This is a genomic window from Streptomyces sp. NBC_01410, from assembly GCF_045040195.1.
Taxonomy (GTDB): domain Bacteria; phylum Actinomycetota; class Actinomycetes; order Streptomycetales; family Streptomycetaceae; genus Streptomyces.
In genome coordinates this window covers 4,255,172-4,311,237 of record NZ_CP109530.1, presented here as the reverse complement: position 1 = coordinate 4,311,237, position 56,066 = coordinate 4,255,172, and the positions used below count along the sequence as shown (strand labels likewise).

Sequence of the window (56,066 nt, the reverse complement as noted above, 5' to 3'; positions counted from 1 at the left end):
TTGAAGGTAAGTTGGCGTTTAAACCTCAAAAGCCCCTCGCCGCAGTGGCGAGGGGCCTGGAAAGGCGGGGGTTCAGAATGCGTAGTCCGCGATCACCCACGTGGCGAACTCGCGCCACTGACCGGCGGCCGCCTGATGGGCCGGATGCTCGAGGTACCGCTTGAGCGCATCACTGTCGGCCACGGCGGAGTTGATCGCGAAGTCATAGGCGATGGGCCGGTCGGTGATGTTCCAGGCGCACTCCCAGAACTCCAGCTCGGGCACCTGCCCGTCCAGTTCCTGGAAGGCCTTCACCCCGGCGGCGACACGCGGCTCGTCGCGCTCGACGCCCTCGTTGAGCTTGAAGAGGACCAGATGGCGGATCAAGGGGCTCTCCTAGTTCACGAGCTCGGTCATGAAGTCTCCGACGCTCTGCGCGGCGCTCGATATGCCCTCGAACCCTATCTGCACCAGATCGGCTGCCCTGGCCGGCGAGGTGATGATCGTGTACAGCACGAAGACGATGACAGCGTAGAGAGCGATCTTCTTCGTTTGCACCATCAGCCCCTGCCTCCCCTGTGATTCCCTGGCGCCCCTGCAGCCCCCTGGCCGTGCGTCGCGTGAGTCTAACCGAGCACGGCAAAGGACCCCGGCGCGGTGCACCGGGGTCCTTCGACAAGAGCGGTAGCGGAGGGATTTGAACCCTCGGTGAGTTTCCCCACACTCGCTTTCGAGGCGAGCTCCTTCGGCCGCTCGGACACGCTACCGGGAGAGAGCTTAGCCCAAGGTGGGCCGTGCTCTGAAATCCGTATCCGGACCCCTCGGTCAGCGCTCCCGGAAGAAGTCCGTCAGCTGCTGCGCGCACTCCCGCTCGAGCACGCCGGTGATCACTTCGGGCCGGTGGTTCAGCCGTCGGTCCCGTACGACGTCCCAGAGCGAACCCGCAGCGCCCGCCTTCTCGTCGCGTGCGCCGTAAACCACCCGGCCGACCCGGGACTGCACGATCGCGCCCGCGCACATCGTGCACGGCTCCAGCGTCACCACGAGCGTGCAGGTGCTCAGCCGCCAGTCCCCGAGCAGCGCCGCGGCCCTGCGGATCGCCAGCACCTCGGCGTGCGCCGTCGGATCGCCGGTCGCCTCGCGTTCGTTGTGCCCGGCGGCGAGCAGCGTGCCGTCGGCGGCCAGCACGACGGCGCCGACCGGCACATCGCCGGACAGCGCCGCGCGCTCCGCCTCCTCGATGGCGAGACGCATCGGCGCCTTCCACGGGTCGCGTACCGGATCGCCTGCGGGACCGGATGCGGGATCAGGTACATCCCCGGTCACTAGCGGACGGTCTCCAGCACCTCGGCTGCGCCCAAGGCGTCCGCGATCTCCAGCAGTGCGTCCGTGTCCAGTGCCAGCAGCTCCTTCTCCGACAGCCCCAGGTCCATGAGGATGTCGCGATCGCCGACGGGTCCCGCGGGCACCAGCTCGGCGGCCGAAGCCGACTCGCCGACCTCGTCGTCGGCGTCGTCTTCCGGCTCTCCGTCCTCGGTGCCGTCGAGATCCAGCGTGTCCAGGTCGTCGGCCGGGTCGTCATCGTCCCCGCCGAGCAGTTCGTTGGTGAGGATTTCCCCGTACGAGGAGCGTGCGGCCGCGGCCGCGTCCGAGACGAAGATACGAGGGTCCTCCTCGCCCTCCACCCGCAGAACGCCGAACCAGGCGTCCTCCTGCTCGATGTAGACGAGCACCGTGTCCTCGTCCACCGAGGCCTCACGGGCCAGGTCGGTCAGATCCGACAGGGTCTCCACATCGTCGAGCTCTGTGTCGCTCGCTTCCCACCCGTCTTGAGTGCGCGCGAGCAGTGCGGCGAAGTACACCGTGACTCTCCCACTGATCAGAGGTGTGACGACCGGCGGCGCGGTTGTTCGTGCCCCGCCCACTCGGAATCGTGGCAGAAACCTGCGCGATGCGAGAGGTCTTCCGCCGTTGCGTCGGCCATCAGTTCTGCCAGGACTGTTACCAGCGGAACGTCCGCATACGCATTTGCTGGCGCATCCGGGCCGCTCTGGCCCTCCGGGGCTGGACGCGGTCGCGCAGTGCTTTGGCCTCTCCCAGTTCGCGGAGGAACTGGGCGCGTCGCCGTCTGCGCTCGGCGTCCGCCGCTATCTCCTGCTGTTCGGGTTCGCGCTCCCGCATCGGCCACACACCACCCCACGGCTGGGTCCGTGTCCGCTCCGGGCCCCGCGGCCTGGGGGACTCCCACCACCTTCCCTCCGTACCCACCGTTGATGCCAGCCCGGGCTACTGTTGGGCCCATGCGGATCCATGTCGTCGACCACCCGTTGGTGGCGCACAAACTCACCACCCTGCGCGACAAGCGCACCGACTCCCCGACCTTCCGGCGCCTGGCCGACGAGCTGGTCACCCTCCTCGCGTACGAGGCCACCAGAGATGTGCGCACCGAACAGGTGGACATCGAGACCCCGGTCACCGGGACGACGGGCGTGAAGCTCTCGCACCCGCGTCCGCTGGTCGTGCCGATCCTGCGGGCCGGCCTGGGCATGCTCGACGGCATGGTGCGGCTCCTGCCGACCGCGGAGGTGGGCTTCCTCGGGATGATCCGCAACGAGGAGACCCTGGAGGCGTCGACGTACGCGACCCGGATGCCCGAGGACCTCTCGGGCCGCCAGGTGTACGTCCTCGACCCGATGCTGGCCACCGGCGGCACGCTCGTCGCCGCCATCCGGGAACTGATCAAGCGCGGCGCGGACGATGTGACCGCGGTCGTGCTGCTGGCGGCGCCCGAGGGCGTCGAGGTGATGGAACGCGAGCTGGCGGGCACGCCGGTCACCGTCGTCACCGGGTCCGTGGACGAGCGGCTCAACGAGCACGGCTACATCGTGCCGGGGCTGGGCGACGCGGGCGACCGGATGTACGGCATGGCGGAGTAGCCCTCACGCCGGATTTCAGCTCAGCACGCGCCGGAGGGCGCCGGTGCGGGCCTGGCCAGGGTGGCCAGCGCCGCGTCGGCGTCCTTCTTCGTGTCCAGCGTCTTGAAGGCCGTGCCGAGGATCAGGTCGACGTCCGCAGTCCGGCGCGCGTCGGTCTGCGGCCGGCTGCTCTTCAGCTGGGTCGCCAGCACCCGGAACGCCCCCTGTTGCGCCTCTGAACCGCCCAGCAGTATCGCCGTGCCGGGCACCTTCTTGTCGTACGCCACCGGGGCATTGCCGACCTTGCCGATCGCGAAGCCGCGTTTCTTCAGCTCGTCGGCGGCCGCCTTGGCGAGGCCGCCGCGCGGGGTCGCGTTGTAGACGTTCACCGTGATCTGGCCCGGCTTGAGGGCCAACGGGGGCGCGGCGGAGGGTTTCGGTGCGCTCTTGCAGTCCTTCGTCCGGGCCGCCGACGCCGTCTTGCCGTCGTCGCCGGTGAAGACGTCGATGAGCTGCAGTGTTCCCCAGCCGGCGAGGCCGAGGGCGACCACCGCGGCGAGGGCCACCACAGCGATCCTGCCGCGCTTGCGAGGGCGTCGCATTCGTGGGTACTTGTCGCCCGTGATGCGGTACTTTCCGCCCATGCCTGGGGGAGTGAGCATGCTCATGGGCGCAGCGTAGTGCCGCCTGGTGCCGATGCCTACTAAACGATCAACCCATTGCGTCCGTACGGTCCGTAAAAAGCCCGAAAGGCTCAGTAGCCCGGGCGGCCGCGGAGGTGGCCGGGAACCCCGGCCGGGCGGCTCAGCCCAGCTCGAGAACGCGGGCGTGCAGGACCTGGCGCTGCTGCAGCGCGGCGCGCACGGCGCGGTGCAGACCGTCCTCCAGATAGAGGTCGCCCTGCCACTTCACGACATGGGCGAAGAGGTCGCCGTAGAACGTGGAGTCCTCCGCGAGCAGCGTTTCGAGATCCAACTGGCCCTTGGTGGTCACGAGCTGATCGAGGCGGACCGGGCGCGGCGCCACGTCCGCCCACTGCCGGGTGCTTTCCCGGCCGTGGTCGGGATACGGCCGCCCGTTACCGATGCGCTTGAAGATCACACGGAAAGCCTACCGGTCAAGAGGCTCCGGGCGCAGCCACGGTGGCGGAGTGCGATCCCGGGCAAAATTGCGCAAACCCGGAAAGAGTCCCGGAGTCGATCACTCAGACAGTGCGGCCGATTCGCTCGAAAGGGGTCGGCGTCTGCTCCGTGACGCGGACCCGAAGACATGGAGGCGCGGGTTCCGGGGGCGGAGTCCCGGGTCGGACGGCACGGCGCCGGTCAGGACTTTTTCGCTGCCTTCGCCGCGCGCTTCATCTCCTGCTTGTGCTCCCGCACCTTCGCCAGCGAGTCCGGTCCGGTGATGTCAGCCGCGGAGCGGTAGCAGCCCTTCTCGCCGTACGCTCCGGCCGCCTCGCGCCAGCCCGTGGGCTGTACGTCGAACTGTTTGCCCAGCAGCGCCAGGAAGATCTTCGCCTTCTGCTCGCCGAAGCCGGGCAGCGCCTTCAGCCGCGCGAGCAGCTCGTCGCCACTCGCCGCATCGCGCCAGATGGCGCTCGCGTCGCCGTCGTACTCGTCGACGAGGTACTGGCACAGCAGCTGCACCCGCTTGGCCATATTGCCCGGATAGCGGTGGACGGCTGGCTTCTCCTTCAGCAGGTCGGCGAAGGCTTCCGGGTCGTACGCGGCGATCTCGGCGGCGTCCAGATCCTCGCCGCCGAGTCGGCGGGCGATGGTGTACGGGCCGGAGAACGCCCACTCCATGGGGACCTGCTGGTCGAGCAGCATGCCCACCAGAGCGGCGAGCGGACTGCGGCCGAGCAGTTCGTCGGCCTCGGGCTGCTGGGCGAGATGAATCGTGGGGCTCATGTCCCGAGGATCACGCAGCCGATGGGCGCCCGCCAGTCGCGCGAGGGGACCTCCGGGTTCCCGTCCCGAGGGCTGTTCTTCCTCACAGCCCCCGGGGGTTCGCCTCGCGCTCATACCCCCGTACGGTATGGACGCATGAGGACTTCGCGGATGCCCGTTCCCACGGCCCTGGTGGGGTTCGTGCTCCTGGTGCTCGCCCTGACGGCTCTCTCGTACGCCGTGGGGCGCGCCGTCGGCCCGGTGGCGCCCGGGCTGCACCGTGTCGAGGAGCCGAAGAGCCCCGGCGGCGAGGAGCCCGGCGGGATGCCCGGGATGCATGACATGGGGGCGGACCGGTGACGGATCTGCTGATCGGCGGGATGACGTGCGCGGCGTGCGTGGCCCGGGTCGAGAAGAGGCTGAACCGGGTCGACGGGGTGAGTGCCACGGTCAATCTGGCCACCGGTCTTGCCCGGATCACGCATCCGCCCGAGGTGGGTGTGGACCTGCTGGTCTCCACGGTGGAACGGGCGGGTTACACCGCCCAGTTGCCGTCGCCTCCGCTCGCGACCGGGGACGAGGACGAGGGCGGGGAGGACGACGGGGACGACGACGGGCGGGAACGGCTGGTGATCACCGCCGTGCTCGCGGTGCCGGTCCTCGTGCTGTCGATGGTTCCCGCCCTCCAGTTCGACTACTGGCAGTGGCTCTGCTTCACGCTCGCGGGACCGGTCGTCGTCTGGAGCTCCTCCCCCTTCCACGCCCGGGCGCTCAGTGGGCTTCGCCATGCGGCGGCCACCATGGACACCCTCGTCTCGCTCGGTGTGATCGCGTCCTACCTGTGGTCGGTGTACGCCCTGTACTTCGGCGGGGCGGGCGATCCGGGCATGCGGATGCCTTTCAGCTGGCTGCCGAGTGCCGAGGGCGGCACCGCGCATCTGTATCTCGAAGCAGCGGTCGGTGTACCGCTCTTCGTCCTGGCCGGGCGGTACTTGGAGGCGCGCGCCAAGCGCGGCACCGGGTCGGCGCTGCGGGCTCTCGCCGAACTGGGCGCAAAGGACGTGGAGTTGAAGGGGAGCGGTGAGCGCATCTCCGTCTCCGCGCTGCGGACCGGGCAGGAGTTCATGGTCCGGCCGGGCGAGAAGGTCGCCACCGACGGCGTGGTGACCGAGGGCAGTTCGGCACTGGATCTGTCGCTGGTCACCGGTGAGTCGACGCCCGTCGAGGTGGGGCCCGGCTTCCGTGTCGTGGGCGGTGCCGTGAACTCCGGCGGGCTGCTCGTCGTCCGCGCGACCGCCGTCGGGGCGGACACCCAACTCGCCCGCATCACCAAGCTGGTGACCGATGCCCAGGCGGGCAAGGCGAGGATTCAGCGGCTCGCCGACGCCGTCGCGGGCGTGTTCGTCCCGGCCATCGTGACGGTCGCGGCGTGCGTGCTCGGCTTCTGGCTCGGGGCCGGTGCCGACCCGGAGGCTGCGGTCACCGCGGCGGTCGCCGTTCTGGTCGTCGCCTGCCCGTGCTCGCTGGGGCTTGCGACGCCGACCGCGTTCCTGGCGGCGACGGGGCACGGTGCGCGGCTCGGCGTACTGATCAAGGATCCGGGCGCGCTGGAGCGGCTGCGCCGGGTCGACACCGCCGTCTTCGACAAGACCGGAACGCTCACCACGGGCCGTATGACCCTTGTCGAGACCGTCGTGGCCGAAGGCCGGGACGCCGCTGATGTGCTGCGTCTCGCGGGCGCGGTGGAGTACGGCTCCGAACATCCCGTCGGCCGCGCCCTGGTGGCGGCCGCGCGCAGGCAGACGGGCGGCGAACCGCTGCCTGAGACGGCGGGCTTCCGGGCCGTACGGGGCGAAGGCGTGCACGGCCGGGTCGAGGGCCGGGAGATCTCCGTACGCAGTCCACGGGCCACCGGCCCGCTCCCGGACACGCTGCACGAGGGCCTGCTGCGTGCCGAGGAGGCCGGGCACACGGCGGTCGTCGTCGAGATCGACTCCCGGCCCGTCGCCCTGCTCGCCGTCGGCGACACCCTGCGGCCCTCCAGTGGGGCGGCGGTGACCAAGCTGAAGCGCCTGGGCATCGAGCCGATCCTCGTGACAGGCGACGGGTCGGCCGCGGCGGAGGCCGTCGCCCGGGAGCTGGGCATCACCACCGTGCACGCGGGCGTCAGCCCCGAGGGCAAGTCGGAACTGGTCGCCTCGCTGCGCGGCGAAGGACGGCGGGTCGCGGTGATCGGCGACGGGGTCAACGACGCGGCGGCCCTGGCCGGCGCCGACCTCGGTGTCGCCATGGGCAGCGGAACGGACGCGGCGATCGGGGCCGCGGACATCACTCTCGTACGGGAGGACATGGCGGCGGTCGTCGACGCGGTGCTCCTCACCCGCCGAACGCTCGCCACGATCCGGGCCAATCTCGTCTGGGCCTTCGGCTACAACGTGGTCACCGTGCCGCTGGCCGCGACCGGGTGGCTCAACCCGATGTTCGCGGCACTGGCGATGTCCGCGAGCTCGGTGCTGGTCGTCGGGAACAGCCTGCGGCTGCGCGCCGACGGGCCGCGGCCCCGCCGACGGCCGCAGGCCGCCGAGCGCGTCTCCGGCCGTTCCGCCGTACGGAGGGGCTCCGATGACCTCAGCCTCCGCTGACCCCGCCGGGCGCCGGGCAGCCGTGACCGCGGCGATCCTCGTGCCGGTGGCCGCCTGCGCCGTGACGCTGGCCCTGCTCACGGCCTACGTCTCCAGCGGCGCGGCCGGCGAGCCCCCGGCCCGGATCACGGTCACCCGCGCCCGGGTCGTCCAGCCGCTCGCGGGCCGCGACACCGTGGCCTACTTCGACCTGCGCAACACGGGAGGCGCCGACGCGTCCCTGGTCTCGGTCGAGGCGCCGCTGCTCGGCTCTCCGACGATGCTCGCGCGCGACGTCGAGTCGGACGGTGCGGGCCGGATGGAGGCGCTGCGGGAGCTGAAGGTACCGGCTGGCGGGGAGGTGCGGATGTCCCCGGCGGTGGGCGACGTGATGGTCGAGAATCCACCGGCTCTGCGGCTGGGCGAGCGGGTCGATTTCGTGCTGAGGTTCCGGGACGGGGGTGAGGTACGGGCGGTGGCGGTGGTGGTGCGGGCGGGGGGTTGAGGGGGCGCCTGCGGCGGGCTTTCCCTACCCGCCTCTTCCCGAAGTGGGGGCAGCCCCCAGACCCCCGTATTAGACCTTCGGCCCCATGTCCTCAAACGCCGGACGGGCTGAGATGTGCGGGCCGAGCCGCACGAGGGCAACGCCCGCCGCAGGCGCCCCGCCCAGCCGTCCAGGAGTTGATCCAGTCCGGGAACTCATCGGCCCCGCCGTCCGACTCCTCTCCCGTACCTGGGTGACCGAACGGGAGGTGGAATGGGCGGGCTTGACGTGCGGATGCGCCGGGTCGGCTGCCGGCACGGCCGTGTCGAAGCCGTACGCGCCGTGGATCTCGACATCGCGCCCGGCGAGCGGGTGGCGCTGACCGGCACCAACGGCTCCGGCAAGACCACACTGCTACGGGCACTGCTCGGCCTGCACCGGACCGCGGGCGGCGAGATTCTCGTCGGCGGGCGTCCGGCCCGCACCCCGGCCGAGTGGGCCTGGCGGCGGCGGGCCTGTGCGTGGATTCCGCAGAAGCCCGCGGCCGGACGCTTTCCGCTGCTGGCCGGGGAGTTGCTGACCAGCAGCGGCGCGGCGGCCGAGGCCGAGGAAGCGGCGGAGAAACTGGGCGTCGGCGACCTGACCGGGCGTCCGCTGCACACCCTGTCCGGCGGCCAGTTGCAGCGTATGTATCTGGCCCGGGCCGCCGGTGCCGTCGCCGCCGGGGCCGGGGTGCTGCTCGCCGACGAGCCCACCGCCGCGCTCGACTTCGCCGGGCAGGAGGAGGCCGCCGACGTCCTGCTGTCCCTGCCCGCGACCCTCGTCGTGGTGACCCACGACCGTGCCCTCGCCGACCGCTGCGAGCGCGTCCTGGAGATGGCCGCCGGCCGGCTGCGGGAGGCCGTATGACGCTCGCCGCCGCCGACATCGGCGCGCTGTTGCAGCTCGTCCCCGTACAACGCGCGGGCTTCGCCCTGCTGCTGGCCGCCGTCGGGCTTCCGGTCGTCGGCGTCGTGATCGTCGGTCTCGACATCATGCCGGTGCGGTTCGCGATGATGCATGTGGCCCTGCTGGGGATCGCAGTCGGGCTGCTCACTGGCCTCGACCCCATGCTGTGCGCGCTGCTCGCCTGCGCCCTCGCGGGCGCCGGAGTCGCACCGCTCGCCCGCACACCCGACGGGCTCTCCGGCGCGATGGGCCTGCTGATGAGTCTGGCCATCGCCGCCGCGCTGCTGGTGCTCTCGGTCTCGGGAGTCAACGCCGCGGGTGCGTTCGCCCTGCTGTGGGGGTCGATCCTCTCGGTGGGCACCGCCGACCTGTGGGTGCTGGGCGCGCTCGCCGTCGTGGTGCCCGGCCTGTTCTGGTGGCGGCGGCGGGACATCGCCCTGCTGCTGTACGACCGTGAACTCGCCCTCTGCGCGGGCGTACGGGTCGAACGCCTCACCCTCGTCCTGCTCGTCCTGGTCGCGGTTGCGGTCGCCGGCGCGATCAAGCTGACCGGCGCGCTCCTCGTCGACGCGCTCACCCTGCTGCCCGCACTCGCCGCGCGCCGCCTCGGGTCTTCGCTGAGGTCCATCACCGCCTGGGCCGTCGGCATCGGCGTCGCCGTCAACGCGACCGGCTTCCTGATCGCCCTCCGGCTGGATCTGCCGCCCGGTCCCGTCCTTGTCCTGACCGCCGGGGCCGTGGCCCTCGGCGTCCATCTCGTCCCCGAACGGAGAATCCGCCCATGGCGCGCAACCGCGTCCGCATCGCTTCCCTCCTCGCACTGACCACCGTCCTCGCCCTGACCACGGGCTGCGGCGGCAGCTCGGACGCCTCGTCCAAAGACGACGGGCATCCGCACGACGGTGCCCCGGTGGTCGTCGCGACCACGACCTGGGAGGGCGCCTGCGCCAAGGCCGCGGGCGCGAAGGACGTCAAGGTGATCGTCCCGCAGTCGGTGCAGCACGCCCCCGACTACGACCCCAAGCCGTCCGACCTCGCGGCGGTGGCCGACGCCGACTTCGTGCTCTACGCGCCCTTCGAGCCGTACGCGGAGAAGATCAAGGCGGCCGCGGGCTCCCACGCGAAGCTGGTCGAGGTGAACCTCGACAACGACGCGGGCAAGGTGACGGGCGAGGTCGCCCGGCTGGGCAAGCTGTTCGGGACCGAGTCCGCCGCGGCGACGTGGCAGAAGGGCTTCGGGACCCAGTACGCCGGTCTGCAGCGGGAGTTGAAGGCGGCCTGGCCGGGCGGAAAGGCTCCGTCCGTGGTCACGCAGGTGTTCACCGCGTGGTCGGCGAAGATGGCGGGCGCGCAGGTGGTGGGGACGTACGGGCCCGAGGCGGTGAGCGCGAAGCAGCTGTCGGAGCTGTCGGCGAAGAAGCCGGAGCTCGTGCTGGACAACGCGCACATGTCGACGGGGACGGTGCTGCCCGACTCGGGTGCGGAGCAGGTGAAGATCGTCAACTTCCCGGGGAAGGACCTGGATCTGCTGCCGGTGTACCGGGACGCGGCGGCAGCGGTGAAGGCGGCGCTGGCAAAGCCCTGACCCACGTGCCCGAATGTGCCGGACGGGCCGGAAATCCAGCCCGTCCGGCGAGGACGGACGGTCAGACCGCCTCGACCAACCCCGCACCGGCGAACCGCTCCCGCAGCGCCCCTCGGTCCGGTTTGCCCGCGGGGGTCAGCGGCACCGAGTCCAGGACCAGCAGCCGCTCCGGGTGCTTACGTCGTTCCACCCCCCGCGCGTCCAGGTACGCGCCCAGCTCGTCCAGTGTCACCGCGGCCTGTCCGTCCCTCGTGACCACGCATGCCGCGAGCCGCTCGCCCATCAGCGGGTCGGGCACGCCGACGCACACCACGTCCCGTATCCCCGGATGCGCGGCCAGTTCGATCTCGACCTCCGCCGGGCTGATGTTGGCCCCGCCACGGATCACCACGTCCTTGAGGCGGCCCACGATCCGCAGCGCCCCGTCCTCCTCCAGGAGTCCCAGGTCTCCGGTGCGGACCCACCCGTCGGCCGTGCGGTAGCGCGCGTCGAGCTCGGGCGCGCCGACGTAGCAGAGCGGTGTCATCGGACCGCGGGCGACGATCTCGCCGACGGCTCCCGCGGGTGCCTCCCGCATCTCGCGGGTGCCGGGGACGGCGATACGGATGTCGGCGACGCGGGGATCGGGATGCCCGGCGTTCACGCCGGGACCCGGCGTGGACGCGGGCCGGTCCCCCAGTCCCGTATGGCAGTTGACGCCGTCCGCCGACCCGTACAGATTGACGACCGGGCAGCGAAGGACGTGGCGCGCCTCATCGGCCGTGGCCGCGTCGAGTACGGATCCGCCGAGCACCAGCGCGGTGGGCGCCGGGAGTTCGCGTGGCCGCTCGGCGAGTTCGTCGAGCATCATCCGGATCATCGTCGGCACGCCCAGCACATGCGTCGGCTCGTGCTCGGCGATGGCGTCCAGGGCGGATTCGGGCGTGAAGTGGTCGAGCAGGACCAGGGTGCCGCCGTGCCGGGCGAGGGCGACCGCGGTGGCGTTGCTGCCGAAGGCGGAGGCGAGCGGGACGAGGAAGAGACAGCGCGGCGGCTGCCCGTCCTTCATCAGGGAGGCCAGGAAGTTGCCGCGGCCGCCGGCCAGCGCGTTGTGCGAGTACGCGATCATCTTCGGCTCCGCCTCGGAGCCGGACGAGACCAGGATGCGTACGGCCGAGTCGGGGTCGGGGCGGGCCGGGACGAAGGCGCTCGCATCGGTGCGCAGCAGCTGCGACAGCGCTACGGACCCTTCGGGCGCCTCGCCCGGTCCGGCGGCGATCACCGTGCGCAGGGCGGGCAGTTCGGCGGCCAGGGCGAGCAGATCGGCGGCGTGCGCGCGGCCGCGGTGTTCGATGGCGGCGATCACGGCGACCGCCTCGGATCTGCTCAGCAGCAAGGCCGCCTCGCGCCCGCCCCGGCCGACGGGGAACGGCAGCGCGACCGCGCCGATCGCGGCCAGCGCGAGATCGGCGATGACGGCGTTGCGGGTGCCGGGGAGCTGGACGCCGACCACGTCGCCGGGGCGTATGCCCAGGGCGGTGAGGCCGGCGGCCAGACATCGCACCTTGCGGTCCAGCGCCGTGTAACAGAGCTTCCCCTTGGCGTCGATCACCGCCGTGCGATGCAGGTCGGCGATCTGGCGGGCCCGGTAGAGGCTGTAGACGTCGAGGTCGGGGCAGGTGCCGTCGACGGTCCAGGAACGGCGCAGCTCGGCGGACAGCAGATCGTGCAGGGCGACGGTCACAGGAAGCTCCAGGGGTCGGGAACAGCAGGTGCACCGTGCGCGTCCCGGCTGATCGAGCCGGAGAAGCGCGGGTCGTGATGCAGAGCGGCCAGGTCGGTGGTGACCGCGGTCGCGGCCAGACCGTGCGTGCGCAGCTGCGCGAGGGCGTCCGCGGTGGGCAGTGCGCCCAGGTCGTACGCGGCGGCCGCGGCCGCGCAGGAGTCGGTGGGTGCGATCCAGCCGTCGGCGGTGGGCAGCGGACGGCGGAATCCGGCCGGTCGGCGCGGGGCGAGACCCTGCGCTGCCCGGCGGCGGGCGGGCGCGGTCAGGACATCGGCCGCGCCCAGGAGGGAGGAGTCCACCCGCACGCCGTGACCGGTGCGCTCGCGCAGCAGCAGCCCGGCCAGGACCGCTTCCGCGCCGAGCAGCCCGCCGAGCACATCGAGCAGGGTCATCAGCGAGGGCGCGGGCGGTTCACCGTCCGGCCGGACGGCCTCGCCGACGCCGGTACGGGCCTGGACCATGAAGTCGGTGCCCATGGGGGCGCCGGGCAGCCGGCCGGCCCAGCCGCTGGTGTACGCGTAGACGAGCGCGGGGCTGGCCGCGGCCAGCTGATCGTGGTCGAGGCCGAGTTCGGCGGCTTTGCCGGGAGCCCAGTTGTGCAGGAAGACGTCCGCCCCGGCCGCCATCTCGCGCAGCCGCCGCCGGTCGTCTTCCGCTTTGATGTCGATCTCGACGGCCTGCTTGCCCCGGTTGAGCGCGAGCCAGCGCGCGGAGATTCCGGAGCAGGCGGGCGGCATGCCGCGCAGCGGGTCGCCGCCGGGCGGTTCGATACGGACAACGTCGGCGCCGAGCAGTCCCAACAGATGGGCGGCGAGCGGCGCTTGGATACGGCGGCCCGCCTCCAGGACGGTCAGCCCGGCGAGCGGCAGCCCGCTCGGAGCGCTGCCCGCGGTGTACGCGGCTTCGTGCGGGGCCAGCGTCCACGGGGGAGCGTCCTCGATACCCCGGTCGGCCAGGGAACGCAGCGGGCACACTTCCGCGCCGGAGGCCTCGGCCGCGTACCGGATCCGCTCCCAGTCGCTGTCACGGACCGTGGAATGCAGTGCGCCGGGGAACGGCGCGCAGGCCGTGGCGTAACGGAACTGGAAGGGCCGCCAGCCCGCCCGTATCGCATCCTCCGGAGCGCCGAGCGCACGCCAGAAGACCGCCCACACCCCCGGATCAAGGGTCTCCAGCTCGAAGACGATCCCGTCGGACGAGGTGAAAGGCGGCCCGCCCGGGGCGAGTTCGGCCGCCTCGACCTCGTCGGCACCGGCTGCGGCCAGATACTGGGAGACGGCCAGCAGCCCCGCCCGGTCCGCGCTCGTCGACACCTGGGCGATGCGGCCGCCGCGCGCCTGGGCCAGCAGACCCGCGAGCACTCCCTGGACGGTCAGTACGGCGGAGGCGGTGGCGGCGTAGTCGGCGGCGATCCCGCGCGGGCCGCCGTCGCGCCGCCCGTGCACCGCCATGATCCCCGTGGCGGCCTGCACGGTCGCCTCGTCGGTCACGTCGCGCGCGGTGTCCGCCCAGGTGGTGCGGGCGGTGAGAGCCCCGAACCCGGCGCCCTCGACGACGACCTCGGACCCCTCGGCGTCATCCGCCCCGGCGCCGAGCAACCGCAGATGCTCCGTGACGAGCCCGGCGCCGGGACCCGGCGGCCCCGAGGCCCGCGTGCGCAGGCCGTCCAGCGGCCGGACGGTTCGCGTGGTGGCAGGTGATGCCATGCCTCTCCTCTCCCGAAGCGGTGGGAACCAGGGGACTGTCGCGCCCGACCTGTTCCGTGTGAGAGGCAGTCGGACAGTAGTTCCCATGGGTTCCCGGAAGGCCGGAGGAAAGTGGTGCAGCCAGATGTGCCGGTGACGGCGGGCCTTCCCGTATGTCCCTCGGACATACGGGAGTTGAGGGACCGTGTTGCCGACTTCGTATGCCGGCAGGTCATGCCGCAGGAGCCGGTCCTCGACGGCGGCGGGCCGGACGCGGCCGCCGTTCTGCGCGGGCTGCGGCAGGAGGCCAAAGAACAGGGCCTGTGGGCGCTGCCCCTGCCCGCCGAACTCGGCGGCCAGGGACTTCCCCTTCGCTCGTACGCGCACATCGCCGAGGCGGAGGGCGCCAGCGACCACGGGCCCGCGGCGCTCGGCTCGGCCTCCCTGCTGGATGTGCTGATGCTGCGGCGGCACGGCAGCGCCCGGGTCCGCGAGAACTATCCGCGGCGGCTGGTCGCCGGGGAGCTGCGCAGCTCGTACGCGATGACAGAACCCGAAGTCCCCGGCACCGACCCCTTTCTCACCGAGACCCGCGCCGAGCCCGCGCCGGACGGCGGCTGGAGGGTGACCGGCCGCAAGTGGTTCGCGAGCGGAGCCGCCGAGGCCGACCTCGTCACCGTCCTCGCCCGCACCGGCGGCGCGCCGCCGGACCGCGACGGGCTGTCCCTGCTCCTCGTCCCGACGAACGCACCCGGCTTCCGGGTCGTACGCGAACTGCCCGTCCTGGGCGCGGGCGGCCAGTGGGAGATCGCCCTCGACGAGGTCCCGGTGCCCGCGGACCATCTGCTCGGCGAACCCGGCAAGGCCCTGGCCATCGCGGGCGAACGACTCCAACTCGGCCGCACCCTGCGCTGCCTGCGCTGGCTCGGCCAGGCCCGCCGCGCCTTCGACCTGATGCGCGAACGGGCCCTCACCCGAACCCGGTCACGGGGCCCGCTCGCCGACCTCCAGCTCGTCCAGCAACACATCTTCGACGCGCTGCTCGCACTGCGCACGACACGCCCGCTGGTGTACGAGGCCGTGGCGCACCTCGACGCGGGGCGCGACGCCCATGTGGAGGTGGGCCTGGCGAAGGTCGCGGCGGCGAGGATGCTCCAGCAGGTCGCGGACGCGGCGATCCAGATCCACGGCGCGGCGGGCCTGGGCCCGGACACGGCGCTGCCGGGGCTGTTCCGGACGGGAAGGATGGCGCGGATCCTGGACGGCCCGGACGAGCTCCACGTGGTGTCGGTGGCACGGCGGGTGCTGCGTTCGCCTTGACGGGGGCTCCGCCCGGGGCTCCGCCCCCGGACCCCCGCGCCTCAAGCGCCGGCGGGGCTGGATTTCGCGTCCGGGACCACGCCTCAATCGCCGGCGGGGCTGATTGTGCGGCCGGGCCGCACAATCAGCCCGTCCGGCGGTTGAGGACATGCGGCCGAAGGTCGCATACGGGGTTCGGGGCGGAGCCCCGGTTACGGGAAGGGGCGGGTAGGGGAACAGGCCCGCCGCAGGCGCTCCGCACCAGCACCCCTAGACCTCCCCCACCCCCACCAACCCCACCAGCACCCCCACCCCCACCGCCAGAAAGAAGTCCCCCCACACCAGCTCGTGCCGCACCGCCACACCCCCGCCCAGGTCGTAGCACCCCTCCCGCAGTCCCCCGTCCTCCCCCAGGTGCCCCCGTACGAGCTCCTCCAGCACCGCCACCGCCTGCTCTCGGCGGCCCAGTTTGAGCAGCGCCACCGCCGTGATCGCGGCGGCGGAGGTGTCGAGGGGGCCCTCGGGATGGGCGTCGTCGGCCGGGGGGACCAGCCGGGTGCCGGTCAACTCGTCGGTGAGGTCGTGCAGATCGGCCGCATCCAGCCGCCCCGCCGCGTCCGCCGCCGCGAGCAGCAGCCACGCCCGCCCCCGGCTCCAGCCGGGCGTCGGTTCCGGGTGCGGAACCCACCCGCCCGCCGTGGAGTCGAAGCGCGACGCCCCGTTTCCCCGGCACAGTTCGAGGTGCGTCCACAGGTGGCTCTCGGCCGCCCCCGCGTCCACCGCCGCGAGCAGCGGCACCGTCCCGGGCACAGCGTCGGCGCGGGCCAGCAGCCGCGGGCCGCCGAAGGCCGAACCCCAGGGGACGAGGCCCAGTTCGGGGTCGAAGGACTTCAGGCAGGCGCGGGCGGCCCGTCCGCGCAGCCGTACAGACGCGTCGTCATCGGCGAGCGCGGTCCCGTACCAGAGGATCAGCCCGCGCGTGGCGGTGTCGGCGTCCACCCAGTCGGCGAGGCGCGCCGTGCACGCCGCCGCGGCCCACCGGTCGGAGGCCTCACCGGTGTGGCGGGCGCGCAGCCACAGCAGCCCGGCCCAGAACCCGCCGGTCCAGGAACCGCGCCCGGTGGTCCTCCATCGCCCGCTCTCGGGGTCCGCGAACAGCGGGAAGCGGTCGCCGACTTCGGCCCGCGTGACGGCGACCCGGTCGAGGATCCTGGCAAGCGCGGGCCCGGCCCACTCCGGCGCCGCCACCACGCTCATCGCTTCTCCCCGCCCCGGTCCCGTACCGCCCACCACACCGCCACCGCACACGCCCCCGCGAACTCGACGGCGACCAGCAGCCACCCCGCCCCGTACTGCCCCGACTCCGCCAGCAGCCCGAACAGCGGCGGCCCGACGGCGAATCCGGCGAAGAACCCCGCCGAGACCAGCGCCGAGTCCTGCCCCGCCCGTCCCGGCGTCGCGCGCTGCATGACGAGCACCATCGACACCGCGTTGGCGGCGACCGCGAAGACACCGACGGCGACCGCCGCGACCCATGCCAGCGGGTGGGCGAAGGACGCTGCGGCCAGCAACAGGGCGGCTCCCACCGCCCCCGCGGCCAGCCCGCCGGGCAGCCATACGGCCCGCGCCGGCTGCCCGGCCACCTTCGACCAGCCCACCCGGCCCGCGACGCCGGCGACCCCCAGGACGGCGACGAGCGCACCGGCCGCCGTGGGCCCGAGGCCGAGCCGTTGTGTGCCGTAGAGCGAGAGATACGTATTGACCGAGGCGATCCCGCAGCCGAGCAGCAGCGAGAACGCCGCGAGCCAGGCGATCGCACCCCGCGGTACGAGCGAGGAGCGCGCCCCCGGCGTAGGGCCGCCAACCCGGGGCACGTCCCGGGGCAGTGTCCGCGCCGCGCAGCCGGCCGCCACCACCGCGGCACCCGCCGCCGTCCACACCGCGCCCCGCCAGCCCGCGACCCCGGCGAGCGCCGCGAGCGGCAGCCCGGCGGCGAAGGCCCCGAGCTGGACGCCGGACTGCTTCATCCCGGTCACCGAGCCGCGCCGTTCGGGCGGGACGGTGGCCAGGATCGCCTTGTTGGTGGCCGGGTTGGCCAGTGCCTGCGGCAGCCCGCCGAGCGCGACCGCCGCCAGCAGCAGACCCGAGCCGGGCGCCGATCCGATGAGGGCAAGCGCCACGGCGGAGACGAGAAGCAGGGCGACCAGACAGCGGCGCGGCCCCACGCGGTCCACCACGCGGCCGCCGACCGGCGAGAGCACGGCCGCCGCGCCGAAGCCGACGGTCGTCGTCAGGCCCAGCAGGGTCGGCGAGACGTCCAGTTCGTCCACGAGCAGCGGACCCAGCGCCCCGAGCAGGAACAGCTGCATCATCGAGAATGCCATCGCGCAGGTCAGCAACGCGGTCGGTGCACGCGCCGGACGGGACGCATCCGTGGCCGCGGCCGCTTCCTTGTGCTCCGTCCCCACCCGTGCGTCTCCGTCCCTTCGCCGCCCGGGAAGTCACCCGGGTCGTGGCAGGGAGTCGTACGGAAGGGGCCTCAAGTTCCCGCGATTTCCTGTGGCTTGAATCACGCGCCGGAGCTTGAGCGCGGCTCGGGAACTTTCGTACCCACCCTTGATGAGCGCGAGCCGGATGCGAGGATGAGCCCCGCCATGACTGTCGGACGGGGTGTGCGCGCGGTACGGGCTGCGGTGTTCGCGGCCGTCTGTGTGCTGCTCGCGGTCTTCGGCCACGTACTGATGTCGGAGACGGGCGTCCCCTGGTGGACGGTGGGCGCCGGAGCGGTGATCACCGGCGCCGCGGCCTGGTGCCTGGCCGGGCGGGAACGCGCCCTGCTCCCGGTCGTCTTGTTCGCAGTGGCCGCGCAGACCGCACTGCACACCGCGTTCTCGCTGGCCCAGACGGCGGCCCTGCCGACTGCACCGCACACGCCGCCGATGCATCACCAACACCTCGCGTCCGCCATGGAGTCGATGCCGTCCATGGCGTCGACGGCGCACGACATGACCGGCATGACGGTGATGACCGGCGGCGGCATGGCGTCGTCGACCGGAATGCTCGCTGCCCACCTGCTGGCCGCGCTGCTGAGCGGCCTCTGGCTCGCGTACGGCGAACGCGCGGCGTTCCGGATCCTGCGCGCACTCGCCGACCGGCTCGTCGCCCCGCTCCGTCTGCCGGTCCGCGTCCCCGCACTGCCGCACCGTCCGCCGCGTATCCGCGTCCGGCGCAGCCGCCGCGTGCGTACGCCACGGCAGTTGCTGCTCGCTCACGCCCTCACCACTCGGGGTCCGCCCACGGGGACCGCTGTCAGCTGACAGCCGGTTCCCCGATGCCGCCCTGGGGCTCGCTCCAGGCGCTCGGGCATCGGCCGCGCCCTGTGCGCGCGGCCGTACGACTCACCGGACCCGCCCTCGCGCGGCTCCGGATTCCCGGATTCCGAGAAGGACTTCAGGCAATGAACTCTGCCCTGACCTCGACCGTGCCCCGTACGACGCGATGTACGACCGACGACGCGATCACCGCATGGGCGCTCGACGCACGCGGCGGTGATCCCCTGGCCGTCGAGCGATTCGTACGCGCCCTGCACCGCGACGTACGCCGGTATGTGGCCTACCTCAGCGCCGATCCGCAGGCCGCCGACGATCTGACCCAGGACACCTTCCTGCGGGCGCTCGGCAGCCTGCACCGCTTCGAGGGCCGCTCGTCGGCCCGTACCTGGCTGCTCTCCATAGCCCGGCGCGCGGTGATCGACAGCCTCCGGCACACCGCGGCCCGCCCCCGGCTCGCGGACACGGACGACTGGCAGTCCGCCGCGGAGCGCGCCCAGTCCCGCAACCTGCCCGGCTTCGACGACGGCATAGCCCTTGGCGAACTCCTGGCCACGCTGCCCGACGAGCGCCGGGAGGCCTTTGTCCTCACGCAGTTGCTGGGACTGCCCTACGCCGAGGCCGCCCTCGTCAGCGGCTGCCCCGTGGGCACCGTCCGCTCCCGGGTGGCCCGCGCACGCAGCTCGCTGGTCGGCCTGCTGCACGAGGCGGAACAGCCGGTCGCCGTCTGACTCATGGAGGCCGTCGGACCCGGCCGGTCCGACGGCCCTCCCCTCACAGTTGCCTTGCTGGTGCCGGGCGCCGGGCGCAAGCTTGTGGCATGGGTGCTCAGGACGGCCCCACCCTCATCCGATCCGTGCAGCGGGCCTTCCGCTTGATGGAAGCCGCAGGGGCTCACGAGGGCGGTGCCCCGGCGAAGCAGCTGGCACGTGAGGCAGGGCTGCCCCTGGCCACCACGTATCACCTGCTGCGGACCCTGACCCACGACGGCTATCTGCGGAAACTGGACGACGGCTCGTTCGTCATCGGGGACAGGCTGCACTCGCTGCATACGGGAAGCCGCGGGCAGGGGCTGCTCACCCGTGTCCGTCCCACGCTGGCCGCTCTGCGCGACGAACTCTCGGCCGCCACGTACCTGACCTTCTACGAGGAGGGCGAGATCCGGGTCGCCGACATCGTCGACGGCCCCCGGACACCACGGGTCGACCTCTGGGTGGGATTCGAGGACGCCGGGCATGCCACCGCACTGGGCAAGAGCGTGCTGCGCGAGCTGGACGACGCCTCCCGCAACGACTACCTCTCCCGGCACACGCTCGCCGACCTCACGCCCCGCACCATCACCAGCCGCTCCGAACTGCTCCGCCGACTCGACGCACCGCCCGCCGCCCCCGGCGCCATGGACATGGAGGAGTACTCCCTCGGTACGGTCTGCGTCGCGGTGCCCGTGTACAGCGGGAACACCCTCGGCTCGCTCGGCGTCTCCCTCCGGGCCGACCGGCTTCCCCGTGTCGAAGAGGCCCGGGCGCGGCTCGAAGAGGTCCGAGCCCGACTGCTCCCGACAGCGAGCCGCGTGACCAGGGGTCTTTCGCTCACTATCTGAAAATCCAGTCCTTGCGGCGAGGCCTCAGCAACCTGTTCTCTGGAGGAAACGGACATTCAGGCGTGCGCGCCGTGAATCAGGAGAGTTGCGGCAGAGGATATGAGCCACGACCGGGATCATCACCGTGACCGCCGGCCGATCTGGCAGGTCACTCAACGGCTCACGAAGCCCCCGGCCGATTCGAGGGCGGCGACGCCGGGGCACACAGGTACCGCGGCGCACCTCGCCGCCTTCGCGCCCGTACTGATCGTCTGTGCCGTCGCTCTGGTCGGGCTCATCGGCGGAGCCGGACTGAGCTGGGTGCCCCTGCTCGCCGTCGGGCCCGCGCTGGCCGCCGCCACGAGCAGGCCGTGGGGAGTCCTCCGGATCGGCATCCTCGCCGTGGCGCTGGGCGCCGCACTCGGCGCCAGGGGCGATGCGCCGGGGCGCGAGCAGGCGATCGTGCTGTCCTCGCTGGCCGCCGTGACGCTGGCGAGCGCCCTGGCCAGCGCGTTGCGCGTACGCCGCGAACGGGTACTGGCGGCCGTCCGCTCGGTCGCCGAGGCCGCCCAGCACGCGCTACTCAAGCCCATCCCGGCGACGGTCGGCGAGTTCCAGGTGGCCGTCCGCTACAGCGCCGCCGCGGCGGAGGCCCGCATCGGCGGGGACCTCTACGCGCTGGTGCCCACCGAGTACGGGGTCAGGATGATCGTCGGCGACGTGCGCGGCAAGGGCCTGCCCGCGGTGAGCACCGCCGCACTGGTCCTCGGTGTCTTCCGCGAGGCCGCCTACGACGAGCCGGACCTCCTCGACGTCGTCGGCAGGATCGAACGGAGCCTGGCGCGCAACCTCGGTGCCGACGACTTCGTCACCGCGGTCGTCGTCGGATACCCCGAGTCCGGGCGCATGGAGGTGGTCAACTGCGGACACGCCCCGCCGCTGCTGGTCCGCGATTCCATCGTCCTGCCCCTTGAACCGACGCATCCGACTCCGCCGCTCGGGCTGCGCGCCCTCTCCGGCGAGACCCCGAGTCTCCAGGTGCTGCCCTTCGCCGAGGGCGACCAACTGCTCCTCTACACCGACGGTGTCACCGAGGCCCGCAACCACGGCCGTGAGTTCTACCCGCTCGCCGAGCGGGTGGCGCATCACGTGTCGGACGAGCCCTCCCGCACCCTCGCCGGGCTCCACGACGAACTCCAGGCACACGTCGGCGGCCGCCTCCACGACGACGCGGCGCTGCTCCTGCTCCGCAAGCCGGCCGCTGCCGCCGGGCACGTATGTGCCCAGCCGAAGGGCCCGAACGCAGCTGTGGAAGGGGCGCGGTTGTGACGCAGGGGGCGGACAACGATGAAGGCCCCACTCCCTCGGCCCGGGGTCAGCGCGAGTTCACTTGCCGGCTTCGGGGCCGTACAACTGGAGGCCTTGGCCGGTGACAGCGGCGATGCACTCGATCGCGTGATGCCTCAGGCGCCCCGGACGGCAACGCTGCACAGCGGTCCCCGGAGGCTCGCGCGTCGTGACGCCGGACGCGGGCGGCGGCCTAGGCCGTGTTTGAGAACTCCCGCCTGGCCCGCGACGCCTGGCACGCACACTCGCTGCGTTGTCGGAGTCATCCAAGTACGTCCAGTACGAGGATGATCTCCCCCAGACTTCGTCCGGGGGTGCCCCCACCGCCTTGCGATTGCACGCACCAGACGCCGCGAGCCCCGCCCTACGGGGCGGACGGCGCTAGTTCTAAAACACGGGCCTAGCTCTGCAATAGCCGAGAGGTCTGCGCCCACAGCCCGTCCAGCACAGACGGGTCATTCGCCAGCTTCGCGAACATGACCATGCCTTCCAGCTGGGCGAGTACCGCGCGGGCGGTGGCTCGGGTCGCGGCCTGGGCAGGGATCGCGCCCTGTTCCGCCCCATCCGCGAGCGTGGCGTGGACCAGGTCGATCTGCTCGTCGAAGATCTCCGTCAGCCGGGTCTGGACGACCGCGTCCTGGGTGCTCAGCTCCAGCGCCAGATTGCCGAACAGACAGCCGTTGACCGCGCCGCCCTCTGCCTTCGCCGTGCGCTGGGCGGCAGCCTGGTCGAGGAAGAGCCTCTCCAGCCTGCCCTCCGCGGACCCGTCGCTGCGCAGGGTCGCTACCCAGCCGGGCTTCTGGGCCGCCCAGTGGGCGTTGATCGCCTCGATCGTCAGGGCCTGCTTCGACTCGAAGAAGTGGTAGAAGCTGCCTTTCCTCACGTCCGCGCGGGCGCAGATCTCGGCGACGCCCATCGTGCCGTAACCGCGGCTCAGCATCAGGCCGCAGGTCGCGTCCAGCAGTCGTTCGCGTGCCGTGCTCGTCCGTCCCATGCTGGTGAGTATACGGGCGGTCAACTATAAAGAGTCGCTTTTAGTTGACCGGTCGTCTACTCTCCTCGGCAGGTGGCGGGAAACCCCGCCGACCACTTGACCTGCGAGGACTTCGCCATGCCCAAAAAGATCACGATCGCCGTCGCCTTCCACAGCGGCTACGGCCACACTGCCCGCCAGGCTCGTGCGGTTGCTGCCGGAGCCGGGTCGGTGCCCGGAACGCAGACCGAGCTGTGCGACGTGGCCGTCGTGGACGACCGGCTGTGGGAGACGCTTGCCGGCGCCGATGCGATCGTCTTCGGCACACCCACCTACATGGGCAGCCAGTCCGCCGTCTTCCAGGCATTCGCCGAGGCCAGCGCCCCGGTCTGGATGAACCAGGGCTGGGCCGGAAAGCTCGCCGCCGGCTTCACCAACTCCGCCGGCATCAACGGCGACAAGCTGAACGTCCTGGTCGGCCTCGCGATCTTCGCCGCGCAGCATGGCATGAACTGGGTCTCGCTGGGCCTGCCGCCCGGCGGTGAGTACTCCACGAGCGGAACCCCCGAGGACCTCAACCGTCTCGGCGGCTTCCTCGGCGCGATGGCTCAGTCGCCGTCCGACCTCGGTCCGGAGGACGCCCCGCCCGGGGCGGATCTGCGGACGGCCGAGCACCTCGGGCGCCGGGTGGCCGAGACCGCACTCGAGCAGGTGTCGGGCCGCACGGCGCTCGCACTCGCGCTGTGAACGCCCTCATTCCCATGGATGCCCCGAGAGCTCTCCATGTCCTGAAAGGCAGACTGTCATGACCAACGGGAAGCGCCCCTGGGCCCGCGGCCGGCTCGCCGGGCTGCTCGGCCTCGAAGTGCCCATCGTGCAGGGTCCGTTCGGCGGCGGGCTGTCGTCCGTGGCGCTCGCCTCCGCCGTGTCCGAAGGCGGCGGGCTCGGCTCGTACGGAGGACACATCCTCACCCCGGACGGGATCGGCGAGCTCGTGGGCGAGCTGCGAAAGGCCACCGCCCGGCCCTTCGCGGTCAATCTCTGGGTCCCGCATCCAGACGAAGCCGCGGCACCGCCCGACCGTGACCGGATGGCCCGGTACGCCGGGCTGCTGCGCCCGTGGTTCGAGGAACTCGGGCTGCCGACCGCCCAGTTGGAGGAGCCACCACCCGCCCCGGAATTCGCGCAGCAGATCGACGCGCTGCTCGCGGCGGAGCCGCCGGTGATCAGCTTCGTGATGGGCATTCCCGAGGCCCGCGTGCTCGACGAAGCCCGGCGAAGGGGCATCCGGACCGTCGGTACGGCGACCACCGTCGAGGAGGCCCTCGCGATCGAGGCGGCAGGCATGGACGCCGTCGTCGCCTCGGGCAGTGATGCGGGAGGGCACCGCGGCTCGTTCCTGCGCCCCGTGAACGAATCCCTCGTGGGGACCTTCTCCCTTGTCCCGCAGGTCGCGCAGGCCGTGTCGATCCCCGTCGTGGCCGCCGGCGGCATTGCCGACGGCCGGGGAATCGCCGCCGCGCTGACGCTGGGGGCGGACGGCGTGCAGATCGGCACCGGCTTCCTGGCGACCGAGGAGTCCGGCGCGAGCGCGATCCACCGGGCCGCGCTGCAGGGCCCCGGGGCGCATACGACAGTACTGACCCGGGCCTTCTCGGGACGGCTCGCGCGGGCGATCCCCAACCGCTTCACACGTGAGGCGCTGGCGTACGAGAACGAACTGGCGCCGTATCCGCTCCAGTACACGCTCACCCGCCCGCTGCGCACAGCGGCCGCGGAGCGCGGTCTGGCCGAGTACGTCAACCTCTGGTCCGGACAGGCGGCAGCGCTCACCCGGCCGCGCGGCGCCCGCGACTACCTCGACGAGCTCATCGCCGGGACGGAGACGGCGCTGGGCCACCGGGCACCTGGTCGCGACCAGCCAGGGCGAGGCTGCGGAGACGGAAACTGAGACGGGCAACGACGAAGGGCCCCATCGCGAACGGTGGGGCCCTTCGACATCGTGCCCGGTGAGGCACTGGCGGAGGATACGAGATTCGAACTCGTGAGGGGTTGCCCCCAACACGCTTTCCAAGCGTGCGCCCTAGGCCACTAGGCGAATCCTCCGCCGCAAACAATACAAGACGTTGAGGAGTGCTAGCGAACTCGTTCCCACCCCCTGCCATCAGGTACCCTGTGCGGAGCCCCTCACGTGGCGCTATCTGACTGAACTCCCCCAGGGCCGGAAGGCAGCAAGGGTAGGTCGGCTCTGGCGGGTGCGTGGGGGGCGCTTGCGTTTGCGGACGAACGGGGCGGACGCGGCGTACGGACCGACGGACCGACGGACCGCACAGCGGACGGGCTGGACGGCGGCGCCGCTTGTCGGTGGGCCCCGATAACCTCGTAGGCGTGTCGTCCCTTGCGCTGTACCGCCGCTATCGCCCCGAGTCCTTCGCCGAGGTCATCGGGCAGGAGCATGTCACCGACCCGTTGCAGCAGGCCCTGCGGAACAACCGGGTCAATCACGCCTACCTGTTCAGCGGGCCGCGTGGATGCGGCAAGACGACCAGTGCGCGCATCCTCGCCCGCTGTCTGAACTGCGAGCAGGGGCCCACACCCACGCCCTGCGGTGAGTGCCAGTCCTGCCGCGACCTCGCGAGGAACGGGCCGGGGTCGATCGATGTCATCGAGATCGACGCCGCGTCCCACGGTGGTGTGGACGATGCGCGTGATCTTCGGGAGAAGGCCTTCTTCGGCCCGGCGAGCAGCCGGTACAAGATCTACATCATCGATGAGGCGCACATGGTCACCCCGCAGGGCTTCAACGCTCTGCTGAAGGTGGTCGAGGAGCCCCCGGAGCATCTCAAGTTCATCTTCGCGACCACCGAGCCCGAGAAGGTCATCGGCACCATCCGGTCGCGTACGCACCACTACCCCTTCCGGCTGGTGCCCCCCGGGACTCTGCGCGACTACCTGGGCGAGGTGTGCGGCAAGGAGAACATCCCGGTCGCCGACGGTGTGCTGCCGCTCGTCGTACGGGCGGGCGGGGGGTCCGTGCGTGACTCCATGTCCGTCATGGACCAGTTGCTCGCGGGCGCCGCCGAGGAGGGTGTGACGTATGCCATGGCCACCTCCCTCCTCGGGTACACGGACGGGTCGTTGCTCGACTCGATCGTGGACGCCTTCGCGTCGGGTGACGGGGCCGCGGCCTTCCAGGTCGTCAACACGGTCATCGAAGGCGGCAACGACCCGCGGCGCTTCGTCGCCGATCTCCTCGAGCGGCTGCGGGATCTGGTGATCCTGGCCGCCGTGCCCGACGCGGGGACGACCGGGCTCATCGACGCCCCCGCCGATGTGGTCGAGCGGATGCAGGCGCAGGCCTCCGTCTTCGGCGCGGCCGAGCTGAGCCGGGCCGCGGATCTCGTCAACACGGGGCTTACGGAAATGCGTGGCGCCACCTCGCCACGGCTGCAGCTGGAGCTGATCTGCGCGCGGGTGCTGCTGCCCGCCGCCTTCGACGACGAGCGTTCGACGCAGGCCAGGCTGGACAAGCTGGAGCGCGGGGTTACGTTCTCGACCGGCGGTCCCGGGCCCGCGATGGGGTACGTCCCGGGGCCTGCGGCCCAGGCCCACGCGCCGGTGCCGCCCGCACCCCCCGCGCCCACGCCCGCCGAAGCTCCCGCCCCTGCGCCCGAAGCCCCCGCTCCCGCCGCTTCCCCCGCCGAGCAGCAGCAGCCCGCCGGGCAGCGCCCCGGTGCCTGGCCCGCCGCGACCGCGCCCGAGGCCGGGCGGCGTCCCGGTGGATGGCCCACCGCGTCGGCCCCGGGACAGGGCGGCCAGCAGCCGGGGCCCGCGGCTCCCGGTCCGGCCGCGCCCGCGCCCGCCGCACCGGCCCCCGCTCCCGGCATGGTCCAAGGCGCCGGTCAGGTACGGAACATGTGGCCGGACATCCTGGAGGCGGTGAAGAACCGCCGCCGTTTCACGTGGATCCTGCTCAGCCAGAACGCCCAGGTGGCGGGCTTCGACGGCACCACCCTCCAGCTCGGCTTCATCAACGCCGGCGCCAGGGACAACTTCGCCAGCAGCGGCAGCGAGGAGGTGCTGAAGCAGGCGCTGTCCGAGCAGTTCAATGTGCAGTGGAAGGTCGAGGCGATCATCGACCCGTCGGGCGGCACTGCCGGCCCGGGCGGAGGTGCCCAGCCCCCGTCCGGTGGCGGAGGCGGCTTCGGCGCAGGCGGCACAGGCGGCTCCGGCGGTGGCGGCTTCGGTGGTGGTGGCAGCGGATACGGGAGCGGTGGTGGCGGCGGCCGCGGCCCGTCCGCCCCCGCCGCGCAGGCCACAGCCCCCCAGAACTCCGCTCCCGCCCCGGCCCCTACGGCTCCGGCGCCCCGGCCCGCCCAGGCAGCTCCACACTCGGCGGCCCCGCAGGCCTCCGCGGCCGAGCCCCCGCGCCCCGCCCCCGTGCACAGCCCGCCCCCGGTCGCCCCCGAGGACGACGTACCGGAGGAGGACGACCCCGACCTCGTCGACTCCGCGCTCTCCGGCATCGACGTGATCGTCCGCGAGCTCGGTGCCACCGTCGTGGAGGAATACACAAACGAATAGGGGAGAAGGTCTCGGAGGCCCGTACAGGAGCAGCCGGCCCCGGCGGCTAGGCTGGCTGCCGTGAAGGTCCTCGTCATCGGCGGCGGCGCCCGCGAACACGCCCTGTGCCGCTCTCTCTCCCTCGACCCCGACGTCACCGCTCTGTACTGCGCGCCCGGAAACGCAGGCATCGGTGAGGTCGCCGAGCTGTACCCGGTCGACGCGCTGGACGGTGAGGCCGTGGCGCGGCTCGCCACCGAGCTGGAGGCCGGGCTTGTCGTCGTCGGACCGGAGGCACCGCTCGTCGCCGGGGTCGCCGACGCCGTACGAGCCGCGGGCATCCCCTGCTTCGGCCCCTCCCGCGAGGCGGCCGAGCTGGAGGGCTCCAAGGCCTTCGCCAAGGACGTGATGGCGGCCGCCGGTGTTCCCACGGGCCGCAGCTATGTGTGTACGACGCCCGAGGAGATCGACGAGGCCCTCGACGCCTTCGGCGCTCCGTACGTCGTCAAGGACGACGGCCTCGCGGCCGGCAAGGGCGTCGTCGTGACGAGCGACCTCGACAAGGCCCGCGAGCACGCCCTGGCCTGCGGCGGCCGCGTGGTCATCGAGGAGTTCCTCGACGGCCCCGAGGTGTCCCTCTTCGCGATCACCGACGGCGAGACGGTCGTCCCGCTCACCCCTGCCCAGGACTTCAAGCGCGCCCTCGACGGCGACGAGGGCCCCAACACGGGCGGCATGGGCGCGTACTCCCCGCTCCCGTGGGCGGACCCGAAGCTGGTCGACGACGTCATGGCGACCGTCCTCCAGCCCACCGTCGACGAACTGCACCGCCGGGGCACGCCCTTCGCCGGGCTGCTGTACGCGGGTCTGGCGATCACCTCGCGCGGCGTACGCGTCATCGAGTTCAACGCCCGTTTCGGCGACCCGGAGACACAGGTGGTCCTGGCCCGCCTGCGGACCCCGCTCGCGGGCCTGCTGCTCCACGCCGCGCAGGGCACTCTCGATCTGGAGCCGCCGCTGCGGTGGCGGGATGACGCCGCCGTGACCGTGGTCGTCGCCTCGCACAACTACCCGGACACCCCGCGCACCGGCGACCAGATCGAGGGCCTGGACGAGGTCGCGGCCCAGGATGCGCCCCACGCGTACGTTCTGCACGCCGGGACGAAGCGGGACGGCGACGCGATCGTGAGCGCCGGCGGCCGGGTCCTTTCGGTCACGGCGACCGGGCAGGACCTGGCGCAGGCGCGTGAGCGCGCGTACCGGGCGGTGGCGCGAATCCGTCTTGACGGCTCGCTGCACCGTACGGACATCGCACGCGAGGCCGCCGGGGAGTGAACCTCTAGGCCCTGAGGACCGTCATCACCTTTGCCCAACGCCATTCCATCGAGTGACGGCTGAGCCATCCGGATGACGCCCGCCGAAGCCCCAACTAGGGTGCGGCGCAAGCGTTCCGGCACTTGGCCCACCGGCATTGCGATGTCAGTTGTGGGTGCCACAGTGGGGGAGTGAGCAACACCGTCGCAGGGCAGAGGGGGTGAGGTCGGACCGTGTCCGGTACCGGTTTCGGTGAGTCGCTGGGTGCGCACGCCGCGCGCTCGCGAGCCCTCGCCGTGCTGCGGGTGCGCAGCAGGGCGGTGGCCGTGGCGCTGCTGCCCGCGGCCGTGGCCGTGGTGCTCTTCGCGGGCGATGCCGCGGGGCATATGAGCGGCGGAAGTTGGGACCTGGCGCGCTGGGCCGTGTCGGTCTTCGCGGTGATCGTGCTGCTGCTCGCCGCGGCGGTCTCGGCCGTGATAGTCCGGGCCAGTCCCGCGCTCAGCCCCACCGTCGAGCTCCCGGAGCGCGCGGCCCCGGATCTGTACCGGCTGGTGCGGGACCTGGCCGAGCGCCTGGAGGTCCCCGCGCCCTCCGCGCTGGCGCTCACCCCCGACTGCGACAGCTGGCTCGAGGACCGTACGCACCCGGCCCATGCGCTACCCGGCGGAAGCAGGCGCCGCGGCACCGAAGCGCCGGTGCTGGTGATCGGCTCGCCCTTCCTGTGGTGGATGCGGGTCGCCGAGCTGCGGGCCGTGCTGGCCCCGGTCGTCGCGGGCACGGCGCCCTCCGCGCACCCCGACATAGCTGCGGCACGCCGCTTCGTACGGGGCCTGGACGCCGCGGTCGCGGTCGCGTCCGCCCCAGGGCTGGGACCGATACGCAGGGTGGCGCTCAGCTTCGTCGGCGGGAGCACCCGGCTGCTGCTGCGCAGCTGTCAGGCGCCGGCCTCCGAGATGGAGCGGGGCGTCGCGGCGGCCGCGTCCGAGCGTGCACAGGCTGTGGACTACGGCCTGAGGATCGTCGCCCAGGAGCAGGTCGGCCTCGCCTATGCGGGCTGGGACCGGCTGCTGACCCGGGTCGCGCTGCCCGCCTGGCGCATGGGCCGATGGCCCTCGCGCCTCGACGCGGGCGTCGTCTCGGCCCTGACCGAGCTCTCGCGGCGCGACCGTCTCGCCGAGGGCTTCGCCTCCCGGCTCGGCGAGCGCCCCGCCTGCGACCTGCTCGAAGAGCCCGGCGCGATAGATGAGGCCGCGTCCCTGCTGGCCGCCCGCCTCTTCCACGGCGGCCCGGCCGAGGCGGGCCCCGACTGGTCGCCGGTGGACTGGCAGCAGTATCCGGAAGAAGTGGTCGACCGTAAGTGGCGTACGGAAGCGGCCCGTCTCCACAGGGTGCTCGACGATCTGGGCGTACCGCCGTCGACGGGCCCGCACGGGCCGACGCTGACCCGGGTCATGGACCATCTGTCCGGCCCGGGTGCCGAGGCCGGCGAGCTGCTGGCCGCCGGGATCAGCGCGGAGGTCGCCCGCGAGGAGGCCGCGGTCCCCCCGCCCCCCAAGAGCCCCGGTGACGCGCTGAACGGCTGGGGAGCCGACCCGCTTCCGCTGTTCCCGCTACAGCCGCCCCGTACGGGCCGTGAGCTGCTCGCCGACCATGTGACCGCGATGGTCTGCTGCGCCGCCGTCGACACGGCGGGCGCGGCCCCCGGCCTCGACTGGCTCGACGGCCCGGCGCTGATGATCAATGGTGAACGCCGTGCGGATCTGGCCGGCCGCGTGCTGAGCCTGACCGAGGACGGCGACGCGGCCCCGCTGCGCAGCTGGCTCTCCACCCTCGGCGTCCGCCCGGAAAAGCCGGTCCGCCTGGTCTGACGGCGTCGGACGGGCTCGCACGACGCGAACGACGACGGACGACGACGAGCCTCCGCGCGGGCGATACACCCATCTCGCCCGGAACGTCCCTTCCGTTCGCGTCGATTCGCGACGAACGGTGACGGAGTGCGTGCGTTATGTGATGTGCTGGAGACCGGCACTGAACACTGGTGGCGCATCACAGATGATCCGGGGCCTCGAGGGAGGGCGCAGCATGGGGGCGGAGCAGATCCGGCGATGGGAATCGGGCGCCCTCGCCCACGCCGTCACGGACCCCTTCGGCCAGGGCCCCCTGCCCTGGCTCCGGGGCAGCGAGCACTACTTCGACGACACCGGCCAGGTCGTCCCCTGGTACGCCGATCCCGACCGCGGCAGGAGCGCCCGCGGACCCCGCACCGCCGACGACGTACGCAGGCAGATCAAGGGCTTCGCGTCCACGGGCGCGGCCGCCCCCGGCGAGGCGATCGATTTCCACATCACTGTGGACCCGCCCCAGCAGTTCTCGGTCGACGTCTACCGCATCGGGCACTACGCGGGCGACGGAGCAGCCAAGATCACCACCAGTCCGCGCCTTTCCGGCATCGTCCAGCCACCGCCTCTCGCCGCCGACCGGACTGTCTCCTGCCACCACTGGTGGCTCTCCTGGCGGCTGCAGATCCCGTCCTACTGGGCGATCGGCGCGTATGTCGCCGTGCTCACGACCGCCGACGGCTACCGCTCCCACATCCCCTTCACCGTCCGCGACGACCAGCCCGCCGACCTCCTGCTTCTCCTCCCGGACATCACCTGGCAGGCGTACAACCTCTATCCGGAGGACGGCCGCACGGGCGCCAGCCTCTACCACGCCTGGGACGAGACGGGCCGCCTCCTCGGCGAGGAGGACGCCGCCACCACGGTCTCCTTCGACCGTCCCTACGCGGGCGCGGGCCTTCCGCTCCATGTCGGCCACGCCTATGACTTCATCCGCTGGGCCGAGCGGTACGGCTACGACCTCGCCTACGCGGACACCCGCGACCTCCACGCCGGCCGCGTGGACCCCGGCCGCTACCGGGGACTGGTCTTCCCGGGCCACGACGAGTACTGGTCGGTCCCGATGCGCCGCGCCGTCGAGCGCGCCCGCGACCGCGGCACCTCGCTCGTCTTCCTCTCCGCCAACACCATGTACTGGCAGGTCGAGCTCGGCCCGTCGCCCTCCGGCGTCCCCGACCGCCTGCTGACCTGCCGCAAACGCCGCTGCCCCGGAAAACCGGCCCTGTGGCGCGAGATCGACCGGGCCGAGCAGCAGCTGCTGGGCATCCAGTACGCGGGACGGGTCCCCGAGCCACACCCTCTGGTCGTACGGAACGCCGATCACTGGCTCTGGGAGGCGACCGGCGCCGACGACGGCGACAAGCTCCCCGGCCTGGTCGCGGGCGAGGCCGACCGGTACTTCCCGCGCACGGCGCTGCCCGAGCACCAGGGCCGGATCCTGCTCTCCCACTCCCCCTACCGGGACGTCGACGGCGCCACCCGCCACCAGGAGACCTCCCTGTACCGCGCACCCTCGGGCGCGCTCGTCTTCGCCGCAGGCACCTTCGCCTGGTCCCCGGCGCTGGACCGCCCCGGCCACGTCGACACCCGTGTCCAGCGGGCGACGGCGAACCTCCTCGACCGCATCTGCAAGCGCGACTGACCCCATCTGCAAGCGCGACTGACCCCGTACGAGCCGGTCCACCCCGCGTACGGGACAATCGGACAGGTTAGACGTCACCACGGGGAGGAACCGTGTCCGGATTCGTAGAAAAGCCCGAGCCGCTTCAGGTGCCGGGCCTGGTACATCTGCACACCGGCAAGGTGCGCGACCTGTACCAGAACGAGGCGGGCGACCTCGTGATGGTCGCCAGCGACCGCATCTCCGCCTACGACTGGGTGCTGCCCACCGAGATCCCCGACAAGGGGCGGGTGCTCACCCAGCTCTCGCTGTGGTGGTTCGAGCGTCTGGAGGACCTGGTCCCCAACCATGTCCTGAGCTCCGGCCTTCCTGACGGTGCCCCCGCCGACTGGGCGGGCCGCACCCTCATCTGCAAGTCGCTGCGCATGGTTCCGGTCGAGTGCGTGGCCCGCGGCTATCTCACCGGCTCCGGCCTCGCCGAGTACAAGGAGTCCCGTACGGTCTGCGGCCTCGCGCTCCCCGAGGGCCTGAGCGACGGCTCCGAGCTCCCGGCCCCGATCTTCACGCCCGCGACCAAGGCGGCCGTGGGCGATCACGACGAGAACGTCAGCTACGAGGAAGTGGCCCGCCAGGTCGGCGCGGAGACCGCCGCCCTGCTGCGCCAGACGACCCTCGCCGTCTACGGCCGGGCCCGTGACATCGCCCGCGACCGCGGCATCATCCTGGCGGACACCAAGTTCGAGTTCGGCTTCGAGGGTGACGAGCTCGTCATCGCCGACGAGGTGCTGACCCCCGACTCCTCCCGCTTCTGGCCGGCGGCCTCCTGGGAGCCGGGCCGCGCCCAGCCCTCTTACGACAAGCAGTACGTGCGCGACTGGCTGACCTCCCCGGCCTCCGGCTGGGACCGCAAGAGCGAGCAGCCGCCGCCGGCCCTCCCTCAGGAGATCGTCGAGGCGACCCGCGCCAAATACATCGAGGCGTACGCGCTGCTGACGGGCACGAGCTGGTCGTAGACACGGAGAAGGCCCCGGTCGCGATGACCGGGGCCTTCTACTCTGAGCGGACGACCAGGTTCGAACTGGCGACCTCAACCTTGGCAAGGTTGCGCTCTACCAACTGAGCTACGTCCGCATGCGCTGTTGCGCGGAGACCACTATACCCAACCTCGCTCGCGAGCGAGACGCACCGCGGTATGCCGGTTCTCGGCCCCCAGCTTGGAGGCGGCCGACGAGAGGTAGTTCCGTACGGTGCCCTGCGACAGCGAGGCCCTCTCCGCGATCTCCGCGATCGGCGCCCCGTCCGCCGCCAGCTCCAGCACCTCGGCCTCCCGGACGGTCAGCGGAGAGTCCCCCGCGGAGATCGCGTCGGCCGCCAACTCGGGGTCCACATAGCGGTTTCCGGCGTGCACGGTACGGATGATCTCCGCCAGCCGCCGGGCGCTGAGCGTCTTCGGCACGAAGCCCCGCACGCCCGCTGCCAGCGCTCTTTTGAGATGTCCGGGCCGCCCATGGCTCGTCACGATCATCGTCCGGCACCCGGGCAGTTCGGCCCGCAGGGATGTGGCCACGCTCACACCGTCCGGGGCGGGCATCTGGAGATCGAGGACCGCGACATCGGGCCGGTGCGCCCGCGCCATGGCCAGGGCCTCGGTCCCGGACGCGGCCTCGGCGACGACCACGAGATCGTCTTCGAGGGCGAGCAGCGCGGCGAGCGCGCCCCGGATGAGATGTTCGTCGTCGGCGAGCAGGACCCGTACGGGTGTCGTCGTCATCGTTCCTCCTGGGGAAGCGGCACCTTCGCCGTGAGCTGGAAGCGGCCCTCGCCCGCCGGGCCCGCGTCGAGCGAGCCGTCCAGTGCGGTGAGCCGCTCCCGCAGCCCGGCGAGTCCGGAGCCGCCCGCGCCGGTGCGGGGCTCGGGCGCCCCGTCGTTCTCCACGACCAGCACCGCGTGATCCCCGGCTTCCTTCAGCCGGATCACACAGCGCGCCGCGTCCCCGTGCCGCAGCACGTTGGTCGTCGCCTCCCGTACGACCCAGCCGAGCGCCGACTGGATCCGGACCGGCAGCTCCCCGCCCACGCCGCCCTCGATCCGGCAGTCGATCCCGGCCGCCTCCAACACCCCCTGCGCGCCCTGGAGTTCGACGCCGAGATCGACCTCGCGATAGCCGCGCACCAGCTCCCGTATCTCCTGCTGCGCCTCACGGGCCATCCGCTGCACCTCGACCATCTGGTCCGCCGCCTCGGCCCTGCCGCGCCGGGACAGTTGCACCGCGAGCTCGCTCTTGAGCGCGATCACGGCGAGATTCCGGCCGAGGACGTCGTGCATGTCCCGTCCGAACCGCAGCCGCTCCTCCGCTACCGCCAGCCGCGCCTGGACATCACGGGCCTCCCGCAGTTCCCACATCACCGCGAGCACCCACATGGACACGCGGGCCGTGAAGGCCAGCCACCCGTTCGTGAAGCCGACGCTCACCACGGTGAGCAGCACCTCGTCGGCCGTGCGGCCCGTCAGCGGGACGAGACCGCAGATCACGGCCAGTACCGCCAGCTGGATCAGGGCCGTGGTCCGGTTGCGTACGAGCAGACAGTGGACGGTGAGGAACGGCGCGAGTGCCGCCGCCAGCATCGTCGGCAGCTGCCCCGTCAGATCGGCCGTCGCCGCCAGCACCACCACGGTGGCCGTCGTCGCGGCCGTCGCCGCCGCGGCCCACAGGACCAGCCTCCGGGGCACCTGCCCCTGGCCCAGATAGGCGTCCATCGCGTGCCGGGCCATGCGTCCGCAGAACACCCCCTCGGCCAGCGCGAGCAGCATGGCGGCCGCGACCAGCACGAGCTGCCCGTCCGTGCTCACCGGCCGGGCCATCAGCAGCAACCCCAGCCCGAGAACCCCGACCCACACGATCAGATACACCGTGCCGCGTGTGTACAGGTCGACTTTGGCCAGCCCGCTGCGAGCGCTCCACCCCCTCACCCGCACACCTCCGGTCAGCGTCTCGGCTCCCAGCGGAACCACCGCTGCACAGCAAACACCGCGAGCCCCGTCCAGACCAGTGCGTTCAGCGTGGCAATGAGGAGGTCGGACGCCTGCGCCCCGCCCAGCCACCCGGCCCGCACCAGCTGCATCACCCCCGTCAGCGGCAGCAGTTCGCACACGGAGGCCACCTTCTGCGGCAGCGCCTCCAGCGGTATGAACAGGCCCGAGCCGATCATCGAGACCAGGAACACGGGCAGAGTGGTGATCTGCGCGCTCTCCACGGTCCTGGTGTACGCGGACGTCGCCGCGGCCAGCGCGGTCATCAGCACCAACCCCGACAGCACGCCCGCCAGGAGGAGTTCGGGACGCTCGGGTGCCTTCACCCTGAGCAGCGCGGCCCCGGCGACGACCATCAGCGCGCACTGCGCGAGCGCGAGGACGGCAGCGGGCAGCGCGATCCCGGTGAGGATCTCCGGATCCGTAGCCTCGCCGGTACGCAGCCGCTTGAGCACGAGCGCCTCGCGCCGGGCCGTGTACGCCGAGACGAGGTTGGAGTAGACGACCAGGATCAGCGTCATCCCGATGCCGCCGGTCATCGCGGCCTCGGCCACACTCATCCCGGTCTCCTCGGGATCCCACGGGTCGAGCGAAACCTTGATCGCCCCGATCATCGCCACGGGCACGAACAACGCGACGAACAGCGCCGAGCGATTGCGTACGAGCAGGGTCAACTCGGCCCGTCCGAGCGCCTTCAGCCGCCCGGAGGCGCCCACTGCTTTGGTCCTCATCGGGCCTCCACCAGCCCTTCCTGCCGCTGGGCGATGTCGAGGAAGGCCTCTTCGAGCGTGGCCGACCGGGCGTCGAGTGCTTCCAGCCGTACGTCCGACTCCCGTGCCCACTGCAGCAGTTCACCGAGCGCCTGCTGCAGCCGGTGCGTACGGATCTCGATCCGCCGGCCGTCCGCCGCCGCCCGCAGCGAGAGCGGCAGCCGTCCCGCCGCCACCCCCTCGGGCAGGACGAACCGGATGCGTGCCGGCCGGGCCGCCGTCACCTCGGCCGGGGTGCCGGTGCTCACGATCCGCCCCCGGTGCATGATCGCCAGCCGGTCGGCCAGGGACTCGGCCTCCTCCAGATAGTGCGTGGTCAGCAGCACGGTCGTGCCACCCTCGCGCAGTGCCCGCACCAACTCCCAGGTGTCGTAGCGCCCTTCCGCGTCCAGGCCGGTCGTCGGCTCGTCGAGGAAGAGCACATCGGGCCGCCCGAGCAGCGCCAGCGCCAGATCCAGCCGCCGCCGCTCGCCGCCCGACAGCTGCTTGACGCGTACGCCGGACCGTTCGCCGAGCTTCACCAGCTCCAGCGCCTCAGCGATCGGCCGGGCTCCACTCGTGCACCCCGCCCACATCCGGGCCGTCTCGGCCACCGTCAGGTCGGAGGGGAAGCCGCCCTCCTGCAGCATCACGCCGATCCTGGGCCGGACGGCGGCTCGCTCGCGGTGCGGATCGTGACCGAGGACCCGTACCCGTCCGCCGTCGGGCGCGGCAAGGCCCTCCAGCAGCTCGACCGTGGAGGTCTTGCCCGCACCATTGGTCCCGAGCAGGGCGAAGACCTCGCCGCGCGCCACGGAGAAGGAGATGCCGGTCACTGCCTCGAAGCCGCCGCCGTAGGTCCGCCGCAGCTCCTCGGCCTCGATGACGTACTGGTCTCTGGTCATGACTCAAGGCTCGGGCCGGCCGGGTCCGCCCGGCAGTGCGGGCTGTCACCGCTGTCCATGACAAATGTCATCGGGGCCGGTGGATACGAGGGCGCATACGAAGGGAACACACGAACACGAAGAAGGCCCCGGTCATATCGACCAGGGCCTTCACTCTGAGCGGACGACGAGATTCGAACTCGCGACCCTCACCTTGGCAAGGTGATGCTCTACCAACTGAGCCACGTCCGCATTGCTGCCGCTCAGCTCTCACTGGGCGGTGCGTCCACCACTCTACCTGATCCACAACCGTGGCCGGTAAAGCGATGCAGAGCGGGTGGCAGGAATTGCACACTGCGCCTTCCCCCTGGAAGGGGGACGTTCTACTACTGAACTACACCCGCACGCTGCGTGAGGTCGGGCCGTGCGGCCTCGCCCCTCGGCGTGCTCCAGACTCTAGCCGAACAGCCGGGGTGCAGTGCAACTCGGATCTGCGAGCGCTCTCGGCCGGCCTCTCAACTGGCCTCGCGGAAGGCCGCGTAGACCGCCTTGGGGATCCGTCCGCGGGCCGGCACGGCCATCTTGTTGGACTGCGCCCACGCCCGCACGGCCGCCGGGGCGGGCTCGAGCGAGGTGTGCCGGTAGGAGACGCGGGACTTGTCACGCTTCCCGGCGTTTGTCTGCTTTCGGCCTGCCGCCATGTAGGGGGCCAGCGCCTTGCGCAGTTTCTTTGCATTGGAGGGATTGAGGTCGATCTCGTACGACTTCCCGTCCAGTGCGAACGCGACCGTTTCCGCCGCTTCTCCGCCGTCGATGTCGTCGGAGAGCGTGACCACTACTCGCTGAGCCACGGATATCGGTCCTTTCCCTGCGGTATCACCGGTTCTGACAGGCGTACCGACATGCGGTGATACCGGATTTCCGGCCGGTGAGGGGCAATGGTGCTTTCCTCTGTATTCCTTTGTACAGCGGTTCGCACTGCATTGTGAAGCCCAGCCAATTACATGCGCGTGTCCGATGCAATGGCGTGCGGGATTCTTTCCCGGGATTTTCCCTGGGCGTTCTCCAGATATCTACCCGCGTAGATTTTTCGGGCGGGTACGCTGAGGGAACCGCCCTCGCAACACACCACCGGGAGTGCCCGTGGCACGCGTCGTAGTCGACGTCATGCTCAAGCCCGAGATCCTCGACCCCCAGGGACAGGCAGTTCAACGTGCACTGCCGCGTCTCGGATTCGACGGAATCGCGGACGTACGTCAGGGAAAGCGCTTCGAGCTGGAGGTGGAGGGGCCGGTCGACGAGGCCGCCCTCGCCCGCATCCATGAGATGGCCGAAACGTTCCTCGCCAACACCGTCATCGAGGACTTCGTCGTAAAGGTGGAATCGTGACCGCTCGTATCGGAGTCGTCACTTTCCCCGGCACGCTCGACGACCAGGACAGCCTGCGCGCCGTCCGCCTCGCGGGCGCCGAGCCCGTCTCGCTCTGGCACCGCGACAAGGACCTCAAGCAGGTCGATGCCGTGGTCCTCGCCGGAGGTTTCTCCTACGGCGACTATCTGCGCGCCGGAGCCATCTCCCGGTTCTCGCCGGTGATGGAGACGATCATCGACCAGGCCAGGGCGGGCATGCCGGTTCTCGGTATCTGCAACGGCTTCCAGATCCTCACCGAATCGCATCTGCTGCCGGGCGCCATGCTCCGCAACAACCACCTGCACTTCATCTGCCGTGAGCAGAAGCTGCGGGTGGAGACGAGCGGGACGGCCTGGACCGCGGACTACACCGACGGTCAGGAGATCCTGATCCCGCTCAAGAACATGGACGGGCGGTACGTCGCTGCCGAGCGTGTGCTCGACGAGCTGGAGGCCGAGGGCCGGGTCGCCTTCCGCTACCTGGACTTCAACCCGAACGGCTCGCTCCGTGACATCGCCGGCATCACCAACGCCGCGGGCAATGTCGTCGGCCTGATGCCGCACCCGGAGCACGCCGTCGAGCCCCTCATCGGCACGGGCCGCACCGATGGCCTCGGATTCTTCACCTCGATCCTCAAGAAGCTGGTCAACGCATGAGCCTGGATACGGTCAAGCACGCGGCCGGGACCCCGGACGTCGAGCAGCCCTGGAAGGAACTCGGCCTCAAGCAGGACGAGTACGCGCGCGTCCGCGAGATCCTCGGCCGCCGGCCCACCGGCGCCGAGCTCGCCATGTACTCCGTCATGTGGTCCGAGCACTGCTCGTACAAGAGCAGCAAGGTCCACCTGAAGCAGTTCAGCGAGAAGAAGCCCGAGAGCGACGCGATGCTCGTCGGGATCGGCGAGAACGCCGGTGTCGTCGACGTCGGCCAGGGTTACGCGGTCACCTTCAAGGTCGAGTCGCACAACCACCCCAGCTACATCGAGCCCTACCAGGGCGCGGCCACCGGCGTCGGCGGCATCGTCCGCGACATCCTCGCCATGGGCGCCCGCCCGGTCGCGGTCGTCGACCCGCTGCGCTTCGGCGCCGCCGACCACCCCGACACCAAGCGTGTCCTGCCGGGTGTCGTCGCGGGCATCGGCGGCTACGGCAACTGCCTGGGCCTGCCGAACATCGGCGGCGAGGTCGTCTTCGACGAGTGCTACCAGGGCAACCCGCTGGTCAACGCGGGCTGCATCGGCGTGATGAAGCACGAGGACATCCACCTCGCGCAGGCGTCGGGCCCCGGCAACAAGGTCATCCTGTACGGCGCCCGCACGGGCGGCGACGGCATCGGCGGCGTGTCCGTCCTGGCGTCGGAGACCTTCGAGTCGACCGGTCCCGCCAAGCGCCCCGCCGTCCAGGTCGGCGACCCCTTCCAGGAGAAGCTCCTCATCGAGTGCACGCTCGAGATCTTCAAGGAGCAGCTGGTCGCGGGCATCCAGGACCTCGGCGGCGCCGGTCTGTCCTGCGCCACCTCCGAGCTGGCGAGCGCCGGTTCCGGCGGTATGCGCGTCGAGCTCGACACCGTCCCGCTGCGTGATGCGACCCTCTCGCCCGAGGAGATCCTCATGAGCGAGTCGCAGGAGCGCATGTGCGCGATCGTCGAGCCCGGCAAGGTCGACCGCTTCATGGAGATCTGCGAGAAGTGGGACGTCATCGCCACCGTCATCGGTGAGGTGACCGAGGGCGAGCGGCTGGAGATCTTCTGGCACGGCGAGCAGATCGTCGACGTACCGCCGCGGTCCGTCGCGCACGAGGGCCCGACGTACCACCGTCCGTACGCCCGTCCGCAGTGGCAGGACGCGCTGCAGGCCGACGACGCGAACAAGCTGCCCCGGCCGGCGAGCTCCGAGGAGCTGCGTGAGCAGGTCCTCGCCCTGGTCTCCTCGCCGAACCAGGCGTCGAAGTCCTGGATCACCGATCAGTACGACCGTTTCGTGCAGGGCAACACCGTGCTGGCCCAGCCCGAGGACGCGGGCATGATCCGGATCGACGCGGAGTCGAACCTGGGTGTGGCCATGGCGACCGACGGCAACGGCCGGTACGCCAAGCTCGACCCCTATACGGGCGCGCAGCTCGCGCTGGCGGAGGCGTACCGCAATGTCGCCGCCTCCGGTGCCAGGCCGCTCGCCATCTCGGACTGCCTGAACTTCGGCTCGCCCGAGGACCCGGACGTCATGTGGCAGTTCGCCGAGGTCACCCGCGGCCTCGCGGACGGCTGCCTGCAGCTGGGCACCCCGGTCACCGGCGGCAATGTCTCGCTCTACAACCAGACCGGTGAGGTCGCGATCCACCCGACGCCCGTCGTGGCCGTCCTCGGTGTCATCGACGACGTCAACCGCCGCACCCCGATCGCCTTCGCGGAAGAGGGCCAGCTCCTCTACCTGCTCGGCGACACGCGTGAGGAGTTCGGCGGCTCGGCCTGGTCCCAGGTGATCCACGACCATCTCGGCGGACTGCCGCCGGCCGTGGACCTGGACCGCGAGAAGCTGCTCGGCGAGATCCTGATCTCGGCCTCCCGCGACGGCATGATCGACGCGGCGCACGATCTGTCGGACGGCGGCCTGATCCAGGCGGTCGTCGAGTCGTGCCTGCGCGGCGGCACGGGTGCGCGGCTGATCGTCCCGGACGGGCTCGACGCCTTCACCTTCCTGTTCAGCGAGTCGGCCGGCCGTGCGGTCGTGTCCGTCCCGCGCAGCGAGGAGCTCCGCTTCAACGACATGTGCGGGGCGCGGGGTCTGCCCGTGACGCGTATCGGTGTCGTGGACGGCGACGAAGTGGATGTGCAGGGCGAGTTCAGCATCGCGCTGAGCGAGCTCCGTACGGCTCACGAGGAGACCATCCCGGGTCTGCTGGTCTGACGCACAGCTGCTGGGGGAGCCCCCGTCCGGACCTCCGGGCGGGGGCTTTCGCGGCCTGTGCGGCTGTCGTACCCACCCTTTACTGTCTGTCTCATGCCACCGGCCAAGAAGCGCACCCGCAGCTACGACTCCGCCAAGATCCGCGGCGCCGTTCTCGCCCAGTTCGCGCATGTACAGCGCGCGGTCGGCACTCTCACGCCCGAGCAGCTCGCTCTGCCCACCCGGCTCGGGGACTGGACGGTGCGTGACCTGACGGGGCACATCGCCATGGCGGTCGACACGGTCGCGCGGACCTACGCGAACCCCGCGCCCGCCGCGGTGGAAGTCGAGCTGCTGGACTGGCCGTTCGCGACGGTCAAGCACGCCGGGAGCGTCTCCGAGGACACCAAGAAGATCGCGGCGATCGCCGAGCCCCCGGAGCTGTACGCCCGGACCGCGGCCCGGATCGCCGAGCTGCTGGCCGTCGCCTCCGACGACCGGCTCCTCGCCGCCCGCGTGGGCGCGATGCGGTTCGGCGACTACCTGGTCACCCGTACCGTCGAACTCATCGTCCACACCGACGACTTGAACGACGCCACCGGGCTCGGCATCCCCTGCGACCGGCAGGCGCTCGCCACCTGCACCCGGCTGCTCGCCGACGCGCTCGCGGTGAAAGCACCGGGGGCATCCACCGAGGTACGGGTGCCGCCGTTCGCCGTCGTGCAGTGCGTCGAGGGCCCCCGGCACACCCGGGGCACCCCGCCCAATGTCGTCGAGACCGATCCGCTGACCTGGATCCGTCTCGCCACCGGGCGTACGGGATGGGCCGAGGCGCTCGACGCGGCGAAGGTCAGCGCGAGCGGCGAGCGTGCCGATCTCTCGGGGTTGCTCCCGATCCTGGGCTGAACGCGGCAGGGGGAGGGCGAGGGGGAACCAGAGCCACAGCAGGCCCGTCAGATCGGTATGCGCAACCAGCTGAGCATTCCTGTCACCGCCCTGGCGCTGCTCGCCCTCGCGGCCTGCGGCACGGAAACGGGTTCCGGATCCGGCACCGGCACCGGCGACGCCGGCGCATCGGTCTCGACCGACGTGCCACTCACCGGCGTCCACTGGTCCGTCGACAGCGTGACCGTCGACGGGAAGAAGTCCGCTGCCCCCGAGGGCGCGCATGTCGAGATCACCTCCAAAGGCCGCGCCCAGGGCAGCTACGGCTGCAACGGCTTCGGCGCCGACGTGAAGGTCGCCGGCGACACGATCACCGTGGGCAATGCCGTGCAGACCGAGATGGCCTGCGACAAGGGCCGCATGGCCTTCGAAGACGCGCTGCGGGCCGCCTTCTCCGGCAAGCTCAAGGCGAAGATCACCGACGGCAAGCTCACCCTGACCACCGACAAGGGCGACTCCATCGCCCTCAGCGCCCAGAAGCCGGCTCCGCTGGTGGGCACCAAGTGGACCGTGAACTCCCTGGTGACCGGCGACACGGCAGCCTCGATGCCCGCCGGCACGGAGAAGAACGCGTACATGACCTTCGCCAAGGACGGTTCCGTACGCGGCAGCCTCGGCTGCAACACCTTCACCAGTACCGCGAAGATCTCCGGCTCCACGATCACCTTCGACCGGCTCGCCACCACCCGGAAGATGTGCACCGGCACGGCGGCGATGGTGGAGAGCCACCTGCTGAAGGTCCTGGGGGGCAAGGTGACGTACAAGATCGACTACCGCACCCTGTCCCTGACCGCGGAGAACGGCAAGGGACTGGCCGCGACGTCGGCGCCCGCCCTGTCGGAGAAGTGATCATCCGGCGTACGGGAGCGCGCCAGGTGTGACATGGGCAACCCCGACGTTGCCCCTGGCCCCCGCGCAGCGGGTTCCCCGCAGACGAATCCCGGCCTTCCCGGTGCCGAGGAGCGAGGGCTGCCGGGCGCGGCGACAGGTCGCGCCTGCGACGCGGGCCAGGTCAACGCGTCGGCGCTCCAGCAGCGTGACGGTCCGGTCACCAAGAGACCGCATGGTCGAACAGCGCGCCGGGCCGTCCTCCGCGCGAGTCCCCTGCATATCCCCAATTCGGACCAGTGGTCGATCTCGCCTACACTCGGTGCCGTGCCACGTGGTGACGGACGACTCAACCACGACCTGCTCCCCGGTGAGAAAGGCCCCCAGGACGCTTGCGGCGTCTTCGGTGTCTGGGCCCCGGGCGAAGAGGTCGCGAAGCTCACTTACTTCGGGCTCTACGCCCTCCAACATCGAGGCCAGGAATCCGCGGGAATCGCGGTGAGCAACGGCTCCCAGATCCTCGTCTTCAAGGACATGGGCCTGGTCTCCCAGGTCTTCGACGAGACCTCTCTCGGCTCCCTCAAGGGTCATATCGCGGTCGGTCACGCCCGCTACTCGACCACGGGCGCCTCCGTGTGGGAGAACGCCCAGCCGACCTTCCGGGCCACCGCCAACGGCTCGATCGCGCTCGGCCACAACGGAAACCTCGTCAACACCGCCCAGCTCTCCGAGATGGTCGCGGCTCTCCCCAAGGAGAACGGCCGGTCCACTCAGGTCGCCGCGACCAACGACACCGATCTGGTGACCGCCCTCCTCGCGGGCCAGGTCGACGGCGACGGCAAGCCGCTCACCATCGAGGCGGCCGCCGCCAAGGTGCTGCCGGATGTGCTGGGCGCGTTCTCGCTGGTCTTCATGAACGAGAGCACCCTGTACGCCGCCCGCGACCCGCAGGGCATCCGCCCGCTCGTCCTCGGCCGCCTGGACCGCGGCTGGGTCGTCGCGAGCGAGTCCGCCGCCCTCGACATCTGCGGCGCCACTTATGTTCGCGAGATCGAGCCGGGCGAGCTCATCGCCATCGACGAGAACGGCCTCCGCACCTCCCGCTTCGCAGAAGCGAAGCCCAAGGGCTGTGTCTTCGAGTACGTCTATCTGGCTCGCCCAGACACCGACATCGCCGGCCGGAATGTCTATCTCTCCCGTGTGGAGATGGGCCGCAGGCTCGCCAAGGAGGCCCCGGTCGAGGCCGATCTGGTGATAGCGACACCCGAGTCGGGCACCCCCGCCGCCATCGGTTACGCCGAGGCCAGCGGCATCCCCTACGGCTCCGGCCTGGTGAAGAACGCCTACGTCGGCCGCACCTTCATCCAGCCGTCCCAGACCATCCGCCAGCTCGGCATCCGCCTCAAGCTGAACCCCCTCAAGGAAGTCATCCGGGGCAAGCGCCTGGTCGTCGTCGACGACTCGATCGTCCGCGGCAACACCCAGCGCGCCCTGGTCAAGATGCTCCGCGAGGCCGGCGCCGCCGAGGTCCACATCCGGATCTCGTCCCCGCCGGTGAAGTGGCCCTGCTTCTTCGGCATCGACTTCGCCACCCGCGCCGAGCTGATCGCCAACGGCATGACGATCGAGGAGATCGGCAGCTCGCTGGGCGCGGACTCGCTCTCGTACATCTCCATCGACGGCATGATCGAGGCGACCACCATCGCCAAGCCGAATCTGTGCCGCGCCTGCTTCGACGGCGAGTACCCGATGGATCTTCCCGATCCCGAGCTGCTCGGTAAGCAGCTTCTGGAGACCGAGCTGGCGGGCGGTTCCGATGCCGCCGACGCGCTCCGTCGTCCGTAACCCCCGCAGTACGACACGAAAGCTCCCAGCAATGACCGCTGAATCTTCCGAGCGTGCTGAGCACGCGGGCACCGGTGCCAGCTACGCGGCCGCGGGCGTCGACATCGAAGCGGGCGACCGCGCCGTCGAGCTGATGAAGGAGTGGGTGAAGAAGACCCGGCGTCCCGAGGTCCTCGGCGGCCTCGGCGGTTTCGCCGGTCTCTTCGACGCCTCCGCCCTCAAGCGGTACGAGCGCCCGCTGCTCGCCTCCGCCACCGACGGCGTCGGCACGAAGGTCGATCTCGCCCGCAGGATGGGTGTGTACGACACGATCGGCCACGACCTCGTCGGCATGGTCGTCGACGACCTGGTCGTCTGCGGCGCCGAACCGCTCTTCATGACCGACTACATCTGCGTCGGCAAGGTCCACCCCGAGCGGGTCGCCGCCATCGTCAAGGGCATCGCCGAAGGCTGTGTGCTGGCGGGCTGCGCTCTGGTCGGCGGCGAGACCGCCGAGCACCCCGGACTCCTCGGCGAGGACGACTTCGATGTCGCGGGCGCCGGTACCGGCGTGGTCGAGGCCGACCACCTGCTGGGCGCGGATCGTATCCGTACGGGTGACGCGGTCATCGCAATGGCGTCTTCCGGCCTTCACTCCAACGGGTACTCGCTGGTCCGCCATGTCCTGTTCGAGCGGGCGAAGATGTCCCTGGACCAGCAGGTCGAGGAGTTCGGCCGGACGCTGGGCGAGGAACTGCTCGAGCCCACCAAGATCTACTCGCTCGACTGCCTGGCGCTCACCCGGACCACCGAGGTGCACGCTTTCAGCCATGTCACCGGCGGCGGTCTTGCCAACAACCTCGCCCGGGTGATCCCGGACAATCTGCACGCGGTCGTCGACCGGTCGAGCTGGACCCCCGGCGCCGTCTTCGATCTCGTCGGCACGGCCGGCGATGTCGAGCGACTGGAGCTGGAGAAGACGCTCAACATGGGCGTGGGCATGATCGCCGTCGTCCCCGAGGAGTCGGTGGACGTGGCGCTGACCACGCTCGCGGACCGGGGCGTCGACGCCTGGGTCGCAGGAGAGATCACCGAGCGCGGCGAGCGCACCACCGGTGCGACCCTGACCGGGGACTACGCGAACTGACCCCACAGGGGCAGCGCGAAACCCGGTCCGGGGCGAACACCCCTGACCGGGTCACGTGGCAGTGCTATTTGAGGTTCACGTACGTCAAGCGCCGCGGCGCTGCGACGACGGACCGGACTCTTCGTCCTCGTCATCGTCGTCGTTGTACAGATCCGCGTACTGTGCGTACGGGTCATCTTCCTCGTCGTCATCCTCGAACGGCTCAGCGTTCGGTGGTTGACTCGAAGGCGATGCGCCCAGCTCGTTGGCCAGACGCGACAGGTCAGTCCCGCCGCTGTTGTACTTCAGCTGGCGGGCGACCTTTGTCTGCTTGGCCTTGGCCCGGCCGCGCCCCATGGCTCGACCCCCTCGGTGACGGGGCTCGACGGCCCCAGAGTCTTGACACGCGTTCATGATTCGGAACGGGCTCTCCGTGAAGAGACCGGTCCGTAGGGCTTCAACGGTACCTGCTTCCGCGGCCATACGGTACGCCGCCCGCATGACGCGCCACTTCGCAGAACCCGCGAGGAGCCCCGTCCTCGCTGGTCAACTGCGATTTTAACCTCTTCTTGGCAGTCGACCCGCCGACCGGGGGAGTCTTCTCTCCCGGGGCGGCGGGCCGAGGTCCGGCGAGGATCAGCGGCGGCGGGCTTCCGCCATGCGCTGTTCGGCGATCCGGTCGGCCGCCGCGGCCGGCGGAATGCCGTCGTCCTTCGCACGTGCGAATATTGCAAGCGTGGTGTCGAAGATCTTCGCGGCCTTCGCCTTGCAGCGGTCGAAGTCGAAGCCGTGCAGCTCGTCGGCTACCTGGATCACGCCACCGGCGTTCACCACGTAGTCGGGGGCGTAGAGGATCCCGCGGTCCGCGATGTCCTTCTCCACACCCGGGTGCGCGAGCTGGTTGTTGGCCGCGCCGCAGACGACCTTCGCGGTGAGCGCGGGCACGGAGTCGTCGTTCAGGGCGCCGCCGAGCGCGCAAGGGGCGTAGACGTCCAGGCCCGCCGTGCGGATCAGGGCGTCCGTGTCCGCGACGGCCGTGACCTGCGGGTGCTTGTCGAGGATCCGGCGTACGGACTCCTCACGCACATCCGTGATCACGACCTCTGCGCCGTCCTTGAGCAGGTGCTCGACCAGGTGGTGGCCGACCTTGCCGACGCCCGCGATGCCGACCTTGCGGCCGTGCAGCGTCGGGTCGCCCCACAGGTGCTGGGCCGAGGCCCGCATGCCCTGGAAGACGCCGTAGGCGGTCAGCACGGAGGAGTCACCGGCGCCGCCGTTCTCGGGCGAGCGCCCGGTGGCCCAGCGCGTCTCGCGGGCCACGACGTCCATGTCCGCGACATACGTACCGACGTCGCAGGCGGTGACATAACGGCCACCGAGAGAGTCCACGAACCGGCCATAAGCCAGCAGCAGCTCATCAGTCTTGATCGTTTCGGGGTCACCGATGATCACGGCCTTGCCGCCGCCGTGGTCGAGCCCGGCCATGGCGTTCTTGTACGACATCCCCCGGGAGAGGTTCAGCGCGTCGGCGACGGCCTCTTCCTCGGACGCGTACGGATAGAAACGGGTGCCGCCGAGGGCAGGGCCCAGGGCGGTCGAGTGGATGGCGATGACGGCCTTCAGCCCGGAGGCGCGGTCCTGGCACAGCACGACTTGCTCGTGGCCGCCCTGGTCCGATCGGAACAGGGTGTGCAGGACGCCGTCGGTCACATCGGTCACGGTGGTGACTCCCAAGTACGAAGCGGCGGATGCGGACCTTCCTGTGGGTGGGGAAGGCCCAGTTGGGACAGAGGGTAAGTCCTACGCGCGCGTAGATCCGACCCAGTGCTGAGGATCACCCCCTGGCGGAGTACCGGCGTGGAAGGATTTGCCCCATGCCAGCGCTGTCCTCGGTCCTTGTCCCGTATGCGGCCTACCTGCGGGTGTACGAGCCGCTGGCGGCCTTTCCCGAGCCGGAGCGGGGCCACTGGGCCCGCTACGCCCGCCGGGAGCGCACCCCCACCGCGCAGGACGAACTACGGAGATCGCTCGCCGACTTGCTGCCCACGCCGCCGGTCCCGGTGCCGGTCCACGAGAGCGGTGACGCCTTCGTCACGGAGGTGGACGGGGTGGTCTGCGTCTGCCCGTGGCGGACCCGGCTGCGCGGCTGGCTGGCGCTGGAGGAACTGGCCGAGCAGCTGCCCGCGCCGCTGCTCGACGCCGCGCTGCCCCCGGTGGTGCGCGGGCAGGCGGCCGCGGACTACGAGCAGTGGCGCGAGCGCAACCCCGACGCGCGGCCGTGGATCAGGACGGCGGTCTGGCAGGTGCCGGTGCGCTGGTTCGCGCTCTTCTCGGACGACGAGCGCCAGTACGAGCCCGCCGGGCCCGCGGCGGCCGTGCTGCGCTACCGGACGCCGATGGTGCAGGCCAGGCGGCGTGTGGCGCGGGCGCTGAAGACGCTGCGGGAGACGCTCGACGAGGGCAGGCTGACCGAGGGCCTGGTAGATGTGGGGCGGTGGCTGGAGGAATTCCATCCGCGTTCCCTGGTCGAGCTGGACTACGGCGGCCTGGTGCACGCGCTGACAGGACCGCAGCTCGCCGAGGACCGGTCGGCCGCGGATCTGGCCGAGGGGATCGCCGCGCTGCGGGCCGGGGACGGCGAGGGCGCGGGAGAGGCGTACGCGCGCCTTGTGGATCGCTGGCGGGCCGTGAGGGACCTTCAGTTCGCCAACTGAGCTTTTCTGGGGACCATTGAGCCTCCTGGAAGCCATCGGTCCAGGACGTAGGTCCCTATCCGGGCCTTTGTCTCAAGCGTGACGGACGGCACTTACTGCGCTCTTGCGCCCATCACCTACCCTCGTGTCAAAATAGGACAAGGAGTCCGGGGAGGACTCCTTCCGTCCAACTATGTGCGGAATGCTCGGCATTGCACTCTATGGGGGGTCTGACGACTCCTGATCGCTCTGTGACTGATCGTCACTGTGGCGTGACTGTCCGCTATGGCATGGTCCATCGGCCTTCCGCCGCTGTTGGACACTCAGAGGGCAATTCCATCGGTTTGGCCGACGTGGCTGGACAGATGGTGTAGTTGTAGTGCCGAGGACAAGCCGTTCGTCCTATAACCGACTCGGCCCGCGTCCGCCATTTCGGGCAACGCGGGTCAAGGTGCAGAATTTAGAGGAAAGAACCGAGAAGGTTCGGTTCTCCCGAGGAGGCCGCTCATGACCGCTCGCACCCCTGATGCCGAGCCGCTGCTGACCCCGGCTGAGGTTGCCACGATGTTCCGCGTGGACCCGAAGACGGTGACCCGCTGGGCGAAGGCAGGCAAGCTCACGTCCATCCGCACGCTCGGTGGACATCGTCGGTATCGCGAGGCTGAGGTCCGCGCACTGCTTGCGGGTATTCCGCAGCAGCGCAGCGAGGCCTGAACACCCCATTTGATCGGGCATTTCCGGGACCCCCATCCCGGCAAGCCCCCCTATAGCTCCACATGACGGGCGTCTGCCCCAACGGACACCTTCGTCATTGATCGCGCTGGACTCCGCCGGGTCCAGCGCGATTTTTTTTGTGCCCGGGGAGGTGTGGCGGGTGGCCGGCCGGGGGACCCTGGGGGCCCGATGGCCGGAAGGGTGGGGAGGTGCTCGAAAGGTGGTGCAATTGCACATATTAAATTGGTCGGTTGTAGGCGGGGGGTAAATTCCCCCGTTCGGGAAACCTGTTCGGTGACTCCCGTCACACTGCACGCCTCTTGCCAAAGGCGAGCGTGCCGCGCGCGAACTCGCGTGCCAGGGCGCGTTGGTCACTCCGGGGCGGAACCTTCGGCCTCGGGCTGGGGGGCGTCCGCGGAGGGTTCCATGGCGAGCCTCAGGAGGCGATGACAGATCGGGCAGTGCCGAGTGCGGTGCCGATAGCCGGACGCGGCCTTCAGATGGGCGCGCAGAAGCGCCTTGGTCTCGTGCTGCCTCGCTGCGGACGCCGCCATGCACGTCACCTCCGGTGTGTGCCGTCCTCTATGCACTGGGTACCGGTGGCAGATGACGGCGTCAAGACGACGGGGGCACGGGTGGGGCGGGTGTGATGCGAGCGCCACGTGAGTCGGCAGAAGCGGCTGTCGGGGCCGCTGCGCGGGGCCTTTCCCCTACCCGCCCCTTCCCGAACTGGGGGCAAGCCCCCAGCCCCCACCGGGGCTCCGCCCCGAACCCCGTGCGGGGGCGCTGCCCCCGGACCCCCGCGCCTCAAACGCCGGCGAGGCTGGATTGTGCGGCCCTGCCGCACATTCAGCCCGTCCGGCGTTTGAGGACATGCGGCCGAAGGTCGCATACGGGGTCCGGGGCGAAGCCCCGTCGGGGGTCTGGGGGCTTGCCCCCAGTTCGGGAAGGGGCGGGGTGGGGAACAGCCACCGGACACGATGAAGGCCCGCACCAAACGGCGCGGGCCTTCATCTCACTGCGGTCCTGACGGGATTTGAACCCGCGGCCTCCACCTTGACAGGGTGGCGAGCACTCCAAACTGCTCCACAGGACCAGGTTTCGCAGCCGATGATGTGCGTTGGCTGCGAGAGAGACTGTACAGCAGCTCAGTGGGTGCGGTCGAACTCGATGCAAGCCGCCCCGCCGCGTCACTGCACCGCCGCGTCGATCGCCTTGACGATGCGCTTGTCGGAGACCGGATACGCCGTTCCCAGCGCGTGCGCGAAGTAGCTGACCCGCAGCTCCTCGATCATCCAGCGGATGTCCAGCACCTCCTGCGGGACCGGCCGGCCCTGCGGCATCTGCTCCAGCAGCCAGGCGTACTCGTCCTGCATCTCGTGGACCTTCTCCATGCGCGTCGTGTCGCGCTGGACGGCCGTCGGCATCTGCTGGAGGCGGCGGTCCACGGCCACCAGATAGCGCATCAGGTCCGGCAGCCTGCGCAGGCCGGTCCTGGTGACGAAACCGGTCGGCATGAGGGCCGCCAGCTGTTCGCGGACGTCCTGGACGTTGTTGACCAGCGTCAGGCTGTTCGTCGCCTTCAGGCGGCGCTCACAGGCCTGCCAGGCGGCCAGGATCTGCTGGACCTGTCCCACGGTCCGTACGGTCGCGTCGACGAGATCGGCCCGCACCTTGTCGTACAGCTTGCGGTACGACTCCTCGTCCCAGGCCGGGCCCCCGTGGTCGGCGATCAGCTTGTCCGCCGCGGCCGTCGCGCAGTCGTCGAAGAGCGCCTGGATCGAGCCGTGCGGATTGCGTGACAGCGCCAGCTTCTGCTGGTTGGTCAGCTTGTCGGAGGCGAACTTGGCAGGGTTCACAGGGATGTTGAGCAGGATCAGCTTCCGCGTGCCCTGCCACATCGCCTGCTTCTGCTCCGCCTCGGTGTCGAAGAGGCGTACGGAGACGCTCTCGCCGGAGTCGACCAGAGCCGGGTAGGCCTTGACCGGCTGGCCGGCGCGACGGGTCTCGAAGACGCGGGTGAGCGTGCCGATCGTCCAGTCGGTGAGGCCCGAGCGTTCGATGGACTCGCCCGAGGGGCCCGCGGTCGCCGCCGCGGCCTGGGACAGGGCCTGGCGTGCCTTCGGCTTCAACTGGAGCTTCAGGGCGTCCAGGTCCTTGCTCTCGGCGAGCTTCTTGCGGCGCTCGTCGATGATCCGGAACGTGATCTTCAGGTGGTCCGGCATCCGGGTCGGATCGAAGTCGTCCGCCGTGACGGGCACGCCGACCATGCGCTGCAGCTCACGCGCCAGCGTGGTGGGCAGCGGCTCCTGGAGCGGTACGGAGCGTTCCAGGAAGGCCTTCGCGTAGTTCGGCGCCGGGACGTAATGCCGCCGGATCGGCTTCGGCAGGGAGCGGATCAGCTCCATGACGACGTCCTCGCGCAGCCCCGGGATCTGCCAGTCGAAGCCCTCGCTCGTGACCTGGTTCAGCACCTGGAGCGGGACATGGACGGTCACACCGTCCGCGTCCGCGCCCGGCTCGAACTGGTAGGTCACCCGGAACTTCAGCGGACCCTGGCGCCAGGAGTCGGGATAGTCGTCCTTGGTGACCTGCCCGGCCTTCTCGGTCATGAGCATCTCGCGCTCGAAGTCGAGGAGTTCGGGCTCGTCCTGGCGCTTGTGCTTCCACCAGGAGTCGAAGTGCGCGCCGGAGACGACATGTTCGGGCACGCGCTGGTCGTAGAAGTCGAAGAGCGTCTCGTCGTCCACCAGGATGTCGCGGCGGCGGGCGCGGTGCTCCAACTCCTCGACCTCGGTGAGGAGTTTGCGGTTGTCGGCGAAGAACTTGTGGTGTGTGCGCCAGTCGCCCTCGACCAGCGCGTTGCGGATGAAGAGATCGCGCGAGGTCTCGGGGTCGATGCGCCCGTAGTTCACCTTGCGCTGGGCGACGATCGGCACGCCGTACAGGGTGACCCGCTCGTACGCCATCACGGCGGCCGCGTCCTTCTCCCAGTGCGGCTCGCTGTAGGTGCGCTTGATCAGATGCTGCGCGAGCGGCTCGATCCACTCGGGCTCGACCCTGGCGTTGACCCGGGCCCACAGCCGGGACGTCTCGACGAGCTCGGCCGACATGATGAAGCGCGGGGGCTTCTTGAAGAGCGCCGAGCCGGGGAAGACGGCGAACTTGGCGCTGCGTGCGCCCAGATACTCGTTCTTGTCGGTGTCCTTCAGCCCGATGTGCGAGAGCAGACCGGCCAGCAGCGAGGTGTGGACGGACTGTTCGGGCGCGTCTTCCTCGTTGAGGTGGATGCCCATCTGCTTGGCAACCGTACGCAGCTGTGCGTAGATGTCCTGCCACTCGCGAATGCGCAGGAAGTTCAGATACTCCTGCTTGCACATCCGGCGGAAGCTGGAGGAGCCGCGCTCCTTCTGCTGCTCGCGGATGTAGCGCCAGAGGTTGAGGTAGGCGAGGAAGTCGGAGGTCTCGTCCTTGAAGCGGGCGTGCTGCTGGTCGGCCTGCGTCTGCTTGTCGGCGGGACGCTCGCGCGGGTCCTGGATGGAGAGCGCGGCCGCGATCACCATGACCTCGCGTACGCAGCCGTTCTTGTCGGCCTCGATGACCATACGGGCCAGGCGGGGGTCGACCGGGAGCTGGGAGAGCTTGCGGCCGAGCTGGGTGAGCTTCTTCTTGGGGTCCTTCTGCGCCGGGTCGAACGCGCCCAGTTCCTGGAGGAGTTGGACACCGTCGCGGATATTGCGGTGGTCCGGCGGGTCGATGAAGGGGAACTTCTCGATGTCGCCGAGGCCCGCCGCGGTCATCTGGAGGATGACGGACGCCAGGTTCGTACGCAGGATCTCGGGGTCCGTGTACTCCGGGCGGGACAGGAAGTCGTCCTCGTCGTACAGCCGGATGCAGATGCCGTCCGAGGTACGGCCGCAGCGGCCCTTGCGCTGATTGGCGCTGGCCTGGCTGATCCGCTCGATGGGCAGGCGCTGGACCTTGGTGCGGTGGCTGTAGCGGGAGATACGGGCGGTGCCCGGATCGATCACGTACTTGATGCCCGGGACCGTGAGGGAGGTCTCGGCGACGTTCGTCGCGAGAACGATCCTGCGCCCGGTGTGCGGCTGGAAGACCCGGTGCTGCTCGGCGTGCGAAAGGCGGGCGTACAGCGGGAGCACCTCGGTGAAGCGGTACTGCTTCTTGTTGAGCGCGTCCGCGGTGTCGCGGATCTCGCGCTCGCCGGAGAGGAAGACGAGGATGTCGCCCTTGCCCTCGCCGTGGAGTTCCTCGACGGCGTCGCAGATCGCGGTGATCTGGTCGCGGTCGGACTCCTCGCTCTCGTCCTCCAGGAGGGGCCGGTAGCGGACTTCGACGGGGTACGTACGGCCGCTGACCTCGACGATCGGGGCCTGTGAGAAGTGGCGGGAGAAACGCTCCGGGTCGATCGTCGCGGAGGTGATGATCACCTTGAGGTCGGGGCGCCTGGGCAGCAGCTGGGCGAGATAGCCGAGCAGGAAGTCGATGTTGAGAGACCGCTCGTGGGCCTCGTCGATGATGATCGTGTCGTACGCGCGCAGCTCGCGGTCCGTCTGGATCTCGGCGAGCAGGATGCCGTCCGTCATCAGCTTGACGAAGGTGTCGCCGCCGACCTGGTCGGTGAACCGGACCTTCCAGCCGACCGCCTCGCCCAGGGGGGTGCGCAGTTCCTCGGCGACCCGCTCGGCGACCGTGCGGGCGGCGATTCTCCGCGGCTGCGTATGGCCGATCATGCCGCGTACGCCCCGGCCCAGCTCCAGACAGATCTTCGGGATCTGCGTCGTCTTTCCCGAGCCGGTCTCGCCCGCGACGATCACGACCTGGTGGTCCCGTATCGCCTCCAGGATCACGTCCTTCTTCTGGCTGACCGGGAGCTGCTCGGGGTAGGTGACCTCGGGGACCCGGGTGGCGCGCTGGGCCGTGCGGGCGGAGGACCGCTCGGCCTCGGTGGCGATCTCGTCCAGCACGGCCTGCCGCGCCTCGGGCTTACGGATGCGGCGGGCGCCTTCGAGACGACGGCCGAGCCGGTGGGCGTCGCGGAGTGACGCCCCGGCCAGCAGGGTCTGAAGGTCTGCGAAGGAAGTAGACATACGGAGACCAGGATCGCACCCCCGGGAAAGCGCTGGCGAACGCATTTCCCCCACGAGCCGGTGCAGAACGGAGCAGATTCGTCCAGATCCGAAACCAGGGGAGCACGTCGTTCGCGCGGGTGCGGGGCGCGGCGTGCAGGGTTCGGCGTGTGGGGTGCGGATACGGAGAAAGCCCCGGTCCGCACAGGATCGGGGCTTTCGGGTTGTGGCTGGGGCCGGGGTCGAACCGGCGACCTATCGCTTTTCAGGCGATCGCTCGTACCAACTGAGCTACCCAGCCACGCAGCTCTCACGAGCCGCAGCGGTCCTGACGGGATTTGAACCCGCGGCCTCCACCTTGACAGGGTGGCGAGCACTCCAAACTGCTCCACAGGACCAAGCAATGTGCGAGCACAAGTCTCGCACACAGTAATGCGTGCCCCCAACGGGATTCGAACCCGTGCTACCGCCTTGAAAGGGCGGCGTCCTGGGCCACTAGACGATGAGGGCTAAGGGCCCACCTGGGCGCTTTGCAGCGCGTCGGGGACGTGAGAAGCATATGGGATGCGGGGAGCTATCGCCAAAACGGTTTACGGCGGCCGGCCCTCGGCGGAGCCGCCGGTGTCAGCGTCTCCCCGGGGACAAGGTGGTCGGGGACGGCGAGGGGACGCTCGGGGAGGGGGTCGCGCCCGGGTGGTTCTCTTCCGGGAGGTGGCGGCTGACCTCGGCCGTCGCCAGGCCGAGGCCGCCCAGCGTGATCTCGTCCCACGCCTGCAGCCTTCTGGTCGTACGGTCCACATAGAGGACGGAGGCGCGCACCTTCTCCGGCTCCCGGTTCTGTACGGCGCGCAGACCGCCACCGCCCGTCGAGCCTTCGATCTTCAGGCGTGTGCCGTGCGGGAGTACCTCCGTCTCGCGGTGGTGGACATGGCCCGCCAGCGCCAGCGGGACCACGCCGTCGGTCTCGCGGGCGGCGACCGGGTTGTGGGCGACCGCGATGTCGACGGGGGTGCCCGCGCGGGACTGGTCGCGCAGGGCGGAGGCCAGGCGAATGCCCGTCATCCGTTCGGCCGGGTCGCCCTCGGCGACGATCGAGCGGTCCGGGGTGAACTGGGGGTCGCCGATGCCCGCGATGCGCAGGCCCGCGACCGTGACAGCGCGGCCGTCGTCGAGGACGTGCACGTTCTTCAGGTGGGAGAGATACGCCTGCGTGGTGTCGGAGTCGTGGTTGCCGCGGACCCAGACATACGGCGCGCCGAGGTCGGGAATCGGGTCGAGGAAGCCGTTCTCGGCGGCGGTGCCGTGGTCCATGGTGTCGCCGGAATCGATGATCACGTCGATGCCGTACTGCTCGACGAGCGAGCCGATGATGTGCCACGCCGCCGGGTTGAGGTGGATGTCGGAGACGTGCAGCACCCGCATCGTGCTGGGATCCGGCTGGTAGGCCGGCAGGGTGGAGGTCGCGTCGTACAGCTTGGTGACATTGGTGACCAGGCGCGCCAACTCCTGCTGGTAGACGTCGAATTCGGTGACGATGGAGCGTGCGTTGCCGACGACGGAGGGGGCGCTGGACAGGAGTCCGGAGAACTTCGGCTCCAGGACGGACTTCGGGTTCCAGGTGGCGTACGCGCAGACGCCGGACCCGGCCAGCAGGGCGAGCGCGAGGCCGCCGGCGGTGAGGGCGCGGCGCGGGCGGCGGTAGACCGCGAGGCCGAGCGCGGTCGCACCGGAGACGGCGGCGACGCAGGAGCGGACGGCCAGTTCGGTGGTGCCGTCGGTCACGTCGTGGACGACCTCGTCCTGGAGGCCGGAGAGACGTTCGGGGTGTTCGACAAGAGCTTGGGAGCGGACCGGATCGAGCTGGTCGACATCGACGTCGAGGCGGACGGGGGCGACGTGCGAGTCGAGCTCCAGCGCCCCCAGCGGCGAGACGTTGATCTTCGTACCGCCGGAGAAGGACGGGCGCAGGGTCATGGTCGTGTCCATCGGGCCGACCGGTGTGCGGACGCTGCCGACGATCAGGAGCCCGAGCCAGGCGCCGAGGAGGGCCACGGCGGTGAGGCCGAGGGCGCGGGTCCAGGGGTGCGGGCTGGGGACCAGG

51 protein-coding genes, 9 tRNA genes and 1 other RNA gene (1 of these 61 cut by a window edge) are annotated in these 56,066 nt (G+C 70.9%); 29 read left to right on the top strand and 32 right to left on the bottom strand.

All coding sequences use genetic code 11. From position 1 onward, the window contains the following. Window positions 1-72: 72 nt before the first annotated feature. From OG741_RS19725 to OG741_RS19700, 6 genes are all read right to left on the bottom strand, one after another. A complete protein-coding gene (locus OG741_RS19725; RefSeq protein WP_266480816.1) occupies window positions 73-366 on the bottom strand; it encodes a Dabb family protein in 294 nt (97 codons plus the stop codon). 9 nt (window positions 367-375) lie between these two features. Beyond that, complete coding sequence (locus OG741_RS19720; RefSeq protein ID WP_266480818.1) at window positions 376-540, bottom strand: hypothetical protein; 165 nt, start codon at window positions 538-540, stop codon at window positions 376-378. 121 nt (window positions 541-661) lie between these two features. Next, window positions 662-746 (bottom strand) — tRNA-Ser (locus OG741_RS19715). Window positions 747-804: 58 nt separating this feature from the next. Next, entirely contained in the window at window positions 805-1,233 is a 429-nt protein-coding gene (gene tadA, locus OG741_RS19710; protein WP_266480820.1) for a tRNA adenosine(34) deaminase TadA, read from the bottom strand. 71 nt (window positions 1,234-1,304) lie between these two features. Next, on the bottom strand, window positions 1,305-1,841 hold the full coding sequence (locus OG741_RS19705; RefSeq protein WP_405599656.1) for a hypothetical protein: 537 nt from the start codon (window positions 1,839-1,841) through the stop codon (window positions 1,305-1,307). 139 nt (window positions 1,842-1,980) lie between these two features. Continuing rightward, window positions 1,981-2,160: a hypothetical protein gene (locus OG741_RS19700; protein ID WP_266480825.1), complete on the bottom strand. Its 180-nt coding sequence runs from the start codon at window positions 2,158-2,160 to the stop codon at window positions 1,981-1,983. 119 nt (window positions 2,161-2,279) lie between these two features. Here OG741_RS19700 and upp point away from each other — a divergent pair, with 119 nt between their 5' ends. Next, window positions 2,280-2,915 (top strand): uracil phosphoribosyltransferase, encoded by a 636-nt coding sequence (gene upp / locus OG741_RS19695; RefSeq protein WP_266480827.1) that lies wholly within the window; start codon window positions 2,280-2,282, stop codon window positions 2,913-2,915. A gap of 20 nt (window positions 2,916-2,935) precedes the next feature. Here the strand turns inward: upp and OG741_RS19690 are convergent, their stop codons facing one another. From OG741_RS19690 to OG741_RS19680, 3 genes are all read right to left on the bottom strand, one after another. After that, a complete protein-coding gene (locus OG741_RS19690; protein WP_405599653.1) occupies window positions 2,936-3,562 on the bottom strand; it encodes a LytR C-terminal domain-containing protein in 627 nt (208 codons plus the stop codon). 136 nt (window positions 3,563-3,698) lie between these two features. Next, window positions 3,699-3,995 carry a type II toxin-antitoxin system VapB family antitoxin gene (locus tag OG741_RS19685; RefSeq protein ID WP_003955420.1) on the bottom strand — a complete coding sequence of 99 codons (297 nt, stop codon included), beginning with the start codon at window positions 3,993-3,995 and terminating at the stop codon, window positions 3,699-3,701. Window positions 3,996-4,216: 221 nt separating this feature from the next. Then, window positions 4,217-4,804: an HhH-GPD-type base excision DNA repair protein gene (locus OG741_RS19680; protein ID WP_405599652.1), complete on the bottom strand. Its 588-nt coding sequence runs from the start codon at window positions 4,802-4,804 to the stop codon at window positions 4,217-4,219. A gap of 150 nt (window positions 4,805-4,954) precedes the next feature. Here OG741_RS19680 and OG741_RS19675 point away from each other — a divergent pair, with 150 nt between their 5' ends. From OG741_RS19675 to OG741_RS19650, 6 genes are all read left to right on the top strand, one after another. After that, window positions 4,955-5,143, top strand: a complete 189-nt coding sequence (locus OG741_RS19675) for a hypothetical protein (RefSeq protein ID WP_405599651.1) — start codon at window positions 4,955-4,957, stop codon at window positions 5,141-5,143. Window positions 5,144-5,163: 20 nt separating this feature from the next. Further along, window positions 5,164-7,425 carry a heavy metal translocating P-type ATPase gene (locus tag OG741_RS19670; RefSeq protein WP_405605659.1) on the top strand — a complete coding sequence of 754 codons (2,262 nt, stop codon included), beginning with the start codon at window positions 5,164-5,166 and terminating at the stop codon, window positions 7,423-7,425. Next, the gene (locus OG741_RS19665; RefSeq protein ID WP_266480835.1) at window positions 7,406-7,909 is read left to right on the top strand and encodes a copper chaperone PCu(A)C; all 504 of its coding nucleotides are present in this window, start codon (window positions 7,406-7,408) and stop codon (window positions 7,907-7,909) included. The genes OG741_RS19670 and OG741_RS19665 overlap by 20 nt, the downstream gene beginning before the upstream one ends. A 252-nt stretch (window positions 7,910-8,161) precedes the next feature. Beyond that, window positions 8,162-8,797, top strand: coding sequence for an ATP-binding cassette domain-containing protein (locus tag OG741_RS19660; protein ID WP_405599649.1), 636 nt, complete (start codon window positions 8,162-8,164; stop codon window positions 8,795-8,797). Continuing rightward, the gene (locus OG741_RS19655) at window positions 8,794-9,660 is read left to right on the top strand and encodes a metal ABC transporter permease (protein WP_405599646.1); all 867 of its coding nucleotides are present in this window, start codon (window positions 8,794-8,796) and stop codon (window positions 9,658-9,660) included. Before OG741_RS19660 ends, OG741_RS19655 begins: the two co-directional genes overlap by 4 nt. Further along, complete coding sequence (locus tag OG741_RS19650) at window positions 9,618-10,421, top strand: ABC transporter substrate-binding protein (RefSeq protein ID WP_405599644.1); 804 nt, start codon at window positions 9,618-9,620, stop codon at window positions 10,419-10,421. The genes OG741_RS19655 and OG741_RS19650 overlap by 43 nt, the downstream gene beginning before the upstream one ends. Window positions 10,422-10,482: 61 nt before the next feature. On the opposite strand, the gene OG741_RS19645 is transcribed toward OG741_RS19650, so the two are convergent. Together OG741_RS19645 and OG741_RS19640 are read right to left on the bottom strand one after the other, a co-directional pair. Then, complete coding sequence (locus tag OG741_RS19645) at window positions 10,483-12,144, bottom strand: class I adenylate-forming enzyme family protein (protein ID WP_405599643.1); 1,662 nt, start codon at window positions 12,142-12,144, stop codon at window positions 10,483-10,485. Next, window positions 12,141-13,892, bottom strand: a complete 1,752-nt coding sequence (locus OG741_RS19640) for a CoA transferase (RefSeq protein WP_405599640.1) — start codon at window positions 13,890-13,892, stop codon at window positions 12,141-12,143. Before OG741_RS19640 ends, OG741_RS19645 begins: the two co-directional genes overlap by 4 nt. 165 nt (window positions 13,893-14,057) lie before the next feature. Between OG741_RS19640 and OG741_RS19635 the strand changes: the two genes are divergently transcribed. Beyond that, entirely contained in the window at window positions 14,058-15,191 is a 1,134-nt protein-coding gene (locus tag OG741_RS19635) for an acyl-CoA dehydrogenase family protein (protein WP_405605657.1), read from the top strand. Between the two features lie 249 nt (window positions 15,192-15,440). On the opposite strand, the gene OG741_RS19630 is transcribed toward OG741_RS19635, so the two are convergent. Next, window positions 15,441-16,427 carry a sugar ABC transporter permease gene (locus tag OG741_RS19630; RefSeq protein ID WP_405599637.1) on the bottom strand — a complete coding sequence of 329 codons (987 nt, stop codon included), beginning with the start codon at window positions 16,425-16,427 and terminating at the stop codon, window positions 15,441-15,443. Continuing rightward, window positions 16,424-17,554, bottom strand: coding sequence for an MFS transporter (locus OG741_RS19625; RefSeq protein ID WP_405605655.1), 1,131 nt, complete (start codon window positions 17,552-17,554; stop codon window positions 16,424-16,426). The genes OG741_RS19630 and OG741_RS19625 overlap by 4 nt, the downstream gene beginning before the upstream one ends. Before the next feature lie 270 nt (window positions 17,555-17,824). Between OG741_RS19625 and OG741_RS19620 the strand changes: the two genes are divergently transcribed. The 4 genes from OG741_RS19620 to OG741_RS19605 all read left to right on the top strand — a co-directional run bounded on the left by OG741_RS19620 (window position 17,825) and on the right by OG741_RS19605 (window position 21,407). After that, entirely contained in the window at window positions 17,825-18,487 is a 663-nt protein-coding gene (locus OG741_RS19620) for a hypothetical protein (RefSeq protein ID WP_405599634.1), read from the top strand. A 140-nt stretch (window positions 18,488-18,627) separates the two neighbouring features. Further along, the gene (locus OG741_RS19615; protein ID WP_361908491.1) at window positions 18,628-19,230 is read left to right on the top strand and encodes a sigma-70 family RNA polymerase sigma factor; all 603 of its coding nucleotides are present in this window, start codon (window positions 18,628-18,630) and stop codon (window positions 19,228-19,230) included. A gap of 89 nt (window positions 19,231-19,319) precedes the next feature. Continuing rightward, window positions 19,320-20,099, top strand: coding sequence for an IclR family transcriptional regulator (locus tag OG741_RS19610; protein WP_405599632.1), 780 nt, complete (start codon window positions 19,320-19,322; stop codon window positions 20,097-20,099). 99 nt (window positions 20,100-20,198) lie between these two features. Then, window positions 20,199-21,407 carry a PP2C family protein-serine/threonine phosphatase gene (locus OG741_RS19605; protein WP_405599630.1) on the top strand — a complete coding sequence of 403 codons (1,209 nt, stop codon included), beginning with the start codon at window positions 20,199-20,201 and terminating at the stop codon, window positions 21,405-21,407. Window positions 21,408-21,825: 418 nt separating this feature from the next. On the opposite strand, the gene OG741_RS19600 is transcribed toward OG741_RS19605, so the two are convergent. After that, window positions 21,826-22,419, bottom strand: coding sequence for a TetR/AcrR family transcriptional regulator (locus tag OG741_RS19600; RefSeq protein ID WP_405599628.1), 594 nt, complete (start codon window positions 22,417-22,419; stop codon window positions 21,826-21,828). A 117-nt stretch (window positions 22,420-22,536) separates the two neighbouring features. Here OG741_RS19600 and OG741_RS19595 point away from each other — a divergent pair, with 117 nt between their 5' ends. After that, entirely contained in the window at window positions 22,537-23,145 is a 609-nt protein-coding gene (locus OG741_RS19595; protein WP_405599626.1) for a flavodoxin family protein, read from the top strand. Between the two features lie 58 nt (window positions 23,146-23,203). Continuing rightward, window positions 23,204-24,349 (top strand): NAD(P)H-dependent flavin oxidoreductase, encoded by a 1,146-nt coding sequence (locus OG741_RS19590; protein WP_405599624.1) that lies wholly within the window; start codon window positions 23,204-23,206, stop codon window positions 24,347-24,349. 67 nt (window positions 24,350-24,416) lie between these two features. Here the strand turns inward: OG741_RS19590 and OG741_RS19585 are convergent. Further along, window positions 24,417-24,504: transfer RNA gene (locus OG741_RS19585), tRNA-Ser, on the bottom strand. 72 nt (window positions 24,505-24,576) lie between these two features. Here OG741_RS19585 and ffs point away from each other — a divergent pair. From ffs to OG741_RS19555, 6 genes are all read left to right on the top strand, one after another. Continuing rightward, window positions 24,577-24,675: signal recognition particle sRNA small type (ffs, locus tag OG741_RS19580), an RNA gene on the top strand. A gap of 111 nt (window positions 24,676-24,786) precedes the next feature. Further along, window positions 24,787-26,982 carry a DNA polymerase III subunit gamma and tau gene (locus tag OG741_RS19575; protein ID WP_405599622.1) on the top strand — a complete coding sequence of 732 codons (2,196 nt, stop codon included), beginning with the start codon at window positions 24,787-24,789 and terminating at the stop codon, window positions 26,980-26,982. A 60-nt stretch (window positions 26,983-27,042) separates the two neighbouring features. Beyond that, the gene (gene purD / locus OG741_RS19570; RefSeq protein WP_405599620.1) at window positions 27,043-28,296 is read left to right on the top strand and encodes a phosphoribosylamine--glycine ligase; all 1,254 of its coding nucleotides are present in this window, start codon (window positions 27,043-27,045) and stop codon (window positions 28,294-28,296) included. Window positions 28,297-28,508: 212 nt separating this feature from the next. Then, a complete protein-coding gene (locus tag OG741_RS19565) occupies window positions 28,509-30,143 on the top strand; it encodes a hypothetical protein (RefSeq protein WP_405599618.1) in 1,635 nt (544 codons plus the stop codon). Window positions 30,144-30,357: 214 nt separating this feature from the next. Beyond that, window positions 30,358-31,815, top strand: coding sequence for a N,N-dimethylformamidase beta subunit family domain-containing protein (locus OG741_RS19560; RefSeq protein ID WP_405599616.1), 1,458 nt, complete (start codon window positions 30,358-30,360; stop codon window positions 31,813-31,815). A 92-nt stretch (window positions 31,816-31,907) separates the two neighbouring features. After that, the gene (locus OG741_RS19555) at window positions 31,908-32,807 is read left to right on the top strand and encodes a phosphoribosylaminoimidazolesuccinocarboxamide synthase (RefSeq protein WP_405599615.1); all 900 of its coding nucleotides are present in this window, start codon (window positions 31,908-31,910) and stop codon (window positions 32,805-32,807) included. Window positions 32,808-32,852: 45 nt separating this feature from the next. On the opposite strand, the gene OG741_RS19550 is transcribed toward OG741_RS19555, so the two are convergent. The 8 genes from OG741_RS19550 to OG741_RS19515 all read right to left on the bottom strand — a co-directional run bounded on the left by OG741_RS19550 (window position 32,853) and on the right by OG741_RS19515 (window position 37,308). Next, a tRNA-Gly gene (locus OG741_RS19550) sits at window positions 32,853-32,925 on the bottom strand. Between the two features lie 22 nt (window positions 32,926-32,947). Continuing rightward, window positions 32,948-33,565 (bottom strand): response regulator, encoded by a 618-nt coding sequence (locus OG741_RS19545; protein ID WP_405599613.1) that lies wholly within the window; start codon window positions 33,563-33,565, stop codon window positions 32,948-32,950. Continuing rightward, on the bottom strand, window positions 33,562-34,764 hold the full coding sequence (locus OG741_RS19540; protein ID WP_405599611.1) for a sensor histidine kinase: 1,203 nt from the start codon (window positions 34,762-34,764) through the stop codon (window positions 33,562-33,564). Before OG741_RS19540 ends, OG741_RS19545 begins: the two co-directional genes overlap by 4 nt. 14 nt (window positions 34,765-34,778) lie before the next feature. Further along, on the bottom strand, window positions 34,779-35,555 hold the full coding sequence (locus OG741_RS19535) for an ABC transporter permease (protein ID WP_405599608.1): 777 nt from the start codon (window positions 35,553-35,555) through the stop codon (window positions 34,779-34,781). Next, window positions 35,552-36,478 carry an ABC transporter ATP-binding protein gene (locus tag OG741_RS19530; RefSeq protein ID WP_405599606.1) on the bottom strand — a complete coding sequence of 309 codons (927 nt, stop codon included), beginning with the start codon at window positions 36,476-36,478 and terminating at the stop codon, window positions 35,552-35,554. The genes OG741_RS19535 and OG741_RS19530 overlap by 4 nt, the downstream gene beginning before the upstream one ends. Window positions 36,479-36,636: 158 nt before the next feature. Then, a tRNA-Gly gene (locus OG741_RS19525) sits at window positions 36,637-36,709 on the bottom strand. Window positions 36,710-36,789: 80 nt separating this feature from the next. Then, a tRNA-Gly gene (locus OG741_RS19520) sits at window positions 36,790-36,861 on the bottom strand. A 111-nt stretch (window positions 36,862-36,972) separates the two neighbouring features. Next, a complete protein-coding gene (locus OG741_RS19515; protein ID WP_405599604.1) occupies window positions 36,973-37,308 on the bottom strand; it encodes an Lsr2 family protein in 336 nt (111 codons plus the stop codon). Between the two features lie 292 nt (window positions 37,309-37,600). Between OG741_RS19515 and purS the strand changes: the two genes are divergently transcribed. From purS to purM, 7 genes are all read left to right on the top strand, one after another. After that, the gene (purS, locus tag OG741_RS19510; protein WP_078076409.1) at window positions 37,601-37,846 is read left to right on the top strand and encodes a phosphoribosylformylglycinamidine synthase subunit PurS; all 246 of its coding nucleotides are present in this window, start codon (window positions 37,601-37,603) and stop codon (window positions 37,844-37,846) included. Then, window positions 37,843-38,523 (top strand): phosphoribosylformylglycinamidine synthase subunit PurQ, encoded by a 681-nt coding sequence (gene purQ / locus OG741_RS19505; RefSeq protein WP_405599602.1) that lies wholly within the window; start codon window positions 37,843-37,845, stop codon window positions 38,521-38,523. Before purS ends, purQ begins: the two co-directional genes overlap by 4 nt. After that, the gene (purL, locus tag OG741_RS19500) at window positions 38,520-40,769 is read left to right on the top strand and encodes a phosphoribosylformylglycinamidine synthase subunit PurL (RefSeq protein WP_405599600.1); all 2,250 of its coding nucleotides are present in this window, start codon (window positions 38,520-38,522) and stop codon (window positions 40,767-40,769) included. Before purQ ends, purL begins: the two co-directional genes overlap by 4 nt. Before the next feature lie 93 nt (window positions 40,770-40,862). Beyond that, window positions 40,863-41,654: a sterol carrier family protein gene (locus OG741_RS19495; RefSeq protein ID WP_405599597.1), complete on the top strand. Its 792-nt coding sequence runs from the start codon at window positions 40,863-40,865 to the stop codon at window positions 41,652-41,654. Window positions 41,655-41,711: 57 nt separating this feature from the next. Beyond that, a complete protein-coding gene (locus tag OG741_RS19490; protein WP_405599596.1) occupies window positions 41,712-42,542 on the top strand; it encodes an META domain-containing protein in 831 nt (276 codons plus the stop codon). A gap of 306 nt (window positions 42,543-42,848) precedes the next feature. Further along, complete coding sequence (purF, locus tag OG741_RS19485; protein ID WP_266480893.1) at window positions 42,849-44,366, top strand: amidophosphoribosyltransferase; 1,518 nt, start codon at window positions 42,849-42,851, stop codon at window positions 44,364-44,366. 31 nt (window positions 44,367-44,397) lie between these two features. Continuing rightward, entirely contained in the window at window positions 44,398-45,492 is a 1,095-nt protein-coding gene (purM, locus tag OG741_RS19480) for a phosphoribosylformylglycinamidine cyclo-ligase (protein ID WP_405599594.1), read from the top strand. Window positions 45,493-45,576: 84 nt separating this feature from the next. Here purM and OG741_RS19475 read toward each other — a convergent pair whose 3' ends face one another. After that, window positions 45,577-45,828: a DUF3073 domain-containing protein gene (locus OG741_RS19475; RefSeq protein WP_405599592.1), complete on the bottom strand. Its 252-nt coding sequence runs from the start codon at window positions 45,826-45,828 to the stop codon at window positions 45,577-45,579. A gap of 279 nt (window positions 45,829-46,107) precedes the next feature. After that, entirely contained in the window at window positions 46,108-47,190 is a 1,083-nt protein-coding gene (locus OG741_RS19470; RefSeq protein ID WP_405599591.1) for a Leu/Phe/Val dehydrogenase, read from the bottom strand. 155 nt (window positions 47,191-47,345) lie between these two features. Here OG741_RS19470 and OG741_RS19465 point away from each other — a divergent pair, with 155 nt between their 5' ends. Beyond that, a complete protein-coding gene (locus tag OG741_RS19465; RefSeq protein ID WP_405599589.1) occupies window positions 47,346-48,185 on the top strand; it encodes a hypothetical protein in 840 nt (279 codons plus the stop codon). 486 nt (window positions 48,186-48,671) lie between these two features. Then, complete coding sequence (gene bldC, locus OG741_RS19460) at window positions 48,672-48,878, top strand: developmental transcriptional regulator BldC (protein WP_003949541.1); 207 nt, start codon at window positions 48,672-48,674, stop codon at window positions 48,876-48,878. Window positions 48,879-49,249: 371 nt separating this feature from the next. Here bldC and OG741_RS19455 read toward each other — a convergent pair whose 3' ends face one another. The 7 genes from OG741_RS19455 to OG741_RS19425 all read right to left on the bottom strand — a co-directional run. After that, window positions 49,250-49,432 (bottom strand): DUF6274 family protein, encoded by a 183-nt coding sequence (locus OG741_RS19455; RefSeq protein WP_405599587.1) that lies wholly within the window; start codon window positions 49,430-49,432, stop codon window positions 49,250-49,252. Between the two features lie 467 nt (window positions 49,433-49,899). Further along, window positions 49,900-49,974 (bottom strand) — tRNA-Asp (locus tag OG741_RS19450). A 94-nt stretch (window positions 49,975-50,068) separates the two neighbouring features. Then, on the bottom strand, window positions 50,069-53,986 hold the full coding sequence (gene hrpA / locus OG741_RS19445) for an ATP-dependent RNA helicase HrpA (protein ID WP_405599585.1): 3,918 nt from the start codon (window positions 53,984-53,986) through the stop codon (window positions 50,069-50,071). Window positions 53,987-54,192: 206 nt separating this feature from the next. Continuing rightward, window positions 54,193-54,266: transfer RNA gene (locus OG741_RS19440), tRNA-Phe, on the bottom strand. Window positions 54,267-54,288: 22 nt separating this feature from the next. Next, window positions 54,289-54,363, bottom strand: a tRNA-Asp gene (locus OG741_RS19435). Between the two features lie 39 nt (window positions 54,364-54,402). Beyond that, window positions 54,403-54,475 (bottom strand) — tRNA-Glu (locus OG741_RS19430). Between the two features lie 114 nt (window positions 54,476-54,589). After that, window positions 54,590-56,066 carry the 3' portion of a metallophosphoesterase gene (locus tag OG741_RS19425; RefSeq protein WP_405599583.1) on the bottom strand. 119 nt of this gene lie beyond the right edge of the window, so the window shows 1,477 of its 1,596 coding nt (coding positions 120-1,596); its start codon lies beyond the right edge, outside the window; the stop codon is at window positions 54,590-54,592.

What these genes read in the sequence shown, in the direction of transcription:
- OG741_RS19610 (WP_405599632.1), top strand. Translation starts at nt 19,320, where the DNA reads ATGGGTGCTCAGGACGGCCCCACCCTCATCCGATCCGTGCAGCGGGCC.
- tadA (WP_266480820.1), bottom strand. Translation starts at nt 1,233, where the DNA reads ATGCGTCTCGCCATCGAGGAGGCGGAGCGCGCGGCGCTGTCCGGCGAT.
- OG741_RS19640 (WP_405599640.1), bottom strand. Translation starts at nt 13,892, where the DNA reads ATGGCATCACCTGCCACCACGCGAACCGTCCGGCCGCTGGACGGCCTG.
- OG741_RS19615 (WP_361908491.1), top strand. Translation starts at nt 18,628, where the DNA reads ATGAACTCTGCCCTGACCTCGACCGTGCCCCGTACGACGCGATGTACG.
- OG741_RS19665 (WP_266480835.1), top strand. Translation starts at nt 7,406, where the DNA reads ATGACCTCAGCCTCCGCTGACCCCGCCGGGCGCCGGGCAGCCGTGACC.
- OG741_RS19605 (WP_405599630.1), top strand. Translation starts at nt 20,199, where the DNA reads ATGAGCCACGACCGGGATCATCACCGTGACCGCCGGCCGATCTGGCAG.
- OG741_RS19630 (WP_405599637.1), bottom strand. Translation starts at nt 16,427, where the DNA reads ATGAGCGTGGTGGCGGCGCCGGAGTGGGCCGGGCCCGCGCTTGCCAGG.
- OG741_RS19595 (WP_405599626.1), top strand. Translation starts at nt 22,537, where the DNA reads ATGCCCAAAAAGATCACGATCGCCGTCGCCTTCCACAGCGGCTACGGC.
- OG741_RS19660 (WP_405599649.1), top strand. Translation starts at nt 8,162, where the DNA reads ATGGGCGGGCTTGACGTGCGGATGCGCCGGGTCGGCTGCCGGCACGGC.
- OG741_RS19720 (WP_266480818.1), bottom strand. Translation starts at nt 540, where the DNA reads ATGGTGCAAACGAAGAAGATCGCTCTCTACGCTGTCATCGTCTTCGTG.
- OG741_RS19600 (WP_405599628.1), bottom strand. Translation starts at nt 22,419, where the DNA reads ATGGGACGGACGAGCACGGCACGCGAACGACTGCTGGACGCGACCTGC.
- OG741_RS19560 (WP_405599616.1), top strand. Translation starts at nt 30,358, where the DNA reads ATGGGGGCGGAGCAGATCCGGCGATGGGAATCGGGCGCCCTCGCCCAC.
- OG741_RS19625 (WP_405605655.1), bottom strand. Translation starts at nt 17,554, where the DNA reads ATGGCATTCTCGATGATGCAGCTGTTCCTGCTCGGGGCGCTGGGTCCG.
- OG741_RS19545 (WP_405599613.1), bottom strand. Translation starts at nt 33,565, where the DNA reads ATGACGACGACACCCGTACGGGTCCTGCTCGCCGACGACGAACATCTC.
- OG741_RS19700 (WP_266480825.1), bottom strand. Translation starts at nt 2,160, where the DNA reads ATGCGGGAGCGCGAACCCGAACAGCAGGAGATAGCGGCGGACGCCGAG.
- OG741_RS19675 (WP_405599651.1), top strand. Translation starts at nt 4,955, where the DNA reads ATGCCCGTTCCCACGGCCCTGGTGGGGTTCGTGCTCCTGGTGCTCGCC.
- hrpA (WP_405599585.1), bottom strand. Translation starts at nt 53,986, where the DNA reads ATGTCTACTTCCTTCGCAGACCTTCAGACCCTGCTGGCCGGGGCGTCA.
- upp (WP_266480827.1), top strand. Translation starts at nt 2,280, where the DNA reads ATGCGGATCCATGTCGTCGACCACCCGTTGGTGGCGCACAAACTCACC.
- OG741_RS19490 (WP_405599596.1), top strand. Translation starts at nt 41,712, where the DNA reads ATGCGCAACCAGCTGAGCATTCCTGTCACCGCCCTGGCGCTGCTCGCC.
- OG741_RS19680 (WP_405599652.1), bottom strand. Translation starts at nt 4,804, where the DNA reads ATGAGCCCCACGATTCATCTCGCCCAGCAGCCCGAGGCCGACGAACTG.
- bldC (WP_003949541.1), top strand. Translation starts at nt 48,672, where the DNA reads ATGACCGCTCGCACCCCTGATGCCGAGCCGCTGCTGACCCCGGCTGAG.
- OG741_RS19590 (WP_405599624.1), top strand. Translation starts at nt 23,204, where the DNA reads ATGACCAACGGGAAGCGCCCCTGGGCCCGCGGCCGGCTCGCCGGGCTG.
- OG741_RS19465 (WP_405599589.1), top strand. Translation starts at nt 47,346, where the DNA reads ATGCCAGCGCTGTCCTCGGTCCTTGTCCCGTATGCGGCCTACCTGCGG.
- OG741_RS19495 (WP_405599597.1), top strand. Translation starts at nt 40,863, where the DNA reads ATGCCACCGGCCAAGAAGCGCACCCGCAGCTACGACTCCGCCAAGATC.
- OG741_RS19455 (WP_405599587.1), bottom strand. Translation starts at nt 49,432, where the DNA reads ATGGCGGCGTCCGCAGCGAGGCAGCACGAGACCAAGGCGCTTCTGCGC.
- OG741_RS19535 (WP_405599608.1), bottom strand. Translation starts at nt 35,555, where the DNA reads ATGAGGACCAAAGCAGTGGGCGCCTCCGGGCGGCTGAAGGCGCTCGGA.
- OG741_RS19475 (WP_405599592.1), bottom strand. Translation starts at nt 45,828, where the DNA reads ATGGGGCGCGGCCGGGCCAAGGCCAAGCAGACAAAGGTCGCCCGCCAG.
- OG741_RS19655 (WP_405599646.1), top strand. Translation starts at nt 8,794, where the DNA reads ATGACGCTCGCCGCCGCCGACATCGGCGCGCTGTTGCAGCTCGTCCCC.
- purL (WP_405599600.1), top strand. Translation starts at nt 38,520, where the DNA reads ATGAGCCTGGATACGGTCAAGCACGCGGCCGGGACCCCGGACGTCGAG.
- purM (WP_405599594.1), top strand. Translation starts at nt 44,398, where the DNA reads ATGACCGCTGAATCTTCCGAGCGTGCTGAGCACGCGGGCACCGGTGCC.
- OG741_RS19670 (WP_405605659.1), top strand. Translation starts at nt 5,164, where the DNA reads ATGACGTGCGCGGCGTGCGTGGCCCGGGTCGAGAAGAGGCTGAACCGG.
- OG741_RS19690 (WP_405599653.1), bottom strand. Translation starts at nt 3,562, where the DNA reads ATGAGCATGCTCACTCCCCCAGGCATGGGCGGAAAGTACCGCATCACG.
- OG741_RS19650 (WP_405599644.1), top strand. Translation starts at nt 9,618, where the DNA reads ATGGCGCGCAACCGCGTCCGCATCGCTTCCCTCCTCGCACTGACCACC.
- OG741_RS19530 (WP_405599606.1), bottom strand. Translation starts at nt 36,478, where the DNA reads ATGACCAGAGACCAGTACGTCATCGAGGCCGAGGAGCTGCGGCGGACC.
- OG741_RS19620 (WP_405599634.1), top strand. Translation starts at nt 17,825, where the DNA reads ATGACTGTCGGACGGGGTGTGCGCGCGGTACGGGCTGCGGTGTTCGCG.